This window comes from Tabrizicola sp. (genome assembly GCF_022842145.1).
Lineage (GTDB): Bacteria > Pseudomonadota > Alphaproteobacteria > Rhodobacterales > Rhodobacteraceae > Tabrizicola.
Window position 1 is genome coordinate 1 of the sequence record NZ_JALHQD010000007.1, and the last position, 54,966, is coordinate 54,966.

At 65.6% G+C, this 54,966-nt stretch carries 55 protein-coding genes (1 of these 55 only partly in view); 37 read left to right on the forward strand and 18 right to left on the reverse strand.

All coding sequences use genetic code 11. The features are described from left to right. Positions 1-175 precede the first annotated feature (175 nt). Positions 176-1,108, reverse strand: a complete 933-nt coding sequence (locus Q0C42_RS15505; RefSeq protein WP_295077794.1) for a porin — start codon at positions 1,106-1,108, stop codon at positions 176-178. 294 nt (positions 1,109-1,402) lie between these two features. On the opposite strand from Q0C42_RS15505, the gene Q0C42_RS15510 reads away from it, so the two are divergent. From Q0C42_RS15510 to holA, 4 genes are all read left to right on the forward strand, one after another. Further along, positions 1,403-1,927 (forward strand): DUF3576 domain-containing protein, encoded by a 525-nt coding sequence (locus tag Q0C42_RS15510; RefSeq protein WP_295077798.1) that lies wholly within the window; start codon positions 1,403-1,405, stop codon positions 1,925-1,927. 90 nt (positions 1,928-2,017) lie between these two features. Further along, complete coding sequence (leuS, locus tag Q0C42_RS15515; protein WP_295077801.1) at positions 2,018-4,648, forward strand: leucine--tRNA ligase; 2,631 nt, start codon at positions 2,018-2,020, stop codon at positions 4,646-4,648. 49 nt (positions 4,649-4,697) lie between these two features. After that, positions 4,698-5,174: an LPS assembly lipoprotein LptE gene (gene lptE, locus Q0C42_RS15520; RefSeq protein WP_295077804.1), complete on the forward strand. Its 477-nt coding sequence runs from the start codon at positions 4,698-4,700 to the stop codon at positions 5,172-5,174. Continuing rightward, a complete protein-coding gene (gene holA, locus Q0C42_RS15525; RefSeq protein WP_295077807.1) occupies positions 5,171-6,184 on the forward strand; it encodes a DNA polymerase III subunit delta in 1,014 nt (337 codons plus the stop codon). Before lptE ends, holA begins: the two co-directional genes overlap by 4 nt. A gap of 75 nt (positions 6,185-6,259) precedes the next feature. Here the strand turns inward: holA and Q0C42_RS15530 are convergent, their stop codons facing one another. After that, positions 6,260-6,658 (reverse strand): OsmC family protein, encoded by a 399-nt coding sequence (locus tag Q0C42_RS15530; protein WP_295077810.1) that lies wholly within the window; start codon positions 6,656-6,658, stop codon positions 6,260-6,262. A gap of 39 nt (positions 6,659-6,697) precedes the next feature. Here Q0C42_RS15530 and Q0C42_RS15535 point away from each other — a divergent pair, with 39 nt between their 5' ends. The 3 genes from Q0C42_RS15535 (at position 6,698) to Q0C42_RS15545 (ending at position 8,595) form a co-directional block, all read left to right on the forward strand. Beyond that, positions 6,698-7,165, forward strand: a complete 468-nt coding sequence (locus Q0C42_RS15535) for a GAF domain-containing protein (protein ID WP_295077813.1) — start codon at positions 6,698-6,700, stop codon at positions 7,163-7,165. Further along, the gene (locus Q0C42_RS15540; protein ID WP_295077816.1) at positions 7,165-7,482 is read left to right on the forward strand and encodes a hypothetical protein; all 318 of its coding nucleotides are present in this window, start codon (positions 7,165-7,167) and stop codon (positions 7,480-7,482) included. The genes Q0C42_RS15535 and Q0C42_RS15540 overlap by 1 nt, the downstream gene beginning before the upstream one ends. A gap of 99 nt (positions 7,483-7,581) precedes the next feature. After that, positions 7,582-8,595: a hydroxyacid dehydrogenase gene (locus tag Q0C42_RS15545; RefSeq protein WP_295077819.1), complete on the forward strand. Its 1,014-nt coding sequence runs from the start codon at positions 7,582-7,584 to the stop codon at positions 8,593-8,595. Here Q0C42_RS15545 and Q0C42_RS15550 read toward each other — a convergent pair. Beyond that, positions 8,592-9,026, reverse strand: a complete 435-nt coding sequence (locus tag Q0C42_RS15550) for a DMT family transporter (RefSeq protein ID WP_295077822.1) — start codon at positions 9,024-9,026, stop codon at positions 8,592-8,594. The two genes, Q0C42_RS15545 and Q0C42_RS15550, sit on opposite strands and share 4 nt — an antisense overlap. Before the next feature lie 110 nt (positions 9,027-9,136). On the opposite strand from Q0C42_RS15550, the gene Q0C42_RS15555 reads away from it, so the two are divergent. The 7 genes from Q0C42_RS15555 (at position 9,137) to Q0C42_RS15585 (ending at position 17,257) form a co-directional block, all read left to right on the forward strand. Further along, positions 9,137-10,045 carry a LysR family transcriptional regulator gene (locus tag Q0C42_RS15555; protein ID WP_295077825.1) on the forward strand — a complete coding sequence of 303 codons (909 nt, stop codon included), beginning with the start codon at positions 9,137-9,139 and terminating at the stop codon, positions 10,043-10,045. A gap of 151 nt (positions 10,046-10,196) precedes the next feature. Beyond that, complete coding sequence (locus Q0C42_RS15560; protein ID WP_295077828.1) at positions 10,197-11,432, forward strand: glycosyltransferase; 1,236 nt, start codon at positions 10,197-10,199, stop codon at positions 11,430-11,432. Positions 11,433-11,636: 204 nt separating this feature from the next. After that, positions 11,637-12,794, forward strand: a complete 1,158-nt coding sequence (locus tag Q0C42_RS15565) for an ABC transporter substrate-binding protein (RefSeq protein WP_295077831.1) — start codon at positions 11,637-11,639, stop codon at positions 12,792-12,794. Positions 12,795-12,883: 89 nt separating this feature from the next. Then, on the forward strand, positions 12,884-13,870 hold the full coding sequence (locus tag Q0C42_RS15570; protein WP_295077834.1) for an ABC transporter ATP-binding protein: 987 nt from the start codon (positions 12,884-12,886) through the stop codon (positions 13,868-13,870). A 211-nt stretch (positions 13,871-14,081) separates the two neighbouring features. Next, positions 14,082-15,020: an ABC transporter permease gene (locus Q0C42_RS15575; RefSeq protein ID WP_295077837.1), complete on the forward strand. Its 939-nt coding sequence runs from the start codon at positions 14,082-14,084 to the stop codon at positions 15,018-15,020. Further along, positions 15,010-15,813 carry an ABC transporter permease gene (locus tag Q0C42_RS15580; protein WP_295077840.1) on the forward strand — a complete coding sequence of 268 codons (804 nt, stop codon included), beginning with the start codon at positions 15,010-15,012 and terminating at the stop codon, positions 15,811-15,813. Before Q0C42_RS15575 ends, Q0C42_RS15580 begins: the two co-directional genes overlap by 11 nt. 19 nt (positions 15,814-15,832) lie before the next feature. Beyond that, the gene (locus Q0C42_RS15585; RefSeq protein WP_295078515.1) at positions 15,833-17,257 is read left to right on the forward strand and encodes a gamma-aminobutyraldehyde dehydrogenase; all 1,425 of its coding nucleotides are present in this window, start codon (positions 15,833-15,835) and stop codon (positions 17,255-17,257) included. 44 nt (positions 17,258-17,301) lie between these two features. On the opposite strand, the gene Q0C42_RS15590 is transcribed toward Q0C42_RS15585, so the two are convergent. From Q0C42_RS15590 to Q0C42_RS15610, 5 genes are all read right to left on the reverse strand, one after another. Further along, a complete protein-coding gene (locus Q0C42_RS15590; RefSeq protein ID WP_295077843.1) occupies positions 17,302-18,039 on the reverse strand; it encodes an SDR family oxidoreductase in 738 nt (245 codons plus the stop codon). Then, positions 18,036-18,623 (reverse strand): DUF3833 domain-containing protein, encoded by a 588-nt coding sequence (locus tag Q0C42_RS15595; protein WP_295077847.1) that lies wholly within the window; start codon positions 18,621-18,623, stop codon positions 18,036-18,038. The genes Q0C42_RS15590 and Q0C42_RS15595 overlap by 4 nt, the downstream gene beginning before the upstream one ends. After that, positions 18,620-19,870: an MFS transporter gene (locus Q0C42_RS15600; RefSeq protein ID WP_295077850.1), complete on the reverse strand. Its 1,251-nt coding sequence runs from the start codon at positions 19,868-19,870 to the stop codon at positions 18,620-18,622. Before Q0C42_RS15600 ends, Q0C42_RS15595 begins: the two co-directional genes overlap by 4 nt. 136 nt (positions 19,871-20,006) lie before the next feature. Next, complete coding sequence (locus tag Q0C42_RS15605) at positions 20,007-20,768, reverse strand: DUF1365 domain-containing protein (protein WP_295077853.1); 762 nt, start codon at positions 20,766-20,768, stop codon at positions 20,007-20,009. Then, positions 20,768-22,063, reverse strand: a complete 1,296-nt coding sequence (locus tag Q0C42_RS15610; RefSeq protein WP_295077856.1) for an NAD(P)/FAD-dependent oxidoreductase — start codon at positions 22,061-22,063, stop codon at positions 20,768-20,770. The genes Q0C42_RS15605 and Q0C42_RS15610 overlap by 1 nt, the downstream gene beginning before the upstream one ends. Before the next feature lie 262 nt (positions 22,064-22,325). Between Q0C42_RS15610 and Q0C42_RS15615 the strand changes: the two genes are divergently transcribed. Together Q0C42_RS15615 and Q0C42_RS15620 are read left to right on the forward strand one after the other, a co-directional pair. After that, the gene (locus Q0C42_RS15615) at positions 22,326-22,949 is read left to right on the forward strand and encodes a sigma-70 family RNA polymerase sigma factor (protein ID WP_295077859.1); all 624 of its coding nucleotides are present in this window, start codon (positions 22,326-22,328) and stop codon (positions 22,947-22,949) included. A gap of 16 nt (positions 22,950-22,965) precedes the next feature. Then, on the forward strand, positions 22,966-23,610 hold the full coding sequence (locus Q0C42_RS15620; protein ID WP_295077862.1) for a ChrR family anti-sigma-E factor: 645 nt from the start codon (positions 22,966-22,968) through the stop codon (positions 23,608-23,610). Here Q0C42_RS15620 and Q0C42_RS15625 read toward each other — a convergent pair. The 3 genes from Q0C42_RS15625 to mutL all read right to left on the reverse strand — a co-directional run bounded on the left by Q0C42_RS15625 (position 23,607) and on the right by mutL (position 27,188). Beyond that, positions 23,607-24,134 (reverse strand): HutD family protein, encoded by a 528-nt coding sequence (locus tag Q0C42_RS15625; RefSeq protein WP_295077864.1) that lies wholly within the window; start codon positions 24,132-24,134, stop codon positions 23,607-23,609. The genes Q0C42_RS15620 and Q0C42_RS15625 overlap by 4 nt on opposite strands. A 61-nt stretch (positions 24,135-24,195) precedes the next feature. Further along, positions 24,196-25,356, reverse strand: coding sequence for a DNA recombination protein RmuC (locus Q0C42_RS15630; RefSeq protein WP_295077867.1), 1,161 nt, complete (start codon positions 25,354-25,356; stop codon positions 24,196-24,198). Continuing rightward, positions 25,353-27,188, reverse strand: a complete 1,836-nt coding sequence (mutL, locus tag Q0C42_RS15635; RefSeq protein ID WP_295077870.1) for a DNA mismatch repair endonuclease MutL — start codon at positions 27,186-27,188, stop codon at positions 25,353-25,355. Before mutL ends, Q0C42_RS15630 begins: the two co-directional genes overlap by 4 nt. 139 nt (positions 27,189-27,327) lie before the next feature. Between mutL and Q0C42_RS15640 the strand changes: the two genes are divergently transcribed. Together Q0C42_RS15640 and Q0C42_RS15645 are read left to right on the forward strand one after the other, a co-directional pair. Next, positions 27,328-28,305 carry a sodium-dependent bicarbonate transport family permease gene (locus Q0C42_RS15640; protein WP_295077873.1) on the forward strand — a complete coding sequence of 326 codons (978 nt, stop codon included), beginning with the start codon at positions 27,328-27,330 and terminating at the stop codon, positions 28,303-28,305. Position 28,306: 1 nt separating this feature from the next. Continuing rightward, on the forward strand, positions 28,307-28,615 hold the full coding sequence (locus Q0C42_RS15645; RefSeq protein ID WP_295077876.1) for a transcriptional regulator: 309 nt from the start codon (positions 28,307-28,309) through the stop codon (positions 28,613-28,615). Here Q0C42_RS15645 and Q0C42_RS15650 read toward each other — a convergent pair. After that, complete coding sequence (locus Q0C42_RS15650) at positions 28,612-29,208, reverse strand: XRE family transcriptional regulator (RefSeq protein WP_295077878.1); 597 nt, start codon at positions 29,206-29,208, stop codon at positions 28,612-28,614. The genes Q0C42_RS15645 and Q0C42_RS15650 overlap by 4 nt on opposite strands. A gap of 69 nt (positions 29,209-29,277) precedes the next feature. Here Q0C42_RS15650 and Q0C42_RS15655 point away from each other — a divergent pair, with 69 nt between their 5' ends. Together Q0C42_RS15655 and Q0C42_RS15660 are read left to right on the forward strand one after the other, a co-directional pair. Next, on the forward strand, positions 29,278-30,600 hold the full coding sequence (locus Q0C42_RS15655) for an aspartate aminotransferase family protein (RefSeq protein ID WP_295077881.1): 1,323 nt from the start codon (positions 29,278-29,280) through the stop codon (positions 30,598-30,600). Continuing rightward, positions 30,597-31,352 carry a pyrroline-5-carboxylate reductase dimerization domain-containing protein gene (locus tag Q0C42_RS15660; RefSeq protein ID WP_295077884.1) on the forward strand — a complete coding sequence of 252 codons (756 nt, stop codon included), beginning with the start codon at positions 30,597-30,599 and terminating at the stop codon, positions 31,350-31,352. The genes Q0C42_RS15655 and Q0C42_RS15660 overlap by 4 nt, the downstream gene beginning before the upstream one ends. Before the next feature lie 223 nt (positions 31,353-31,575). On the opposite strand, the gene Q0C42_RS15665 is transcribed toward Q0C42_RS15660, so the two are convergent. Then, the gene (locus Q0C42_RS15665; protein WP_295077887.1) at positions 31,576-33,279 is read right to left on the reverse strand and encodes an acyl-CoA dehydrogenase; all 1,704 of its coding nucleotides are present in this window, start codon (positions 33,277-33,279) and stop codon (positions 31,576-31,578) included. A 109-nt stretch (positions 33,280-33,388) separates the two neighbouring features. Here Q0C42_RS15665 and Q0C42_RS15670 point away from each other — a divergent pair, with 109 nt between their 5' ends. Beyond that, positions 33,389-34,336, forward strand: a complete 948-nt coding sequence (locus Q0C42_RS15670) for an L-threonylcarbamoyladenylate synthase (protein ID WP_295077890.1) — start codon at positions 33,389-33,391, stop codon at positions 34,334-34,336. A gap of 155 nt (positions 34,337-34,491) precedes the next feature. Beyond that, entirely contained in the window at positions 34,492-34,869 is a 378-nt protein-coding gene (gene mscL / locus Q0C42_RS15675; RefSeq protein ID WP_295077892.1) for a large conductance mechanosensitive channel protein MscL, read from the forward strand. A 56-nt stretch (positions 34,870-34,925) separates the two neighbouring features. Here mscL and Q0C42_RS15680 read toward each other — a convergent pair whose 3' ends face one another. Both Q0C42_RS15680 and ald read right to left on the reverse strand, forming a co-directional pair. Then, complete coding sequence (locus Q0C42_RS15680) at positions 34,926-35,531, reverse strand: ferric reductase-like transmembrane domain-containing protein (RefSeq protein WP_295077895.1); 606 nt, start codon at positions 35,529-35,531, stop codon at positions 34,926-34,928. 55 nt (positions 35,532-35,586) lie between these two features. Beyond that, a complete protein-coding gene (ald, locus tag Q0C42_RS15685; RefSeq protein WP_295077898.1) occupies positions 35,587-36,705 on the reverse strand; it encodes an alanine dehydrogenase in 1,119 nt (372 codons plus the stop codon). Between the two features lie 140 nt (positions 36,706-36,845). On the opposite strand from ald, the gene Q0C42_RS15690 reads away from it, so the two are divergent. Next, positions 36,846-37,310, forward strand: coding sequence for an Lrp/AsnC family transcriptional regulator (locus Q0C42_RS15690; protein ID WP_295077900.1), 465 nt, complete (start codon positions 36,846-36,848; stop codon positions 37,308-37,310). Here Q0C42_RS15690 and Q0C42_RS15695 read toward each other — a convergent pair. Next, on the reverse strand, positions 37,307-37,909 hold the full coding sequence (locus Q0C42_RS15695) for a TetR/AcrR family transcriptional regulator (RefSeq protein WP_295077903.1): 603 nt from the start codon (positions 37,907-37,909) through the stop codon (positions 37,307-37,309). The genes Q0C42_RS15690 and Q0C42_RS15695 overlap by 4 nt on opposite strands. Positions 37,910-38,178: 269 nt before the next feature. Continuing rightward, positions 38,179-38,385 (reverse strand): 30S ribosomal protein S21, encoded by a 207-nt coding sequence (gene rpsU / locus Q0C42_RS15700; protein ID WP_008027119.1) that lies wholly within the window; start codon positions 38,383-38,385, stop codon positions 38,179-38,181. Positions 38,386-38,485: 100 nt separating this feature from the next. On the opposite strand from rpsU, the gene Q0C42_RS15705 reads away from it, so the two are divergent. Both Q0C42_RS15705 and Q0C42_RS15710 read left to right on the forward strand, forming a co-directional pair. Beyond that, complete coding sequence (locus Q0C42_RS15705; RefSeq protein WP_295077906.1) at positions 38,486-39,160, forward strand: COQ9 family protein; 675 nt, start codon at positions 38,486-38,488, stop codon at positions 39,158-39,160. A gap of 14 nt (positions 39,161-39,174) precedes the next feature. Further along, positions 39,175-40,167: an NAD(P)H-quinone oxidoreductase gene (locus tag Q0C42_RS15710; protein ID WP_295077908.1), complete on the forward strand. Its 993-nt coding sequence runs from the start codon at positions 39,175-39,177 to the stop codon at positions 40,165-40,167. 223 nt (positions 40,168-40,390) lie between these two features. Here the strand turns inward: Q0C42_RS15710 and Q0C42_RS15715 are convergent, their stop codons facing one another. Further along, on the reverse strand, positions 40,391-41,029 hold the full coding sequence (locus Q0C42_RS15715) for a ribonuclease T2 (protein WP_295077911.1): 639 nt from the start codon (positions 41,027-41,029) through the stop codon (positions 40,391-40,393). Between the two features lie 125 nt (positions 41,030-41,154). On the opposite strand from Q0C42_RS15715, the gene Q0C42_RS15720 reads away from it, so the two are divergent. The 12 genes from Q0C42_RS15720 to Q0C42_RS15775 all read left to right on the forward strand — a co-directional run. Beyond that, on the forward strand, positions 41,155-41,913 hold the full coding sequence (locus Q0C42_RS15720; RefSeq protein ID WP_295077914.1) for a DUF1013 domain-containing protein: 759 nt from the start codon (positions 41,155-41,157) through the stop codon (positions 41,911-41,913). Between the two features lie 222 nt (positions 41,914-42,135). Beyond that, complete coding sequence (locus Q0C42_RS15725) at positions 42,136-44,334, forward strand: NosR/NirI family protein (RefSeq protein WP_295077917.1); 2,199 nt, start codon at positions 42,136-42,138, stop codon at positions 44,332-44,334. Next, positions 44,327-46,285 (forward strand): TAT-dependent nitrous-oxide reductase, encoded by a 1,959-nt coding sequence (nosZ, locus tag Q0C42_RS15730; protein ID WP_295077920.1) that lies wholly within the window; start codon positions 44,327-44,329, stop codon positions 46,283-46,285. Before Q0C42_RS15725 ends, nosZ begins: the two co-directional genes overlap by 8 nt. After that, positions 46,282-47,610 (forward strand): nitrous oxide reductase family maturation protein NosD, encoded by a 1,329-nt coding sequence (locus Q0C42_RS15735; protein ID WP_295077923.1) that lies wholly within the window; start codon positions 46,282-46,284, stop codon positions 47,608-47,610. Before nosZ ends, Q0C42_RS15735 begins: the two co-directional genes overlap by 4 nt. Beyond that, complete coding sequence (locus Q0C42_RS15740; protein ID WP_295077926.1) at positions 47,576-48,472, forward strand: ABC transporter ATP-binding protein; 897 nt, start codon at positions 47,576-47,578, stop codon at positions 48,470-48,472. Before Q0C42_RS15735 ends, Q0C42_RS15740 begins: the two co-directional genes overlap by 35 nt. Then, a complete protein-coding gene (locus Q0C42_RS15745) occupies positions 48,469-49,290 on the forward strand; it encodes an ABC transporter permease subunit (protein ID WP_295077929.1) in 822 nt (273 codons plus the stop codon). Before Q0C42_RS15740 ends, Q0C42_RS15745 begins: the two co-directional genes overlap by 4 nt. Continuing rightward, on the forward strand, positions 49,287-49,835 hold the full coding sequence (locus tag Q0C42_RS15750) for a nitrous oxide reductase accessory protein NosL (RefSeq protein ID WP_295077931.1): 549 nt from the start codon (positions 49,287-49,289) through the stop codon (positions 49,833-49,835). The genes Q0C42_RS15745 and Q0C42_RS15750 overlap by 4 nt, the downstream gene beginning before the upstream one ends. Positions 49,836-49,838: 3 nt before the next feature. Next, a complete protein-coding gene (locus Q0C42_RS15755; protein ID WP_295077934.1) occupies positions 49,839-50,750 on the forward strand; it encodes an FAD:protein FMN transferase in 912 nt (303 codons plus the stop codon). A 177-nt stretch (positions 50,751-50,927) separates the two neighbouring features. After that, on the forward strand, positions 50,928-51,512 hold the full coding sequence (locus Q0C42_RS15760; protein ID WP_295077937.1) for an ANTAR domain-containing response regulator: 585 nt from the start codon (positions 50,928-50,930) through the stop codon (positions 51,510-51,512). Then, entirely contained in the window at positions 51,509-52,669 is a 1,161-nt protein-coding gene (locus tag Q0C42_RS15765) for an ABC transporter substrate-binding protein (protein ID WP_295077940.1), read from the forward strand. The genes Q0C42_RS15760 and Q0C42_RS15765 overlap by 4 nt, the downstream gene beginning before the upstream one ends. A gap of 253 nt (positions 52,670-52,922) precedes the next feature. Next, positions 52,923-54,278, forward strand: coding sequence for a CmpA/NrtA family ABC transporter substrate-binding protein (locus Q0C42_RS15770; RefSeq protein ID WP_295077943.1), 1,356 nt, complete (start codon positions 52,923-52,925; stop codon positions 54,276-54,278). 10 nt (positions 54,279-54,288) lie between these two features. Further along, positions 54,289-54,966 carry the 5' portion of an ABC transporter permease gene (locus Q0C42_RS15775; RefSeq protein ID WP_295077946.1) on the forward strand. 411 nt of this gene lie beyond the right edge of the window, so the window shows 678 of its 1,089 coding nt (coding positions 1-678); it begins with the start codon at positions 54,289-54,291; the stop codon falls past the right edge of the window.

Genomic DNA, 54,966 nt, shown 5'->3' on the forward strand with positions numbered 1-54,966 from the left:
CAAGGATGGCGGTGGATGCAAGAAGCGTGAACAAGGCGCCTCATTCGTCGCTTGGCAATATTCCGCTTGTTGCCGCACGCCACCAATCGTGGCCCGTGTTCGCGCAACTGTCTGAAGACGAAAAGAAAAGAGCGGGCACAAGGCCCGCTCTTTCCGGTCGTCCAATCCGGATGGATTAGAACGAGAACTTCAGGCCGACGTCGGCGAAGGTGTTGTTGACACCGACGTTGTTGTTCTGACGAACGATACCGCCAGCAACGGTTGCGCCACCGCCCAGGTCGTAGGCAGCGCCGATCCCGATGTGCTGCGTGTCGGTCGAAGCGAAAGCATCCGTTCCGGCCGCGTCGAACAGGGTGTTGCCGAAGTCGGTGTAGAAGGCGGTCAGCGTGGTCGCACCAACAGCGTAGTCAACCGACAGTGCCCAGGTGGTGTCCCTGCCAGCGATGTCGCTGTCCGAGACGCGAGCCTTGACGGTCGCAGCGCCGAAGGTGGCCGAGCCGCCGAGCGAGATCAGGTCTTCCGCCGCGACGGTGTCGAGCGTGAGGGGAGTAACCGCAGGATTGCCATCGGTGGTTTCGTATCCGAGAGCGACCGAGTAGGCGTCCGTCGCGTACTTGACGGCGACGTTCAGCTCGCTGCCTGCGCTTTCAATCTGGCCCGCACCCAGACCGAAGGTCAGAGCGCCAGCGCTGTACTCGTAGTAGGCAGCCGTCTTGGTTGTGCCGACGAAGCCGATTTCCTGCAGCGAGTCGTTCGGGCCGTAACCGACGCCCGAGACCTGGCCCACGAGAGCGTCAGCAGCGCCGCCGACGTCGCCCATGGTCAGCTTGCCGAACGCGCCCGAGATGAACACGGTCGAGTCGCCGTTAGCGGTGCCGCCTTGGCCGGACTGGTCAGCGCGCATCGAAGCGCCGAACGCCAGGCCGGTATCGGTTTCGCCCGAAGCGGTGAAGACGATACGAACGCGCGAGCTGAACTGAGTGGTCGAGCCGGTAGCAGTGTCGGCGTACACCAGACCCATGCGGGCCGAACCCGACAGGGCGATTTCCGCGGAGGCGGCGCCGGCAACCATAACCAGGGCGCTGGTCGCGAGAAGAATCTTTTTCATGTTTTCCCTCTTTCTTCAAGGTAAGCCCGCCGCAGGGGAATCCGCAGGGGAATGAGCCGTATTTCACCCTTGCTGCCCACTTTTGCAACGCTCGCAAACCGTCCTCGGGAATTCGACGGAAAGTTGGTGCAGCAAAGCCACAGGTCCGGAATCCCCCAGTCATTGTCTGCGCTTCGCGCCCCTGCGCAAGCGCGCGCACGAGAAGCGAAAGCCCTTGGCACGCCTTGGGCGACAAGCTAGACAGCAGGCAAGGGTTCCAAAGGTGGCCGGATGAACTTGCATCAACTTGCACGCATGGCATTGGCGACGGGTCTGGTCGTTACTCTTTCAGCTTGCGGCGGCGGACTTGGCAGCGGCAATCTGTTCGGCAACCGGACTTCGGTCCCGTCGGAAGACCAGATGACCCGGAAAGAACGGGCCGACGCGCAGCGGGCAGCCAATGCGGCGGCGAACCCGGACCGGGAAGAGCGGGGCTCCACCGTGTGGGATCTGTTCTCGAACTCGGACGATCCGAACACCACGGTCGAGGTCAACAAGTACATCTGGCAGGCCAGCCTGGAAGTGCTGAACTTCCTGCCCATCGAATCGGTGGACCCGTTCACCGGCGTGATCGTGACCGGGTATGGGCGGCCTCCGGGTGGGGGTCGGGCGTATCGCGCGACGATCTATGTCCAGGACCCGGCGCTGGATGCGCGGAGCCTGAAGGTCGCGCTGCAGGGGCAGGGCGGCGGTTCGGTGGCTCCGGAGACGGTGCGGGCCATCGAGGATGCGATCCTGACCCGGGCGCGGCAGCTTCGGGTGCGCGACAGCAAGCTTTAAGCGTTCTGGTGGCCGGAAGGGCCGGGAAGGGGTGGACCTTTCCGGGCTGGCATGTGTAATTCCGCCCGGAATTCCGCATGAGGCCTCCTGATGTCCCGCTATGACCCTTCGGTGATCGAACCCCAATGGCAGGATGCCTGGGACAAGGCCGGGGCCTTCACGGCGCGGCGCGATCCGGCCAAGCCCAAGTACTATGTGCTGGAGATGTTCCCCTATCCGTCGGGGCGCATCCACATGGGGCATGTGCGCAACTACACGATGGGCGATGTGGTGGCGCGGACCAAGCTGGCGCAGGGGTTCAGCGTCCTGCACCCGATGGGCTGGGACGCCTTCGGGATGCCCGCCGAGAACGCCGCGATGGAGCGGGGCGGGCATCCGAAGGATTGGACCTACGGCAACATCGCGGACATGAAGGCGCAGATGAAGCCCTTGGGCCTGTCGATCGACTGGTCGCGGGAACTGGCGACCTGTGATCCGGAGTATTACGGCCAGCAGCAGGCCATGTTCATCGACATGATGGAGGCCGGGCTGGTCTACCGGAAGGCCGCCGTGGTCAACTGGGACCCGGTGGACATGACGGTTCTGGCCAACGAGCAGGTGATCGACGGCAAGGGCTGGCGGTCGGGCGCTGCGGTGGGACGGCGCGAGCTGACGCAGTGGTTCTTCAAGATCTCGGATTACTCGGAGGAGTTGCTGTCGGCGCTGGACGGGCTGACGAACTGGCCGGAGAAGGTGCGCCTGATGCAGGCGAACTGGATCGGCAAGTCGCGCGGCTTGCAGTTCGGGTTCCAGACGGTGGGGGCACCTGCGGGGTTCGATGTGCTGGAGGTCTACACGACCCGGCCGGATACTCTGATGGGGGCCTCCTTCGCGGCGATTTCGGCGGACCATCCGTTGGCGAAGGCGCTGGAGGGCGACCCGGCGGTGGCGGCCTTCGTCGCAGAGTGCCGAAAGGGCGGGACATCCGCCGAGGAAATCGAGACGGCGGAGAAGATCGGGTATGACACGGGCATCCGCGTCAAGCATCCTCTGGACCCGTCGTGGGAGCTGCCGGTCTGGATCGCCAACTTCATCCTGATGGACTATGGCACCGGCGCGATCTTCGGTTGCCCGGCGCATGACCAGCGCGACTTTGATTTCGCGACCAAGTACGGGCTGCCGATCAAGCCGGTGTTCACGGCGGACGGTGCCGACGCCGCGCTGGCCGAGGCTTTCGTGCCGATGAAATCGGAGAAGGTCCACTACATCCGTGGCTTCGCCGGGGCCGAGGTGCAGACGGGGGACGACGGCGTTGCATCGGCCATCGCCCATGCCGAGGCGAACGGCTACGGCAAGGGTGTCACCAAGTTCCGCCTGCGCGACTGGGGTGTGTCGCGGCAACGCTATTGGGGCTGCCCGATTCCGGTGATCCACTGCGCGACCTGCGGGGTGGTGGCCGAGAAGAAGGAAAACCTGCCGATCGAGCTGCCCTATGACGTCAGCTTCGATGTCCCCGGCAACCCCCTGGACCGGCATCCGACCTGGCGCGACTGCACTTGTCCGAAGTGCGGGGCCAAGGCCCGGCGCGAGACGGACACGATGGACACCTTCGTGGATTCAAGCTGGTACTACGCCCGCTTCACCGCGCCGCGCGCCACGACCCCGACCGTGCTGGAAGACGCCGACTACTGGATGAACGTCGACCAGTATATCGGCGGGATCGAGCATGCGATCCTGCACCTGCTGTACAGCCGCTTCTTCGCCCGGGCGATGCACAAGACCGGCCACCTGCCGCAGAAGGCCGTCGAGCCGTTCAACGCGCTTTTTACCCAAGGCATGGTCACGCATGAGATCTACCGGTCCATCGATGTGCAGGGCCGACCTGTCTATCACCTGCCCGAAGACGTGCTGCGCTTCAACATCGGGACAGAGCCGGTGGCATTCCTGCGGGCGGACCATGAAACCGACCTGTCGGAAATGAGCGAAGACCAGCTGAAAGCCAAGCTGGAAGAGGCTGCAGGGACGGCCATCGAGATCATCCCATCGGCCAAGATGTCGAAGTCGAAGAAGAACGTCGTCGACCCGATGAACATCATCGCGGACTTCGGCGCCGACACGGCCCGCTGGTTCGTGATGTCGGACTCGCCTCCTGAACGGGACGTCGAATGGACGTCCTCGGGTGCCGAGGCGGCGTTCAAGCACCTGTCCCGCGTCTGGGCGCTGTCGTCGCGGATCGGCGACATGCCGGCGGACCACAAGGGCGAGGGCGACGATGCGCTGGCCCGGGCGACGGCCAAGGCCATCGAGGATGTGACGAAGGGGATCGAAGGCTTTGCCTTCAACAAGGCCATCGCGGGGCTTTACGCTTTCGCCAATACCATCGGGAAGGCGAATGCCTCGACCGGGGTGATGAAAGAGGCGATCCGCACGCTGGCCAAGCTGATGTCCCCGATGACGCCGCATCTGGCCGAGGAGATTTGGGCGGCGCAGGGCGGCACCGGCCTTTGCGCGCAGGCCGCGTGGCCCAAGGCCGACCCGGCGCTGCTGGTGGACGATACCGTGGTCCTGCCGATCCAGATCAATGGCAAGCGCCGTGCGGAAATCAGCGTGCCGAAGGACCTGCCCGCGTCCGAGGTTGAAAAGCTGGCGCTCGCGGATGAGGATGTCGTCAAGTTCCTTGCCGGTCAGCCGGTGAAGAAGATCATCGTCGTCCCGGGTCGCATCATCAATGTCGTCGTCTGATCGCAAGCCCTGTCGCCAAAGCCGTCTCCCGCGGGAGCAGGTCACACTGGTGTCGCGCCGTGCGCTTCTGCTTGCGCCGGTTCTGCTGGCGGCCTGCGGCTTTACCCCCGCTTACGGGCCGGGAGGCGGTGCGACGAAGCTGACCGGGGCGGTGCGGGTGCAGGACCCCACGGACAAGAACGGCTTCGATTTCGTCGAACGGCTGGAGGAACGGCTGGGCCGGCCCGAGGCTGCGCGGTATGACCTGGCCTATACGATCACCACGGAGACCGTGGGGGTGGGCTTTACGGCCGACAACAAGATCACCCGCTACAACCTGAAAGGCGCGATCGACTATGCGCTGACCGACCAAGCCAGCGGGGCACGAGTGACCGGGGGGCGGGTGCAGGGCTTTACCGCCTATTCTGCCACCGGCTCGACCGTGGCGGCGCTGTCGGCCGAGGAAGACGCGGCCTTCCGGCTGATGCGCATCCTGGCCGACCAGATCGTCGCGCGGCTGATCGGCGCGGCAGACAGCCTGCCATGATCCTGAAAGGGTCCGAGGCCGCCCGCTACTGCGCCAGACCCGATCCGGCGCGGGCCGGGCTGCTGATCTTTGGTGCCGATGCGATGCGGGTGGCGCTGAAACGGCAGGAGGCCATTGCGGCGCTTGTCGGTCCCGAGGGAGAGGCCGAGATGCGGCTGACCCGCATGTCAGGCGCGGACCTGCGCAAGGATGGCAGTCTTCTGCTGGACGCGATCAAGGCGGTCGGGTTCTTTCCGGGGCCGCGGGTGGCCTTTCTGGAGGAAGCGACGGACGGCCTGACCGATACGGTGGCGGTGGCGCTGAAGGAATGGAAGCCCGGCGATGCGGTGATCGTGGTCACGGCGGGCAACCTGACGGGCAAGTCGGCGCTGAAGATGCTGTTCGAGAAGCACCCCTCGGCGATCTGCATCGCGCTTTATGACGAACCTCCGGGTCGGGAAGAGATCGAGGCGGCGCTGAAGGTGGCGGGGCTGGTCGACATCGACCGCGAGGCGATGACCGACCTGAACACTCTGGCCCGCGCGCTGGACCCCGGCGACTTCCGCCAGACGCTGGAGAAGATCGCGCTGTACAAGTATGGCGATGCCTCGCCGCTGACGCCTGCCGACGTGGCCGCGATGGCCCCGGCGACGATAGAAGCCGAGGTGGACGAGTTGATCGACGCGGTGGCCGAGGCGCGGTCTCAGGCCATCGGGCCCCTGTTCCGGCGGCTGGAGGGGCAGGGGGTCCAGCCGGTGACGATCTGCATCGGGGCCTTGCGCCACTTCCGCATCCTGCACGCGGCGGCGACCGATCCGCAGGGGCCGGGGGTGGGCATCCAGCGGGCGCGGGTGAACTTCAAGCAGAAGGACGCGATGGGGCGGCAGGCGGGGCAATGGGGCGTCCGCGCGCTGGAGACGGCGATGGCGGTGCTCTTGGAGACCGACCTGACCCTGCGGTCCGCCAGCAAGGCCCCGGGCATGGCGCTGATGGAACGCGCGCTGATCCGCATCGCGATGACGCGGCGGTAGGGGGCGATTTCTTTGAAGAAATCGTGTCGGAGCCTTTGAAGGCTCCGTTCCGGAGTTTTCGAAAACTCCGGTGCCTCACGCGCGGCGGATGGTTCCGGTGAGGGGCACGGCGGCGGTCAGCGTGTTGGAAATCGTGCCGTATTTCAGGATGTTGCGGTGCAAGAGGTCCATGCGCGCGTCGTTCTCGGCGGTGGTGACGGTGATCTGATACCGGATCCCGGTCAGCTTCGGGGGTGCGTCCTGACGGTCGGCCTCAAGCGCGACGGTCATTCCGTCCAGCTGGAACTTCAGCGTCGGCAGCACGCGTTCGGCGCCTTTGATCATGCAGGCGGCCAGGGCCGACAGCAGAAGTTCCACCGGGTTCAACGCATCCTTGCGGCCCGCCATGTCGGTGCCAAGGCGGACTTCGGCGCCGTGGCTGGTCGCGAGGCTTCCGGTGGCGTCCAGGCGGCTGGCGGTGACTTCGTACTGCATGGTGCCTCGCAGGTTGACAGTCGGGGTCAGGGGCGGAGAATGCCTGAAACCCGGCACCCGCGCCTTGATCCGGCGCAAAGCGAGGCTTCCTTGACGGCATTCACTGATCTTCACGCCCGCTGCGCCGTGCTGGGCACGCGGCTGTTCACCGTGACGAAGCTGGACGAGGAGAAGGCGCTCTTTGCCCGCGTCTTCACCTCGCATCCGGTGGAATATCCGGTGTCGGGAACGAAACCGATGGAAAGGGACGGCTGGTACGACACCACGATCGCGGGGCGGCGGACCTTTGTGGCCAACACGCCGCCCGAGTTCGCGAAGTATTTCTTCGACCACGAGCTGATCGTGTCGCTGGGGTTGGGGTCCTGCATCAACATTCCCGTCGTGGACGGAGCCCGTGTCCTTGGCACGGTGAACATCCTGGCGGAAGCCGGACATTTCACACCGGAAAAGCTGGACGCCTATGAGGCGCTGGTGGCCGATGCGGCACTGTCGGCGGAGCTGCGGTGATGGCGAAGGAACCTACCCCGATCGAGGCCTTCCTGGCACCGCTTGCGCGGATTGCGCGGAAGCATCGGGACATCGAGGGGCTGGTGTTCTGGGGCGGTCAGAGTTGGGACCCAAGCCCCTCCGAGGCGCTGGACGCCGAAGAGATCGCCTTTTACGCCGAGGGCTTGCTGATCGACGGGTTCAAGATGGACTGGGCCCTGGTGGCCGAGGGCGATGCGCCTGACCATCTGCGGCTTTGCTTCTGGCAGGAGGGTGAGCCGCCGCCGCCGGTGCAGCTGCCCTGGCGGGTTCTGGAACAGGGGCGCTGGGCGGGCTGAGGTCCGCGGCGGGCCGTTGCCGGGCGCAGGGCAGGAGTTGGCCCTTGTCCAACCGGGCGGGCTGCGCCTACGGTCTGGCGAGTTTTCGAAGGACCTCCCATGCGCGTGCTGTACGACCCCGATCCCCGGACCACCGATGACATCTTCTCGCCCGACGCACTGGCGGCGTTCCGCAGCCGGTACGAGGTGACGGAGTGGCTGGGCCAGGACCGTGACGCCTTTTATGCCGAACACCTGCCGGGCACCGAGATTCTGGTCTCGCAACAGGCGATGGGCGCGGACCGGCTGACGCTGGCACCGAAGCTGCGGGCGATCTTCAACGTCGAGACGAACTTCCTGCCGAACATCGACTATGAGGAGTGCTTTCGTCGCGGCATTCCAGTTTTGGCCCCCGGCGGGGTCTTTGCCGCGCCCGTGGCCGAGATGGCGCTGGGCATGGCGCTGAGCCTGGCGCGCAATATCCACGGTGAACATGCGGCTTTCCTGCGCGGGCAGGAGAAGTGGCTTTTCGACGGCAACCGCGACTCCGAGATGCTGGCGGGATCGACCGTGGGGATTATCGGCTTTGGCGACCTTGGGCGTGCAGTGCACCGTCTTTTGGCCCCGTTCGGGTGTCGCGTGCAGGCGCATGACCCCTGGCTACCCGCCGGTCATCTGCGGCGCCTGGGGGTGGAGCCGGTGGATTTCGACACCCTGATGGCCGAGAACCGTTTTGTCTTCGTGATGGCGGCGATCACTACGGAAAACAAGGGGTTGATCGACGCCCGCGCCCTGTCGCTGATGCAGCGGGGGGCGATGCTTCTGCTGATGTCCCGCGCGGCAGCCGTGGACTTTCCGGCCATGACCCAGGCCGCGGCCGAGGGGCGCATCCGGGTGGCGACCGATGTCTTCCCGGTCGAGCCGCTGCCACAGGACGACCCGATCCGTCAGGTGCCAAACATGCTGTTCTCGCCGCACCGGGCCGGGGCGCTGGAGTTTGCGCTGCGGGAAATCGGAACCCGGGTCCTGGAGGATATGGACCTGATCTCGCGCGGTCTGGCCCCGGTCGCCTGTCGCCGGGCGGAACGGGAAACCGTGGCGCGCTTCCGGTCAAAGCCGGTGGACCGGTCCTAGAACCGCGACAGCAGAAGGCCCGCCGCCACCAGACCTGCGGCGGCAAGGCGCGTGGGCGTCACCTCGTGCACAGCCATGCCAAGCGCCCCGGTCGCGTCGATGATCAGGGCGGCGGCCATCTGCCCCAGGATCAGCGCGGCGACCAGGGTGACGACGCCCAGCGACGCCACGCCCCAGACCGAGGCGAACACATACCAGGCACCCAGGACGCCACCAAGCAGCGTCCAGGCCGGAACCTGCGAGAGCCTCAGGAAGGCAGCGCCCTGACCCTGAACCGCGGCGAGGGCGACCAGGACAAGGAAGCCCACGCCAAACGACACGGCAGCGGCCGGGACCGTGGCACCAAGCTCGCGGGACAGGGCCGCGTTGATCGGCGCCTGGACCGAGATCGCCGCCCCGGCCAATACCATGACCATGATTACCCACCACATGCGCGCCTCCCTTGGCTTTGGGCCATCTGACCACCCCGCTCTGCCCGCATCAACCCTTGCGCCTGGCGCGGGTTCGGGCAGATTGGCGATATCCCATATCGGCGGTTCCGATGGCTTTCACTCTGCGCCAGCTTCAGTTCTTTGTGGCCGCTGCCGAGGCCGGGTCCGTCTCGGGCGCGGCGCGGGCGCTGTCGATCAGCCAGTCCTCGGTGACCGAGGCGATCCGCGGGCTGGAGGATGATCTGGGGGTCATCCTGTTTGACCGGCAGGCCCGGGGCATCCTGCCGACGCACAAGGGATCGGCTTTCCTGCGGCATGCCCGGCAGATCCTGTCCGACGTGGCCATCGCGCGCAGCACCTTTCAGGCCGAAGCCGAAACCGCGCGTGGCCGCCTGTCGCTGGGGGTGACCAGTCTGGTCGCAGGCTATGTGCTGTCAGACATCCTGCAACGCTACCGCCGCGCCTTCCCGCAGGTCGAGCTGAACGTCATCGAGGACAGTGGCGAATACCTTCAGCACCTGCTGATCGGCGGAGAGCTGGATGTGGCGGTCCTGCTCACCTCCTCCGTGCATGACCGGATGGCGCTGAATGTCGAGACGCTGCTGGTGTCGCCCTATCGGCTTTGGCTCCCGCTGGGACATTCGCTGGCGCAACAGGAAAGCATTACCCTGGAAGAGCTTGCCGGGACGCCGATGATCCAGCTGATGGTCGACGAGATCGAGGAATCGACCCGCCGCCTGACTGCCGCCCTGCCGGTCAAGCCGCAGATCGCCTTCCGCACCCGCAGCGTCGAGGCGGTGCGCAGTCTGGTTGCCACCGGAGCGGGGCTGGCGATCCTGCCCAGCCTGGTCTACCGGCCCTGGTCTCTGGAAGGCGACCGGATCGAGATCCGGGACGTGTCCGGCGACCTGCCGTCGGTTCAGGTCGGCCTTGCCTGGCGCAAGGGTGCGCCCTTGACCGGACCGGCGTCGAACTTCATCCGATCGGCGCAAAGCACGGCGGTGGCCCGGCCCGGATGAGTTCCGCCGAAGCGAGTAACCAATCGGAAACAGTGACTGCCCACTGTTCCTAGAGCAAAGCGCTTGATTTATAAGTAAAAACAGGCGACGCTTGGACGTCAAACGGTTGACTACCGAGGTAGTGTAGGCCGCAGGTATGGAGAGTCCAGGGATGCGCGGCGACGGTAAACGCTTGTTGATTTACGCACCGGTCGCGCTTCATCGCAAGGAAGGCAAGCTCTATCTGGAGGATCAGGCGCGCAACGGCCTGCGCCTTTGGGCGGAGAATTTTGACCTGCTCACGGTGATGATGCCTGTCACCGACGCTCCGATGCCGAAAAGCTGGGGTCCACTGGAGTTGGTGGGTCCGGCGCTCGAGCGGATTACCGTCGTGCCGCTTCCAATGGCCTATCGACCGGATCGATTTTTGCGCCAACTTCCGGCGGTACGACGTCAAATCCGTGATCTGATAGCGGAAGCGGATTACATCAGCTTCGCGATAGGCGGTATCTTCGGGGACTGGGGATCGGTGGCCTGCCATGAAGCCTGGAAAATGGGTCGACCCTACGGAATCTGGACCGACCGGGTCGAGTCGCAAGTGACGCGTCAACTGATAGGACAGGGCAACTGGCGGCGCAGACTACAGGCCCGCCTTTACCATCGGCCCATGGCGTGGCTGGAGCGTCACCTGATCCGCCGTGCACATGTGGGCTTCTTTCACGGGGGTGAGACATTCAATACCTACGCGCCCTTCAGTCGCAACCCGCATCTGGTGCATGACATCCACCTGAGCAAGGCCGATCACATTGACCCGGTTGCGCTGGACGCCAAGGTCGAGGCGGCAGCGACCGGCTTGGGGCCGCTGAAGATCGTATACGTCGGACGCGCAGACCCGATGAAAGGACCGCTCGACTGGCTTGAAGTGCTGGACTCGGTACATCGCGCTGGCGTGGATTTCGAAGCTCAATGGCTTGGAGACGGTACCGAACTCGACACGCTCCGTGCGCAAATCGTCGAAAAGGGACTGGAGAACAGGATCATGGCGCCCGGCTTCACGTCGGACCGCGCGGCGATTCTTGCGGCCCTCCGCGCGGCAGATATCTTCCTCTTCTGCCACAAAACCCCGGAATCGCCACGCTGCCTTATCGAAGCGCTTGCATCGGGCACTCCGATTGTCGGCTATGACGGTGCCTTTGCGCGAGACCTGATAAGTGGCAATGGAGGCGGCGTACTGGCACCCCTGAACGATGTTGTGGCCCTTGCGAAGCAAGTAATCGAGCTTGCCTGCGAGCCCGTGCGGCGTGCCACAATGGTTCGGAACGCCGCCGCGGATGGCGCCCCTTTTGATGACGTCTCGGTTTTCCGGCATCGTTCCGAGTTGATTCGGGAACATCTGCCTCCGCGCTGACAAAGGCGGATCATTGGAGACAATGGCCGCGCTATGCAGGCTTCACAGAAATTCGAACACTACCGGCCTGAGTCATAGGAAAAACCGATACCTCGCTTCAGTTTTTTGTTATTGCGAAAGTATGGGCACGCCATAGGCTTTCCGCAAGTCCGCGGGAACGGACCCTCTGCAGCCATGCCAGAGAAACAACAACGGGAGTGTGCCATGAATCGCCTCAAGCTCTTGGGAACCACAACGCTTGCCCTGATGACCGGGATCAGCCCGGTTCTGGCCCAGGTCACTGAAATCGGTGCCCCTGAAGGCCAGGTGAACATCGTCGCCTGGGCCGGGTATATCGAGCGCGGCGAGACGATGAAGGAATTCGACTGGGTCACCAAGTTCGAGGCGGCCTCGGGCTGCAAGGTGAACGTCAAGACCGCCAATACCTCGGACGAGATGGTGGCGCTGATGAACGAAGGCGGGTTCGACCTTGTCACCGCGTCGGGCGACGCCTCGCTGCGACTGATCGCTGGAGACCGGGTCCAGCCGATCAACACCGACCTGATCCCGTCCTGGTCGACGGTGGACGAACGGCTGAAGTCCGCACCCTGGCACACGGTCGACGGCGTGCACTACGGCGTGCCCTACATGTGGGGACCGAACGTGCTGATCTACAACACGGAAGTGTTCAAAGAGCCGCCGACGTCGTGGAACGTGGTGTTCGAGGAGATGACCCTTCCCGACGGCCAGTCGAACAAGGGCCGGGTGCAGGCTTATGACGGCCCGATCCACATCGCCGATGCCGCACAGTACCTGATGTTCCACAAGCCCGAGCTTGGCATCACCTCGCCCTACGAGCTGAACGAGGATCAGTACAAGGCGGCGCTCGACCTTCTGCGCGTGCAGCGCAATCTGGTCAGCCGCTACTGGCACGACGCCTTCATCCAGATCGACGACTTCAAGAACGAGGGCGTCGTGGCCTCGGGGTCCTGGCCGTTCCAGCGCAATCTGCTGCAGTCCGACGGCCAGCCCATCGCCTCGGTCATCCCGCAAGAGGGCGCGACGGGCTGGGCCGACACGACGATGATGCACGTCGATGCGGCGAATCCGAACTGCAGCTACCTCTGGATGGAGCATTCGCTGGCCTCGAACCTGCAGGCCGACCTTGCGGTCTGGTTTGGCGCGAACCCCGCGGTTCCTGCGGCCTGCACCGACGGGCGCGGCATGTCCACCGCCGAGACCTGCACCTCGAACGGAATGGATGATTTCGAGAAGATCCGGTTCTGGACCACGCCTGTGTCGAATTGCAGCCAGGGGGACGGCGCCTGCGTGCCCTACTACCGCTGGGTGTCGGACTACATCGGCGTGATCGGCGGTCGCTGATCTTCTGAACCACGGGTGGGCGGATCGCCCACCCTACTCCCCAACTTCCCTGACCAGTGGTGCGCCCTTGTGCACCCTACGGATGTCCCATGACCATTGCTGTCGAGTTCGCCAACGTCTCGCGCCATTTCGGCACCGTCAGGGCGGTCGACGGTGTGGACCTGACCATTGCCGAAGGGTCCTTCTTCGCGATGCTGGGCCCCTCGGGGTCGGGCAAGACAACCTGTCTGCGGCTGATCTCGGGGTTCGAAAAGCCGACGGGCGGGCAGATCCGGATCTTTGGGGAAGACGTGTCCGAGACCCCGCCGCACCTGCGCAACGTGAACACGGTCTTCCAGGACTATGCGCTGTTCCCGCATCTGAACGTGCGCGACAACGTGGCCTACGGGTTGATGGTCAAGGGCATGGGCCGCGCCGCGCGCTACAGAAAAGCCGAGGAGATGCTGGCGCTGGTCAAGCTTGACGGCTACGGCGACCGCAAGCCCGCGCAACTGTCGGGCGGGCAGCGGCAGCGGGTGGCGCTGGCGCGGGCGCTGGTGAACGAACCGCGCGTCCTTCTGCTGGACGAACCGCTGGGCGCCCTGGATCTGAAACTGCGCGAGGCGATGCAGGATGAACTCAAGGCCCTGCAGCACAAGCTGGGCCTGACCTTCGTCTTCGTCACCCACGACCAGCACGAGGCCCTGTCGATGGCCGACAGCCTCGCCGTCTTCAACGAAGGCAGGATCGCCCAGATCGGGACCCCGCAGGACATCTACGACCGCCCCGCCACCCGCTTTGTCGCCGATTTCGTCGGCTCCTCCAACGTCCTGCCCCCCGACCTGACCCGCGCGCTGGGAGGGCCCGCAGAGTGGGCTTCGCTCCGCCCCGAGGCCACCCGCCTCGCCCCGACCGGCCCGGTTTCGGGCACCGTTATCGCGCTGCGCTACCTTGGCTCGGGCACCCGCGTGGTGATCGACGCGGGCGGGACCGAGGTTGCCGCCCTTGTTCCCGCTGGCCAACCCGTCCCCGCCGAAGGCGCGACCACCGCCATCGCCTTCGAACCCTCGGCGCTGCACCTGATGGGGACGACCTGATGCGCCGCACCCGGACCCAGCGTCGCAGGGGGCGCTGCCCCCTCACCCCCCGGGATATTTGGGGACAGATGAACGGCAATGCCTGCTCCCCATTCATCTGTCCGGCAAATATCCCCGCCGGAGGCTCCGACCGCGCCGACGGGCGCCAGGCTTCCGGACAAAGCGCCCAAAATCCTTCCTTCAAGGATTTTTCCGCTCCGGGGGGGCGCGCATGACAGCCCGCGCGATCCTTCCCGCGAAGGGTGCTGCGGACCACCTGACGGGCACCTTTTGGCGCCGCCCGCAGCTTCTGCTTCTTCTCCTCATCACGCCGCCGCTTCTGTGGCTTGGCGTGGTCTACCTAGGCTCGCTGGCAGCCCTGCTTCTCCAGTCCTTCTACTCGATCGACGAGTTCTCGGGCGTGGTGAAGGAGGAGTTCACGCTGAAGACCTATGCCGAGCTGTTCCGGGCGCAGAACCTGGACATCATCATCCGCACGGTGGTGATGGCGACCGCCGTTACCCTGGCCTGCGCCATCCTCGCCTTTCCCATCGCCTATTACGCCGCGCGTTACGCCAAGGGGCCATGGAAGGCGGCCTTCTATCTGGGTGTCATGCTGCCGCTCTGGTCGTCCTACTTGGTCAAGGTCTATGCCTGGAAGCTGATCCTCGCCAAGGAGGGCATCCTCGGCTGGGCGGCGGAGGGCACTGGGACCGGCTTCATCATCACCGGCATCCTGTCTATTCCGGGGATGGAGGGGTCCTCGCTCTCCACTTCGCCCTTCGGGACCTTCCTGGTCTTCGTCTACATCTGGCTGCCTTACATGATCCTGCCGATGCAGGCCGCGCTTGAGCGGGTGCCGAATTCGATGCTGGAAGCTTCGGCCGACCTCGGCGCGACCCGGTCGCAGACCTTCCGCACGGTGATCCTGCCGCTGGCGCTGCCGGGGGTGATCGCGGGGTCGATCTTCACCTTTTCGCTGACGCTGGGCGACTACATCATCCCGCAGATCGTCGGGGACTCATCGCGCTTCATCGGCCTTACGGTCTACCAGTTGCAGGGCACGGCGGGGAACACTCCCCTGGCGGCCGCCTTCGCCGTGGTGCCGATCCTCATCATGCTGGTCTACCTGGCGCTGGCGAAACGGGCGGGGGCTTTCGATGCGCTCTGAGGCCTCCTGGGGATTGAAAGCCGCAGCACTTGGGGGGCTTCTGTTCCTCCATCTGCCGATCCTCCTGATCTTCCTTTATGCCTTCACCACCGAGGAACGGAGCTACGCCTTCCCACCGCCGGGTTACACGACGCAGTGGTTCGGCGTGGCCTGGAACCGCGCGGACATCTGGCCGCCCTTGTGGCTGTCCCTGAAGGTCGCGGCGATTGCGACGGTGATGGCGATGATCCTTGGCACCCTTGCCGCCGCCGGGATGGCGCGGGCGAAGTTCTTCGGGCGCGATCAGATCAGCCTGCTGATCCTTCTGCCCATTGCGCTGCCCGGGGTCATCACCGGCATGTCGCTGCGCTCGGCCTTCGGGATCATGGACATACCCTTCAGCACCTGGACCATCGTCCTTGGCCACGCGACCTTCTGCATCGTCATCGTCTACAACAACGCCATCGCCCGGATGCGCCGCCTGTCGGGCGGGATCATGGAGGCTTCGGCCGACCTTGGCGCCAACGCGTTCCAGACCTTCCGCTACGTCCTTCTGCCGAACCTCGGCAGCGCGCTGCTGGCAGGCGGGATGCTGGCCTTTGCGCTTTCGTTCGACGAGGTCATCGTCACCACCTTCACCGCGGGCCAGCAAAGCACGCTGCCGATCTGGATGCTGAACGAGCTTGTCCGTCCGCGCCAGCGCCCCGTCACCAATGTCGTCGCCATCGTGGTCTTCGCGGCCACCTTCGTGCCGATCCTCATCGCCTACTACCTTACCCGCGGCGGGTCCGAGACTGCCGGCATGGGCAAATAACGGAGGATTCCTCATGACCATCCAGACCAAGTTCCTGATCGGGTCCGCCTTCGAGGCTGGGCAGGAGACGCCCGAGCAGATCCTGAACCCGCGCACGGGCGGGTTGATCCTGGAGGTGCCCGAGGCCTCGACCGCGCAGGTCGACCGGGCCGTGGCCGCTGCGCGGAAGGCCTTCGAGGGCTGGTCGCGGACGACACCGGCCGAACGGTCCTCGGCGCTGTTGAAGATCGCGGACCGGATCGAGGCCGAGGCGGATGCCTTCGCGCAACTGGAGGCGTTGAACTGCGGCAAGCCGATCAATGCGGCGCGGAACGACGAGATTCCGGCGATCGTGGACTGCTTCCGCTACTTTGCGGGCGCGGTGCGCTGCATGACGGGGACCGTAGCGGGGGAGTATCTGTCGGGCCATACCTCGATGATCCGCCGCGATCCGGTGGGCGTGGTGGCCAGTATCGCGCCCTGGAACTATCCGCTGATGATGATGGCCTGGAAGCTGGGGCCCGCTGTCGGGGGTGGCAACACGGTGGTGTTCAAGCCGTCCGAGCAGACGCCGCTGACCGCGCTGAAGCTGGCGGAGATCCTGGCCGAGGTGCTGCCGGAAGGCGTCGTCAACGTCATCGCCGGGCGCGGGCAGACGGTGGGCAGCTATCTGATCAACCATCCGCAGGTGGACATGATCAGCCTCACCGGAGATGTGGCCACGGGCAAGAAGATGCTCGATGCCGCCGCCAAAACCGTGAAGCGCACGCATCTGGAGCTGGGCGGCAAGGCTCCGGTGATCGTGTTCGATGATGCCGACATCTCTGAAGTGGTTGAGGGGCTGCGGGCATTCAGCTTCTACAACGCCGGCCAGGATTGCACCGCAGCCTGCCGGGTCTATGCCGGGAAGAAGATCTACGACAACCTTGTCGCGGACCTCACCTCGGCGGCGTCGTCCATCGTTCTGGGGGCGGAGGACGACGCCACAAATGAAATCGGGCCGTTGATCAGCCAGCGCCAGCGCGACCGGGTGGCAAGCTTTGTCAACCGCGCGCGCGAGTTGAACCACGTCCAGATCACCACCGGTGGCGAGGCGATGGACCAGGGCTTCTACTACCGCCCCACGGTCGTCGCCGGGGCCAAGCAGGACGACGAGATCGTGCGGCGTGAGGTGTTCGGGCCGGTGGTTTCGGTCACCCCGTTCAGCGATGTCGAGGATGCGGTGGCCTGGGCAAACGACAGCGACTACGGGCTGGCGTCCTCGGTCTGGACGAAGGATGTGGGTCGCGCGATGGCGACGGCGGCGCGGCTGCGCTACGGCTGCACCTGGATCAACACCCATTTCATGCTGACCAACGAGATGCCACATGGCGGGCTGAAGCAGTCCGGCTACGGCAAGGACATGTCGGCCTATGCGCTGGAAGACTATACCGTGGTCCGGCATGTGATGATCAAGCACGGCTGACCCCCAAGCCAGGGTGGGCGGATCGCCCACCCTACGCCTGCGCGTCACTTCGGGGGGAAGAGCCGGTAGTAAAGCGCGTCGGGCAGGAAGTTTCCGCCGCGGAAAAGCCAGCTGAAGACGGTGGGGAAGCTGATCTTGAAGCGACCGCTTTGCATGTGCCGAAACATGATCTCGGCGGCGGCTTCGGGTTCCATGATGAAGGGCATGGTGAAATCGTTCTTCGCCGTCAGCCGGGTGCGGATGAAGCCCGGGTTGGCAAGTTGAACGGTCACACCGGATTTCCGCAGGTCCGCATAAAGCGATTCCGCCAGCACCATCGTCCCGGCCTTGGAGGCGGCGTAGCCGATCGCGCCGGGCAGGCCGCGGAAACCGGAGAGCGAACCGGTGATGACGATATGGCCGCGGTTCTTCGCGACCATGCCGGGCAGGGCGGCCCCGACCGCACGGATGCAGCCGGTGAAGTTGATGTTGGCCATCGCCTCGGCAGCCTTCGCGTCCCAGTCCTGCGCCCGCATCGGCCAGTAGACGCCGGCGAGGAATACCATCCCGTCGAGGTCAGGCAGCCCGGCAGCGGCGGCGGCGACGCTGGCGCTGTCACCCACATCCACCGGCAGGATCGTCGCGGGTCCGGGCAGGGTCGCGGCGGCGGCTTTCAGACTGTATTCGGTCCGTGCGGAGAGGATCACCTCCGCCCCCGCGGCGCTGAGTTTCTGCGCCAAGGCCAGACCCAGGCCCTCGGATGCACCGATGAGCCAGTACCGCTTGCCCTTGAAGTCTCTCATTCAGCGGCGGCCAGTTGCCGCGCTTCGACGGCCACGGGGCGCATCGTGGCGACAAGCTCGGCGACCTTGATGCCGAACTTGCGGAACTGCGAACGGTTCATGATCGTGCCGTTTTCCATGAGGTACATCCAGTCGGTCACGTCAAGGACATGGCCCCCCGCCTCGGGCGTCAGGCGGATGCGGTAGTTCAGAACGACGCTGGAGCCTTCGGCGCGACCGGTCCCCATGCCGACGACGTCGGGGGCGGTGGCGACGATGCTGCCGTCGGGGTTCAGGGCAAGCGTCCAGGCGCGGTGCTGGATGGTGCCGCTGTCATAGCGGAAGACCTCGGCCAAGGTGCCGGTGGTGCCATCCCATTGGCCGTGCATGTCAGCCACGAAGCGCGAGGTGACGCGACCGGTTGGGCCGAAGATCACACCCTCGCAGGCCAATGGACCGGAGAGGTGGCGGCGCAGATCGAAATCGGGGCCCTTCCCGCGATAGTCGGCGGGGTCCTGAGCCCGGAATGACGCGAAGCGGCTGCGCAGCGTGATCAGGATGAGGACGATCAACGCCCCGGCCAAGGCGGAGAGGATCGGGGTCATCGGATAGCATCCTTCAGGGGCATGTCGAGGCGGGTCCGGGCGAGAAGCGCGATTGCGGTAATCTTCAATACGCAAGGCAGGCCCGCGTAGATCAATGTGAGTGTTTCAAGGGCACTTTCCGGGTTCTCCTGCCCGGTCTGGAAGCCCGCGGCCTGCAGCGCGGGTAGAATTGTTAGGGCGGCAAGCGCGAGTGAGAGCTTGGAGACAAAGGACCACAGGCCAAAGGCGGCGGCCTCGGGTGTGCCGGTCTGGGCCAGCCGTTGCGCGAAGATCGCGGGCAGAAGCGTGAGGTCGGCGCCGAGGGCTGCCCCGGAGGCGGCGCAGATCAGGGCGAAGGCGATCAGGTCACCGGAGCCGAGCGTCAGGGTCCAGAGAAAGCTGGCGATGGCGAGGGTCATGGCCGCCAGGAGGACGGGCCGCGGTCCGTGTTTGCGGGCGAGGTGGCTCCAGACGGGGGTGGAGACGGCGGCGGCGAGGAAGAAAAGAAGGAGGAGCGGACCCTCCCAGCCGGGAAGCGCGAGGCGGCTTTCGACGAAGAAGAGGAAGAGCGTGGACGTGACCGCGACGGGGGAGGCGTTCAGCAGCGCGATCAGGAGGAGGCGGCGCGACAAGGGGTCGGAAAGGACGGGGCGGAAGAGGTCGAGCGGGTTTGGCGTGGGTTCGGCGGGAGTGCCCTGCCATTCGCGGTGCATCGCGACGGTCGCGACAAGGGCCACGGCGGCGAAGATCAGCGCGAAGGCGGTGAAGGGCTGGCTGGTCAGCGCGGCGAGGGCGACGGGGGCGGTGGCGGCAAGGCAGACGCCCAGGAGCGAGCCGCCCTCGCGCCAGCCGGCGAGGCGGATGTGGCCCTGGGGGCCGAGGGTTTGAGCCTTGGTCACGCCCTCGGCGTAAAAGCAGATGGTGAGGTAGGAAAAGGCGGAGAACAGCACGGTCAGGGTCAGCGCGAACCACAGAAGCGGGGCCACGGGCGGGGACACGGCGAAGAGGCCCCAGAGTGCTGCGGCCATCAGCGCGGCGGCAATGGCGATGGTCAGACTGCGGCGGGGGCGCGTCGCCTCGGCGAGCCAGCCGAGGAGGGGGTCCTGCACGACATCGATCAGGCGGAGGGATGCGAGCGTCAGGCCCATTGCGGCCAGCGAGGTGCCGTATTGGTCGACGAAGAATTTGGGCGCGTGGATGTAGATCGGCAGGCCAGCCATCGCGATGAGAGCGGCAAAAAGCGACCAGGCGGGGAGGCGGGTGGTCATCGGCGGCTGATGAATGGAGCGCCTTGCGGCGCAAGCCCTTTGTCTCGCCTCTGCGCGCGAAGGGCGCGCAACCGGCTCGGACGGCGCGCCGCGCGGGGGATATTTGGGCAAATGTGAAAGGCGGAGGGCTGGCGCATCAGCGCGAAATGTCTTCGGCCGGGGGCGTGGGGCGGCCGTGGAACTTGACCTTCTTTGCCCACAGTTTCAGCGCCTGCCAGTGGATCAGCGCCAGGACCCGGCGCGAGCCGAAGGGGCGGCGGAGGGCGGAGGCGAGGATGCCGCGGTTGGTCAGGGGCTGGCGCGGGCCGATGAGGTTGGTGAAGAGGCCGCCGCCCGGGGTGGTGTAATCGATCCAGATGCCGATGCGGTCGGAGCGGATGTCGAAGCGGAAGGTGTAGGTGCCAGCGACGGGCTGGAAGGGCGAGACGTGGAAGATCTTCTGCGCCTGGATCGTGTCCTCCCGGGTGATGGGCGCGCGGTCCTCACGGTGGCAAAGATAGGAATGACGGTCGCCGTAGGTGTTTGTCACCTCGGCGATCACGGCGCGGAGGTGGCCGAGGTGGTCGTAGGACAGCCAGAAGCTCACAGGGTTGAAGACGTGGCCGAGAAGGCGCGGCTGGGCGAGGAGGAGGAGACGGTCGTGGGCAAGGTTGTGCTGGGTCAGCACCTCGCGCGCCCAGGCCACTCCGGTGCCCTGGCCGGGCGTGCCGCCGTGGTCAGCGTCGTGGACCGACATCAGGTTGCCGGTGTTCCGCGAGAACAGGGCGGGGCCCTTGGCCTTGGCGGGATCGAGCAGGAGATAGTCCACCGAGTAGCGGAAGGCGTTCTTCACGGCACCCTTGCGGCCGTGGAAGGTCTCTGCCGGAATCCGCTGCACGCTGGCATCAAGGTCGGCCATCAGGCAACCAGCCGGAAAGCGTGCCGCTCGGCCATCGCCTGCACCACGTCGACCGCCGAGGCGAAGCCATCCTCATGGAAACCATTGCGCATCCAGGCGCCGCAGAACCAGGTGTTGTGACTGCCGTTCATCGTGCGGATGCGCGCTTGTGCGGCCAGCGCGGCGAGGTCGAAGACCGGGTGGTGGAAGGTGTTCACGTCATGCACAAGGTCGTCGCGGATCGGGCGGGTGGTGTTCAGGGTGACGAACAGGGGGTCGTCCTGCGGGATCGGCTGCAGGGAGTTCATCCAGTAGGTCAGGTCGATGCGTTCGCCGGGACCCGACTTCGGCTCGACATAGGACCAGGACGACCAGACCTTGCGCGATTTCGGCATCAGCGAGGCGTCGGAGTGCAGCACGGCCTCGTTCGGCTGGTAGCGGATCGCGGCAAGCGCCGTGGTTTCGGCCGGGGTGCCATCGGCGAGAAGCTTCAGCGTGATGTCGGAATGCGTGGCGAAGACCACGTCATCAAACAGCTCCGGCTCGCAGCCCGTTGCGCGGACGAAGACCGACCCGGCCTCGCGCCGGACGGAAGCAATGGGGGAGGCAGTGCGGATATCGACGCCCTGCGCGGTCATCGCGGCCTGCAGGCGACGCACATACTCCATCGAGCCGCCCTTGACCGTGTACCACTGGTGCTGGCCGTCGACGTCCATCAGCGCGTGGTTGCGGAAGAACCGGACCAGCGCCTGGGCCGGGAAGTCGAGGATGCCCGAGGTTGGGGTGGACCAGATCGCGCCCGAGAACGGGGTGATGTAGTGGTCGCGGAAATACGACCCGGTGCCGAGACGGGCCAGCAGCTCGCGGATGGTCATGGCGGGGTCGTTGGCCACGGCTTCGGCATTGCGGTTGAAGTGCAGGATGTCGGACAGCATCCGCAGGAAGCGCGGGTTCAAGGCGTTCTTCCGCTGCGCAAAGATCGCATCCATCGACGCCAGCCCGTATTCCACCGCCCCGCCCCGGATCGACGCCCCGAAGGACATTGAGCTTTCGGTGACGGGGACGTCCAGCTTTTCGAACAGACGCACGAGGTGGGGGTAGTTCACCCGGTTGAAGACGATGAAGCCCGTGTCGACCGGCTGGTCCTTGCGTTTGCCCGCAATGACGGTGCGGGCATGGCCCCCCAGACGCGGCTCGGCTTCGAAGAGGACAACGGAGTTGCGGTCGGCCAGCATGTGGGCTGCGGCCATGCCGGAAATGCCCCCCCCGATCACGGCGATGCGGCGGGGGGCGGAGCCGAACTGTTCGAAAGGCATTTAAGAGGACTTCCCTGGATTGGTCTTCACATGGTTACGCTACGGGCCCCCGATCGGATCACCCCTACCCATGACTTACGGGGCCCGGGGAGAGAAAGTTTCCTGTCAGGTTGGCTTACCCTGACAGACGCCAAAAAAGTGTCAAACGAAGTTGACACATTTCCTTGACTTGTTGCCGGTGTGATCCAATTGCCTGAAAAATGATCCGGCTGCGGGTTGCCCGCGTAGAAGCAGTATGATGCTTGACGCCAGCAGAGCCGCTATGACGGAACAGACCATGCCGCCGGTGCCTTCTGGGCCGGTGACACGAGTCGGTTCGCGGCAGAAGAAGGACGGATCGTTGGCGAAGGCGGAGGACGAGACAGACTGGGCCGGCCTTCTGTTGAGGGTGCGCGACCATCAGGACAGGGCGGCCTTTGCGGCCTTGTTCCGGCACTTTGCCCCACGGGTAAAGGCCTTCCTGATGAAGTCGGGGGCTGGGGCCGCTCTGGCCGAGGAATGCGCACAGGACGTCATGGCGACGCTCTGGCAGAAGTCGCATCTTTTCGACCCGACGCGGGCCAGCGTGGCGACCTGGGTCTATACCATCGCCCGCAACCGGCGGATCGATGCGCTGCGCAAGGCGCGCCGGGCCGAGCCGGAGGAATTGGACTGGGGACCGGAGCCCGAGCCTGACATGGCCGAGGTGCTGGAGGCCCAGGAAGAAACGGAACGGCTGGGGCGCGCGTTGGCCGCGTTACCCGCGCCACAAAGGACACTGATCGAACGCGCTTTCTATGGCGACCTCTCGCACAGCGAGATCGCCGCCGAGACAGGGCTTCCCTTGGGGACGATCAAATCGCGGATTCGGCTGGCGCTGGACAAGCTGCGCCACCAGATGGGTTGAAGGACGAAGTAGGGACATGACGATACGCCACCATCTCTCGGACCAGCTCTTGATGGGCTACGCGGCCGGCCAGCTGCCCGAGGCTTTCAGCCTGGTCGTCGCGACGCACGTGTCGCTGTGCGACGAGTGCCGGGCGCGGCTTGGATCATTCGATGCCGTGGGCGGGACGCTTCTGGAGGAAGCGGACGAGATCGCAATGGGCGAGGACGCGCTGTCGCGGACGCTGGCCCGGATCGAAGGGCTGCCGCAGGCCACCCGGTCCGAGCCGTTGAAACCGGCGGGCATCTTCCCGGCTCCCTTGGCCGAGTATATCGGCGGCGACCTGTCGTCGGTGCGCTGGCGCAAGGTCGGCGGCGGGGTTCGTCAGGCGATCCTGCCCACGGGGAAGGATGCATCGGCGCGGCTTTTGTACATCCCGGCGGGCAAGGCGGTTCCGGACCACGGTCACCGCGGGATCGAGCTGACGCTGGTCCTGCAGGGCGCCTTTGCCGACGCGAACGACCGTTTCGGGCGCGGCGACATCGAGATTGCCGACGAGGACCTTGAGCATACTCCGGTCGCGCTGGCGGGGCAGGACTGCATCTGCTTGGCGGCGACGGATGCGCCCTTGCGGTTCCGGGGGCTGATCCCCCGGCTGGCGCAGCCGCTGTTGCGGATTTAAACGCCGAAGTATCGGACTGCGATCAGGAACCCGTCCCCCGAAAGGTGGGCGGGTTCTGTCGTTATCAGAAGGTCGCCGGTTGCCGTGGGCACAGCGTTCACCGTGCAAGGCCCCAGGGCGTAAAGCGCGAGACTGCCGGCTGCGGGCAGGAACTGGTCTCGCACCACGGACACTTCCGGTCGGGGCAGATGACGCGCGGTCATGACGTTGAAATCGTCGGACGGCTGGCCGTTGGTGTCAGTCGCCGCCACGGCGACATCGCCGGGAAAGGCCACGGGGACAAGCGGATCGCAGCGAAGATCCAGATTCGGTCCGGTCAGCCGGAATCCCGCGCCGGTCAGCACTGTCAGGTTCCGCTCGATGCCGGGAAAGAACGAGAATGGTCCATCCTCGACCACCGAGGCGCGGGAGAGGCGGAGGAGCGTTTTGCCCGCGGGGTCCGTCAGGTGCAGAAGCTCGGTCGTGGTGCCGCGCCCGTTCTTCCAGGGTTGCGTCTGGTAATCGGCGGGGGTGAGGTGGATCATCGGCGTCTCTTCATCGGGCGGTGGGCGAACCCGCAGGCGGGACCGCCCACCCTACGGGGCGTCACTCGGCGGCGGTGGGGCCGATCACCTTGGCGGGGGTGTCGGGCGCCAGTTCCTCGAAGTCGAAGTTGTCCAGCCGGCGGGCGCGCTTGCCGGCCTTTTCCGAGGAAATCTTGATGTCCTCGATGTCCTTTGCCGCCTGGCCGAAGTGGCGGTCCAGACTTTCGACCCTTGTCCCCAGCCGCTCGACGTCGCCGTACAGGAGCGCCAGTTCCTTGCGGATCGCGCCCGCCTGTTCGCGCATCCTTGCGTCCTTCAGCACCGCGCGCATGGTGTTCAGTGTCGCCATGCAGGTGGTGGGCGAAACGATCCAGACCTTGGCCGAGAACCCCTCGCGCACGAGGTCGGGGAAGTTGGCGTGAAGCTCGGCATAGACCGCCTCTGAGGGGAGAAACATCAGCGCGCCGTCGGCTGTCTCGCCCTCAAGGATGTATTTGTCACTAATCGCGCGGATATGGGTGCGGACGGCGGTGCGCATCAGCTGCGCCGCCTCTTGCAGGAGACGCGGGGTGTCAGCACGACGAAGCGCCTCGTAAGCCTCCAGCGGGAACTTGGCGTCGATCACGATGGGGCCGGGCGGGTTCGGCAGGTGGATCAGGCAGTCCGCCCGCTTGCCGTTCGAAAGGGTGGCCTGCATCGTGTAGGCGTCTTTCGGCAGGGCCTTCTGCACGATGTCATGCAGCTGGATTTCCCCGAAGGCCCCACGCGTCTGCTTGTTCGACAGGATGTCCTGCAACGACAGGACGTTGCCCGACAGCTTTTCGATATTGGCCTGCGCCTTGTCGATCGTCTCCAACCTTGTCTGCAACTCGCCCAAGGACCGCGCCGTGCGGGTCGAGGTGCCGTGCAAGGCTTCGGTCATCTGGCGCTGCACTTCGGCAAGGCGCTGTTCCATCACCTGAAGCATCGCGGTCTGGCTGACCGCCTGGGTTTCGCTGACATGGTGCAGACCCCCCGACAGCCGTTCCTGCCCGTCGCCCAACTGCTGCAACCGGCTGGAGAGCCAGCCGATTTCCCGCATCAGGGGTTCCGCCGCCGTGGCCGACCGGTTGACGCTGCGCAGGATCAGGACAAGGAGCGCGAGCAGGATAAAGGCGACCGCACCGAGAAGCAGGATCTCGGGGTCGTTCCACTGATAGGTCTGGCCGAACAGCGTGATCATCGGCGGCCGAACAGCCGTTCGATGTCGTGGAGGCTGAGTTCCACATAAGTCGGTCGGCCGTGGTTGCACTGGCCGGACAAGGGCGTCGCCTCCATCTCGCGCAGGAGGGCGTTCATTTCCTCGGGGCGCATCTGGCGGCCGGACCGGACCGAGCCGTGGCAGGCCATGCGGCTGAGGATGCCGTCGATCTTGGCGCGCACCAGCTGGCTGTCGCCGCTGTCGACGAGTTCATCCAGGATGTCGCGGATCAGGGCCGCGCCGTTGACCGGGCCAAGGATCGCAGGGGTTTCCCGGATGGCAACGGCATTGCCGCCGAAGGGTTCGATGCCAAGTCCGACTTCGGCCAAGGCCGGGGCCGCATCCAGAAGGCGGGCCGCGTCGGTGGGAGAGAGTTCCACGATCTCGGGGATCAGCAGAGCCTGGGCGCGGATGCCGGTTTCCGCCTGCTGGCGCTTCAGGCGTTCGTAGACGAGACGTTCGTGCGCGGCGTGCTGGTCGACAAGGACGATGCCGGTGGCCGTCTGGGCGACGATGTAGTTTTCATGAAGTTGCGCGCGGGCGGCGCCAAGCGGGTGCTCGTCGTGCAGCTGCGCCTTCTCCTCGCGGGGCGGTGCGAAGGCGGCGGCCTGAGGGGCCTCGGCAAAGCCGGTGAAGGCCTCTGGGGCCTGGAAGGCGAAGGCGCGGGCAAAGCTGGCGGGGCTGGGGCGATCCATCTGGTAGACGCGCGCCGGTTCGGGGCGGAAGGCGTCCAGTGTGGCAGCCCCGACGGTGGAGGAGGCACGGTGGCCGGCGCCGGTGAGCGCGGATTTCAGCGCGGTGATGATAAGGCTGCGCGCGGCGTCGGGTTCCCGGAAGCGGACCTCGGCCTTCGCCGGGTGGACGTTGACGTCAACGCGCTGGGGGTCGGCGATCAGGTTCAGGACGGCAGCCGGGTGGCGGTCGCGGGAGAGGACGTCGAAATAGGCGGCGCGGAGGGCTCCGTAGAGCATCCGGTCCAGCACGGGGCGGCCATTCACGAAGAGATATTGCTGGGTGGAGGACCCGCGAGAGTAGGTCGGCAGCGCGGCATAGCCTTGCAGCCGCAGCCCTTCGCGTTCGGCGTCGATGCGCAGGGCGTTGTCGGTGAAATCGCGGCCGATGACGGAGGCAAGGCGGCTTTGCAAAGCGTCGAACAGGTCGCCACTGGCCGGATCGGCGCGGAAGAGGGTGCGCGCCTCGCCGCCCGTCACGTCGCGCAGGGTGAACCCGACCAGCGGTTCGGCCATCGCCAAGCGGCGGATCACTTCCGTAACGGCTTGCAACTCGGCCCGGTCCGACCGCAGGAATTTCAGCCGCGCAGGCGTGGCGAAGAACAGGTCGCGGAGTTCGACGACCGTGCCACGGGTCAGCGCGGCAGGCTTGACCGGGGACATCCGGCTTCCCTCGCAGGCGATCTGCGCGGCTTCGCCCTCGGCCCGGGACGTGATGGTCAGACGGCCCACCGCACCCAGGCTGGGCAGCGCCTCTCCCCGGAAGCCGAAGCTGCGGATGTCCAGCAAGTCCGACCCGTCGATCTTGGACGTTGCATGCCGCGACAGGGCCAAGGGCAGGTCTTCCGGCGTCATGCCGCAGCCGTCGTCCGTCACCCGGATCAGCGTCTTGCCACCATCGGCGATATCGACCTGGATACGCGCGGCACCGGCGTCCAGGGCGTTCTCGACCAGTTCCTTCACGGCCGAAGCCGGACGTTCCACGACCTCACCCGCCGCAATGCGATTGATCGCGGCCTCGTCCAGTTGCCGGATCACCGGACGGCCTTGTGCGCCCGTTATCTTGGGGGTGTGAAGCGTCATGCCGCTATCTGTAGCAGGCGCGCATGAGTCGGGGAAGAACGAAACCGGACTGGCGGCTTCCATCTTGCGCTTTGCGTGGCTTGCGTCATACGGAAGGAAAGACCGGGTTCAGCGTCAGAAGCACCAAAGGGGGACGGACATGCAGGACATCCTGGCGCTGGCCAGCGCCAATCTTCTGACGCCGATGATCCTGTGCTTTGCGCTGGGGCTTTTCGCCGCGCTGGCCCGCAGCGAGTTGACGATCCCAGAGGCGGTGGCGAAGGGGATGTCGATCTACCTTCTATTCTCCATCGGCTTCAAGGGTGGGGTCGCGGTGGCCGACCACGGGCTGGACGCCACGCTGATCGCGGCCCTGGTGGCCGGGGTGATCCTGTCCTTCATCATTCCCTTCGTGGCCTTTGGCCTTCTGAAAGGGATGACCCGCCTGTCGCCCACCGACGCCGCCGCCGTCGCTGCGCATTACGGGTCGATCTCGATCGTGACCTTCGTCACCGGGTCCTCGGTCATCCAATCCGCGGGGCTGGTGGCCGAGGGCTACATGGTCGCCGTCGCCGCCGCGATGGAGGCCCCGGCGATCATCTCGGCGCTGTATCTGGCGTCGCGGTCCGGTGGCCGGGCCGAGAAGATGGACGCCGACCTTTGGCGCGAGATCCTGCTGAACGGCTCCATCGTCCTTCTGGTCGGGTCCTTCCTGATCGGCCTTGTCACCGGGGACCAGGGCATGCAGCGGATCGAGGCATTCATCGTCGCACCCTTCCAGGGGGTGCTGTGCCTGTTCCTTCTGGACATGGGGCTGGTTGCGGGCCGCGGGATGCGCAATGCCAAGGGCGTCCTGACGGCGGGGGTGCTGGGCTTTGGCCTGCTGATGCCGGTGGTTGGCGCCGCGTTCGGTTTGGCGGCGGGGCTGCTGCTGGGACTGTCGACCGGGGGCGTCGCTCTGATGATGATCCTTTCGGGGTCCGCGAGCTACATCGCCGTGCCCGCCGCGATGCGGGTGGCTTTGCCGGATGCGAACCCGTCGATCTACCTGACCCTTTCGCTGGGCGTGACTTTCCCGTTCAATCTGGTGATCGGTATTCCGGCCTGGGTGGCCGTGGCAACGGCAGTGGGGGGCTGACATGCAGACGCACAAGGCGAAACGGGTCGAGATCATCATCGAAGCCCCGATGGAGGGCCGCCTGACCCAGGCGTTGGAGAAGGCCGGTGTGACAGGGTTCACCGTCCTTCCAGTCCTCGGCGGATCGGGCCGCTCCGGCCGCTGGACGCGCGAAGGCCAGGTCGGCCGCAGCGGCATGGTCGCCGTTGTCTGCCTTGTGCGACCGGAAAAGCTGGACACGCTGCTGGAGGCCGCCTTCACCGTCGTCGACCGCCATATCGGTGTGATCGGCGTGACGGATGCCGAGGTCCTCCGCGCCGAACGCTTCTAGCGCGGCGCGAAGACGTAGAGGCAGCGGCAGGTCTCGGTCTCGGTCCCGCCACGCAGGCAGGCGTGCGGCATGGTCCCGTCGAAATGCACAGTGTCGCCGGGGTGCAGGGTGACGGGGGCATAGCCCTCGGTGTGCAGGACCAGCACCCCCGACAGGACATGCAGCATGTCGTCCGTCTCGTGCCGGTTCCAGTCCCCGAACCCTGCAAGGTCGCCTTGGGTGAATTCCACCAGCATCGACTGGAACGGCCGCCCGCGCAGGTCCGCTCCCAGCGGCCAGAGCCGCGTGTTGGGATTGTCGATCCCGACCCCCGGCGTCCCCCGCTCCACCACCAAGCGTCCGACAAGCGCCACCGGCTCGGCCCGCACCAGATCGGACAGGGTGCAACCAAACCCTTGCGCCAGCTTCAAAAGGATCTCGAAGGTGGGGGACAACAGCCCGTTCTCGATCTTCGACAGCGTCGACCGCGCAAATCCCGCCCGATCCGCCAGCGCCTGCTGGTTCCAGCCCCGCGCCTCGCGCCAGCGCTTGATACGCTGGGCGAGCTCCTGGTGTGGTTCGGCGGCGCGGGGGCGGTCGGTGAGCGGGGCCATGCATGTTCCAATTGACGGCAGGATGTTCCGATAATAACAATCGGCGCAGCAATCACAATGGGGCACCAGATGGCCGGACCGAAATCGCAAAGCCTGTTCGAGCGGGGCATGAAGGTGCTGGTCGAGGGCGTCTCCTCGGCCTCGCGCGGCCCGGCGACCTTTGGCGGCGCGCCGCGCTACATGAGCCACGGGGCGGGGTCACGGCTGTATGACGTGGACGGGCGCGAATACATCGACTGGATGATGGCCTTTGGCGCCTTGCCGCTGGGCCACGCCCACCCGAAAGTGGTCGAAACCATCGCCCGCGAGGCTGCCCGTGGCACCCACTTCGCCACGGCGCTGGAGGTCGAGGTCGAGGTGGCCGAGATGCTGGTGGCGCTTCTGCCCCACGTGGACAAGGTCCGCTTTGCCAACACGGGGACCGAAGCCGCGATGGCCGCCTTCCGGTTGGCGCGAGGCCACACGGGGCGACGCAAGATCATCAAGTTCGAAGGCCACTATCACGGCTGGTGGGATTCGGTGCTGATCAACACCAACCCTTATCCGCCTACCCTCTTGGGCCACCCGAACGACCCGATCCGCATTCCCGACTCGTCCGGCATCCCGGAGGAAGCCTGGAAGGACACCATCGTCGTGCGCTGGAACGACGTGGAGGCGCTGGAGCGCGCGATGGCGCTGCATGGCGATCAGGCGGCTTGCGTGGTGACCGAAGGGGTGATGTCCAACATGGGCGTCATCCCCCCGAAACCCGGCTACCTGAACCGGATGCAGGAACTGTGCCAGAAGCACGGGGCGCTGTTCTATTTGGACGAGACCGTCACCGGCTTCCGTCTGGCGGCGGGGGGCTGCGCGGAACTCTATGGCCTGACGCCCGACATCGTGACCTACGGCAAGGCGCTGGGGGGCGGTCTGCCGATGGCGATGATCGGCGGGCGGGCGGATGTGATGGCGGGCCTTGAATGGGGCAAGGTGCTGCACTTTGGCACCCATAATGCTGGCCGTCTGGCGCTGCATGTGACCAAGGTGATGCTGGAGACGATGCTTGCCGACGATCAGGCGGGGTTCGCGAAGATCAAGGACCTCGGCCTCAAGATGGCTGACAGCGTCCGTCAGGTGGCGCGCACCTCGAACCGGCACGGGATCGTGGTGCAGGGGGTGAATTCCATGTTCCAGATCTTCTTCACCGACAAGGCCGAGATCGCCGATTACCGCGACTTCTGCACCCATGTCGACCGCATGAAGTTCCGCGATTTCGCCCTGCGGCTGATGGACAAGGGCATCTACATGAACCCCTCGGCCACGCTGCATTCGCTGTCCTCGATCGTCCATACCGAGGCCGACATCGACACCACCGCCAAGGCGATGGCCGAGGTGCTGGAGGAAATGGCGTGATCACCATCGGCATCCTCGGGGTCGGCGGGCTGGCGGCGCTGATGGTCCGGGGGATGCAGGGGGCTGGGTATCGCCTGATCCTGTCGCCCCGAAATGCCGAGGTCGCGGCCCGACTGGCGGCGGAGCATGGCTGTGAGGTCGCGGCGTCGAACCAGGCTGTCGTCGATGCGGCGGACGGAGTCTTCGTCTCGCTTCCCGCAGCCACGGGTGCTTCGGAACTGGCGCAACTGGCCTTCCGTCCCGGCCAGCCGGTGCTGTCGGCGATGGCGGGGACGGGACTGGCCAAGCTGCAATCGGTGATCGGTCCGGCCCGCGCGGCGGTCAGCATGATGCCGGGCTATGCCAATGCGCTGGGGGTCGGGCCGTCGATCCTGTATCCCGACGACAGCTTCTGGCGACCGTTCCTGGCTGCCACTGGCCGGGTCCAGACCTTCGACGATGAGGCGGGCTTCACCACCGCCGCCACCTTCGGCGCCTTCTCGGGCGCCAGTTTCGCCTTCATGGCGCAGGCGATCGCCTGGTACGAATCCCAGGGCCTTCCGCCCGGCACCGCCCGCGCCCTTGTCGCCGCAACCCTGCGCGGCAATGCCGAGGTGCTTCTGTCGGAAGATCGCGGCCTTCCCGAGATCCAGCGCGAGGTCATCACCCCGGGGGGCATCTCGGAGCTTCTGGTTTCGACCCTGAACGAGCGGGGGGCATTGTCGGCCTGGGATGAGGCCCTGATCCGCGTCCTGCGCCGGATCGGCGGTTAGACCAGTCGTCGACTGACCGGGATCCCTCCTCGTGCGACTTCGTCTTCTCGTCGGAAGATCCTGCACGAGGATTGCAGAAGTCCACGATAGCATGACCTATCCCACCGCCAGCGGGTGACGGGTACGGTCTGCCACGGAACCGGACAAATGTTGCCAAATCCCTAACGTCCGCAGCCATGATATTGAAATATATGGCCTGTCGCGGGGCGCTACGCGTGGCGGATCAGGCGGCGAGGTCCCCTGTCCCCACCTCGTACAGCCCCGCCGCCCCTTCCTTTGCCTGGGCCAGCAGCCCGCCCAACTGGGGCAAGAGCCGCCGGATCATCACCCGGGCGAGCGCCTCCCGCCCCGGATCGGCCAGTGTTGCCATCAGGTGGACCTGCCCGCCCAGGACCAGCGCGAAGGCCCTCAGGTAGGGTACCGCCCCGGCGAAACGGTCGTTGAGAGGGAGGGCAACCATCGCCTCGGTCCCGTCCCGCAGCGCCTCGGCGGCGGCCCAGACCTCGCCTGCCAGATCCGGCAGCCGGGTGCGGCCAGCCTCGGCCCCGCGCTGGACCTCGTCGATCAGCCGAAACGCGGCATCGCCGCCGTCGGCCAGCTTCCGGCCCACCAGGTCCATCGCCTGGATGCCGTTCGTCCCCTCATAGATCGGCAGGATGCGGGCGTCGCGCAGGTACTGGGCCGCCCCCGTCTCCTCGACGAAGCCCATGCCGCCGTGGATCTGCACCCCGACCCCTGCCACCTCGCAGGCGACATCGGTGCCGTAGGCCTTGGCGATGGGGGTCAGCAGCGCCGCGCGGGCCTGCCAGTCCGGGCTGCCGGTCGCCGTGGCCATGTCGATCGCCTTGGCGCAGGCCAGCGAGATCGCGCGGGCGGCGAAGACCTCGGCCCGTGCCATCGCCAGCATCCGGCGGACGTCGGCGTGATCCAGGATCGGTCCGTCCGCCGACAGCGGAGTCGGCCCCTGATGCCGCCCCTCGGCATAGGTAAGCGCGTGCTGGAGCGCGGCCTCGGCAATCCCCACCCCCTGCGCGGCGACGGAAAGCCGGGCGTTGTTCATCATCGTGAACATCGCGGCCATGCCCTTGTGTGGCGCGCCGACCAGCCATCCGGTCGCGCCGGTGAACTCCATCACGCAGGTCGGGCTGCCGTGGATGCCCAGCTTGTGCTCCAGGCTGACGGCCCGAAGGCCGTTGCGGTCCCCAAGCCGCCCGGAAGCATCGGGGATGAACTTCGGCACCATGAAGAGGCTGATCCCCCTCGTCCCCTCGGCCCCGTCCGGCAGGCGGGCCAGGACCAGGTGGCAGACATTGGGGGTGAGGTCGCTGTCGCCCCAGGTGATGAAGATCTTCTGCCCGGTGATCGCGAAGGTGCCGTCACCATTCGGCACAGCCCTGGTCCGCAAGGCACCCACGTCCGAGCCCGCGTGGGGTTCGGTCAGGTTCATGGTGCCCGACCACTCGCCCGAGGTGAGCCGGGGCAGGTAAAGCGCCTTCAACTTGTCCGAAGCATGGTGTTCCAGCGCCTCGATCTGACCCTTTGTCAGAAGGGGTTTCAGTTGCAAGGCAAGACAGGCAGCGGACATCATCTCGTCGACGCCCAGCGAAAGCGAGATCGGCAGGCCCATGCCGCCGAACGCCGGGCTGGCGGCCATGCCGACCCAACCGCCCTGCGCAATCGCGCGGTAGCCGTCGGCAAAGCCGGGGGGCGAGACGACCACGCCGTTCTCCAGCCGGGCGGGGTTCTGGTCGCCGACCCGGTTCAACGGTGCGAGGACGTCTGTCGAGAGGCGCCCCGCTTCGGCCAGGATTGCCTCGGCAAGATCGGGGGTCGCAGTGGCAAAACGTTCGGTTGCCGCGACATCGGCGAAGCCCACCACATGATCCAGGATGAAACGGATATCCTTGACGGGTGCGCGGTAGGGCATCGGGACCTCTTTCGGTCAAAGCTTGGCAAAACGGGGGGGCTGGCTTATGGACGGCCCGTCGCAAGGCTATTCCATTCGCCGAACCCATCAAGTTGGACGCTGCGTCACCATGACCCTGACTCTTGCCTCGGACGACGCCGGGATTGCCGAAGCCGCGCGGCTTCTGGCGGCGGGAGAGCTGGTCGCTTTCCCGACCGAGACGGTCTACGGGCTGGGCGGGGATGCGCGGAACGGCAGGGCTGTGGCGGGGATCTACGAGGCGAAGGGGCGGCCAAGCTTCAATCCGCTGATTGTGCATCTGCCTGATCTGGTGGCCGTGGAAAGGATCGCGCACGTCGGACCGAAGGCGCGGATGCTGGCGCAGGCATTCTGGCCGGGGCCGCTGACGCTGGTCCTGCCCCTGAAGGACGGCTCAGGGATTTCGCCGCTGGTAACGGCGGGACTGACGACGGGCGCGGTGCGCGTCCCGGCACATCCCCTGGCGCAGCGGCTTTTGCGGGCGTTCGGCGGCCCCTTGGCGGCCCCCTCGGCGAACCCGTCGGGGCGGGTGTCTCCGACCCGCGCGGGCCATGTGCTGGAGGGGCTGGCCGGACGGATCGCCGCGGTGCTGGATGGCGGACCCTGTGCCGTGGGGCTGGAGTCAACCATCGTGTTGGCTGATCCCGAGCCCGTTCTGCTGCGGCCCGGCGGTCTGCCGGTGGAGGCGCTGGAGGCGGCTTTGGGACAGCCCCTGGCGGTGGGAGGCGATGCGGGCAAGCCGACCTCGCCGGGTCAGTTGGCCTCGCACTACGCGCCCGAGGCCACCTTGCGGCTTGGCGCGACCGAGGCGCGGGATGGCGAGGTGCTGGTGGGCTTTGGTCCGGTGCAGGGCGCGCTGACGCTGTCCCGGACGGGCGATCTGGTCGAAGCGGCGGCGGCCCTTTTCCAGATGCTGCGCGAGGCGGACAAGCTGGCTGGTCCGGGGGGGCGCATCGCCTTTGCGCCGGTTTCCGAGACGGGCCTGGGCCGCGCGATCAATGACCGGCTGCGGCGGGCGGCCGCACCACGCGGCGTTTAGCCAACCGAAACCCCAACGTCACACCGGCCCGGCATGGATGTGTAACGGGGAAATTCCCCGTTAATTTTCGGTTCACCTGTGCAATAGTTTGCCCGGGCCTGAGAGCCTGAGTAAAGAGAAAACCCGCCAGCCAAGCCGGGAAAACCAAGGGAACTGTGGAAATGTTTAACGAATTCAAAGCTTTCATAGCGCGCGGCAACGTGCTTGATCTTGCCGTCGGTGTCGTCATCGGTGCCGCCTTCACGGCGATCGTCACCTCGCTTGTCGATGACCTGATCAACCCGTTGATCGGCCTCATCGTCGGCGGCGTGGACTTCAGCGGGCTGAGCGCCGGTCTGGGCGACGCGCAATTCATGTACGGCAACTTCATCACCGCGATCATCAAGTTCGTGATCGTGGCTTGGGTGGTGTTCCTGATCGTGAAGGCCGTGAACCGGATGATGCCGAAGAAGGAAGAAGCTCCGGCCGCGCCCGCTGGCCCGTCGGACAACGACCTGCTGAAGGAAATCCTGGCCGCGCTGAAAGCCAAGTAAGTCCCGAAATGTTCTGGAAGACGGCCCGCGGGAGCGATCCTGCGGGCCGTTTCCATTCAAGCAGGCAGCGGCGCACGCGGACGCAGATACCAGTACCAAAGACGGTAGGCCCAAAGTGCGATCAGCGGGCCGAAGTGCACCGCAGCCGGGGGCCAGCTGCCCCAATTGTGCAGCGCGGCCCAGTGGATCAGCACCAGGACGGCGGCGGGATAGGCCCAGCGTTGCAGGGTCTTCCAGCCCGTATGCAGCCAGCGTTGCGCCGCGTTGTTCGAGGTGATGGCGAGCGGCACGAACAGCACCATCGCCAGCCAGCCGGTCCAGATTTCGGTATGCGGCAGGGTCTCGACGATGCGGTCCAGAGTGCCGCGGTCGATGACATAGATCACGGTATGGGCAAGGGCGTACAAGAAGGCTGCCATCTCGATGTCGCGACGGTGATGCACCAGCCAGCGCGGCCACTGTCGGCCCTTGAACAGCAGCATCAGTCCCGATGCCATCATCCCGATGATCATGAAGCGGGCGGCCCATTCGCCGGTGGGGTGGAGAAGCCGGTGGAAAGCCTCGGGGTCATCACCGAAGAGAGAGGGCAGGGCTGGAAGCGCGGGGATGGACAGCACGACCCAAAGGATCAGGGTCGAGGGTTTGTAGCCAAGGATTGTCATGGGGCACCTGTTGACTGGTGCCCCACATACGCCGCGGTGCAGCGCTTCCGTCGCGTCAGAGCGACAGGGCGTCCGCAGCCGGGATCACCGGCAAGCCAAGTGCCACGCCAACGGCGGCGTAGGTCAGCTTCCCGGCATGGACGTTCAGGCCGTTGAGCAGGTGCTTGTCGTCGGCGCAAGCCTGCTTCCAGCCCTTGTCGGCCAAGGCCAGCATGAAGGGCATCGTGGCGTTCCCCAGGGCCTGGGTCGACGTGCGGGCCACTGCGCCGGGCATGTTGGCGACGCAGTAGTGCATGATCCCGTCGACCTCGTAGATCGGGTCCTGGTGGGTGGTGGCGCGGGAGGTCTCGAAGCAGCCGCCCTGGTCGATGGCGACGTCGACGAGGGCCGCGCCGGGTTTCAGCTCCTTCAACTGGGCGCGGGAGATCAGCTTGGGGGCCGCCGCGCCGGGAATCAGGACTGCGCCGATGATCAGGTCGGCCTCGCGCGCCAGAGAGATGGTGTTGCCAGCCGAGGCGTAGGCGTTCTTGAACTCGCGGCCGAAGACGTCGTCCAGATAGCGCAGGCGGTTGACTGAACGGTCGATGACCGTGACATCCGCGCCCATCCCGGCGGCGACCTTGGCGGCGTGGGTTCCGACGACACCACCGCCGATGACCAGCACCTTGGCCGGAAGCACACCCGGAACACCGCCCAGCAGCACACCGCGCCCGCCGTTGGCCTTTTGCAACGTCCAGGCGCCGACTTGCGGAGAAAGACGGCCCGCAACCTCGGACATCGGGGCCAGAAGGGGCAGGCCGCCACGGTCGTCGGTCACTGTCTCGTAGGCGATGCAGGTCGCTCCGCTTGCGAGAAGGTCGTGGGTCTGGTCTGGATCGGGGGCGAGGTGGAGGTAGGTGAACAGGACCTGCCCCTCACGCAGGCGCTTGCGTTCGACGGCCTGCGGTTCCTTGACCTTGACGATCATGTCGGCCTTGGCGAAGACCTCTTCGGCCGTGTCGACGATGCGGGCCCCGGCGGCGACATAGTCGGCGTCGGAAAAGCCGGCACCCATCCCGGCCTTGGTTTCGATCATCACCTCATGGCCGTGGGCCACCGCCTCGCGGGCAGCGTCCGGCGTCATGCCGACGCGGAACTCCTGCGGCTTGATCTCTTTGGGGCATCCGATTTTCATGGTTCTCTCCCTGTGGGACCTGGTCCCTGTGGAAGCAATCCTGATCCGATTTCGTGGCGATGCTTTGAATTCTGATTGGCGCTGGCCACGGATAGGCGTAGATTCTGCGGTGAAATCACCAAGAGACCGCAGAATCTTTCATGACCCTTGACCTTGACGCCACCGACCGCCGCATCCTGACCGTGTTGCAGAAGAACGGTCGGATCACCAATGCGGAACTGTCCGAGGCGGTGAACCTGTCTCCCTCGGCCTGTCACCGGCGGGTGCAGCGGCTGGAGGAGGACGGGTATATCGCGGGCTACGTCGCGCTGCTTGACGCGCGCAAGATGGGGCGGATGACCACGGTTTTCGTGGAGATCACGCTGCAAAGCCAGGCGGAGGACCTGCTGGACGCCTTCGAGCGCGAGGTGGCCAAGGTGCCGGACCTCTTGGAGTGTCACCTGATGGCGGGAACAGCGGACTATCTGCTGAAGCTGATGGCCGAGGATACCGAGGACTTCGCCCGCATCCACCGGCAATTCCTGAGTCGCCTGCCGGGCGTGCGGCAGATGCAGTCCAGCTTTGCGCTGCGGACGGTGGTGAAGACGACGGCGCTGGCGGTTTAGGCAGCCGCCTGCTGATAGCCCTGCAGATAGCCCATCACCGCGCGGCGGGTGCGGTCGGTCAGGGCACCACGGTCAGCCTCATGCGCCTCGCTCGCGGCGTCGATCATGCCGCGCAGGATCGCAAGCAGGTCCTGGGCCGTGGTTTCTGGACGCTGGATCTTCAGCTCGTCCAGACGGGCGGCGATCAGCACGGTGATCCGGGCCGAGAACTCTGAGGCTTCCGGGTCCGGCGGCATCTGGCTGCGCGCCAGGTTCAGTGTCCGGGACAGCGAGGGCCGGGCCAGGTAATGCTCGACAGTCGCTTCGATCAGTTCATCCACCAGGTTGGTCAGGCTGTGTGCGGCGTCCGAAGACACGATGCGTTCGACAGCTTCCAGCAGGTTTGCCCTTTCGGCCCGGATCAGCGCTGCCAGAAGCGCGTGCTTGCCGGGGAAGTACTGATACAGCGACCCGATCGAGACCCCGGCCCGCGCGGCGACGGCGTTCGTCGTCAGCGCATCCAGCCCTCGACCCGAGCAGAGGTCGGCTGCGGCGGCGAGGATCCCGTTCACTTTTGCACGGGAGCGGTCTTGGCGGGGGTGTTTGCGAAGCTCGATCATGAGCCAACGCTAGGGCCTCTAATTGCGGCAGAAAACTGTTAAATGTGGCAACAATTGGAAATAGATTGTTGATGCTCGCCCAAGTTGCACCATGGGGCCGCCACAATGTCGCCACACAATCTAGGGTTATCGAGCGCCTTTTTTGGAAGCGGTTGGCGGCGCCCCGAACGGACGCCAAACGGCACCAGAAGGGCAAAGAAAAACCCCCGGCCTCGCGGACGGGGGTTGATCGGGATGGGAATCGCTTCCCCAGTGTCGCTTGAGACGTCTTAGAGACCGCCTTCGCGCTGAAGCTTCTTCCGCGCAAGTTTCCTTGCACGGCGCACGGCTTCGGCTTGTTCGCGTGCTTTCTTGACGGAGGGCTTCTCGAAATGTTGCTTGAGCTTCATTTCGCGAAACACGCCTTCACGCTGAAGTTTTTTCTTCAGAGCACGGAGAGCCTGTTCGACGTTGTTGTCGCGGACGCTGACCTGCATGTGGTTGTCACCACCTTCCTAAGCTAGAGTTGCACTATGATGTGCAGGCTGGGGCGCTATATCAAAGCGACACCGGCTTGTCTACCAAGAGGAGAACGCCATGTCCGAGGACCCGATCAAGGCGCGCGTGCTGGACGCGGCACTGTCGCATGTTCCGTTCGACGGCTGGTCCGAACGCACGTTGGCGGCGGCCATCGCCGAGGCTGGCGTGACACCGGCGCTTGCCCGATCACTGTTCCCGCGTGGTGGCGTGGATCTGGCCCTGGCCTATCACCAGCGTGGCGATGATCAGATGGCCGAAGCCCTTGCGTCGCGCAACCTGTCCGCGCTGCGCTTCCGTGACCGGATCGCGCTGGCGGTCCGCTTGCGCCTGGAAGGTGCCGACCGCGAACTGGTGCGGCGGGGAACGACGCTGTTCTCGCTGCCGATGCATGCGGCGGATGGCGCACGGGCCATCTGGCAGACGGCGGACCGGATCTGGACTGCCCTGGGCGACAGCTCGGAGGATCTGAACTGGTACACCAAGCGCGCCACGCTGTCCGCTGTCTATGGGGCCACGGTGCTGTACTGGCTGGGCGACGATTCGTCCGAGGCGCAGGACACCTGGAATTTCCTGGACCGCCGCATCGACCAGGTGATGCAGGTCGAGAAGCTGAAGGCCAGTTTCCGGGAAAATCCCTTCGGAAAGGCCTGGGCGGCGGGACCCGGCAAGCTTTTTGAAACCATTCGCGCGCCAAAACTGCCGGATGACCTGCCCGGCCGGACCCGCGGATAGACGAAGGACCGAAGATGACCCTGTCGCACAGCATGCTTGCCATCGAGATTTCGTCCCCCGGGGGGCCGGATGTGCTGCAACCGACCTCGGTTCCGGTGCCGGTGCCGGGCCACGGCCAGATCATCATCCGCGTCGCCTATGCCGGGGTGAACCGTCCCGACGCCCTGCAGCGGGCCGGGGCCTATGCGCCGCCGCCCTCGGCCTCGCCCCTGCCGGGGTTGGAGTGTTCGGGGACGGTGGTCGAGGTGGGGCCGGGTGTCACGCGCTGGAAGATCGGCGACCAGGTCTGCGCGCTGCTGCCGGGTGGTGGATACGCCGAGTACGTGGCGACGCCCGAGGCTCACGCCCTGCCGATCCCCAAGGGCCTGTCGCTGAAGGAAGCCGCCTGCCTGCCGGAAACCTGCTTCACGGTCTGGTCCAACGTGGTGATGCGCGGGGGCTTGCGGGGGGGTGAGCGGTTCCTGGTGCACGGCGGGACCAGCGGCATCGGCACGACGGCAATCCAGATTGCGTATGCTTTGGGCGCTCGGGTCTTCGCCACGGCGGGAAGTGACGAGAAGTGCCAGGTCTGCGTCGATCTGGGGGCAGAGGCGGCCTTCAACTACCGGGAAGCTGACTTTGTCACCGAGATGAAGGCATTCGGCGGGGCGAACCTGATCCTGGACATGGTCGGCGGACCCTACATCGAGCGGAACTTCAAGGCGCTGGCCGATGGTGGACGGCTGGTCCAGATCGCCTTTCTGCAGGGTGCCAAGGTGACGCTGAACCTGGCGGAACTGATGACGCGGCGACTTGTCCTGACCGGGTCCACGTTGCGGCCGCAGTCGGACCTGGCCAAGGCAAAGATCGCCAAAGCGGTCGAGGAAAACGTCTGGCCCATGATCGAACGCGGTGCCGTCAAAGTGGTGATGGACAGCGAATATGGTCTGCCCGACGCGCCCGCAGCACATTGGCGCATCGAATCTGGCGGTCACGTCGGAAAGATCGTGCTGAAGGTCAATCCGTAAGGAATACCTTACCTGCTTCGACGCCCCGTCGCGGGAACCGAGGCTTCACGCGCGCGTAAGCTTGACGTAAGGTAAGTCAGGTCAGGCGGGTCGGAGATTTTTGATTAGGATTTTATTCCCGGAGAAGACCCCAGCGGCTCTGGGACCCGAAGATTGCACGACAACCTTTTCCCCAAAAACCTCTCGCAGCATGCGGTTCGGATCCGGTCCCGCCGACCGCCCATCAGCGAACCGGCTCCAGGACTGCGTCCTGCAGTTGGCAGTCCCGAAGGACATCCTCGCCACAGCGGCGGAAATCAAGATCCGGCGTCAGGCAGATCCGCGCTTCCTGGATCAGCCCTTCCTTGCAGGTGATGGTGATCTGGTCGCGCGCAAGATCGGGATTGGCTTCGAGAAAGGCCGCCTCGATCACCTCTGCGGGCACCTGAAGCCGGCGGGAGACTTCGGAAAGAAAGCCCGGAACCGTGACTCGGTCATAGGCTGCACGCGCCGTGCGGAAATAGTTGGCCGCCGACAGTCCTGCGCAGCGGCCATGTTTCTTCCACTGATAGAACGCGGGACCGGCCCCGCCCATGATGTCGGCCATCGCGGCAGTTTCCGCGCGGGTCGGATCGCGCTCGGTCGTTCGACAGTAGGAGGGCCAGCCGTCCTCGTACTGCGGCCAGAGACCGTGCAGGACGAAGGTCAGTCCACGTCCGTCATCGCACTGCAGGTCGTCGCGGGCGTCGCCTTCCAGTGCGCACCAGGCCGATGACCAGGACAGCGACAGGACAAAATAGTCGAAGTCCCCGGCGCGCTCTCCCTCGGCTCTGGCAGCGCCGGACCAGCACAAAGCCGCGACGGCCAACAGGAACAGGCGCATTTTCGCTTCCCCTTCGCGCAATTCGGCCCTATACGAGCGCGTGAATTCCCCGAAATCGTGGAACTCGCGGGCCAGGCCCGCAGCCGTTTTCCCGGCACGGGACAGGTTTGTAAAGGAGAGATCCGATGTCGAAACCGCTTATGGCCAAGGCCACTGCCGTCTGGCTGGTGGACAACACGACGCTCAGCTTTGCCCAGATCGCCGATTTCTGCGGGATGCACGAGCTTGAAGTCCAGGGGATTGCCGACGGCGACGTGGCCACCGGGGTCAAGGGATTTGATCCCGTCGCGAACAACCAGCTTGACCCGGTCGAGATCACCCGCGCCCAGGCCGATCCACTGTACCGCATGAAGCTGAAGTTCAATGCCGCCGCCGTGGGCGAAGAAAAGCGCCGTGGCCCGCGGTATACGCCGCTGTCCAAGCGTCAGGACCGCCCCGCCGCAATCCTGTGGCTGGTCAAGTTCCATCCGGAACTGTCGGATGGCGCGATCGGCAAGCTGGTGGGCACCACCAAGCCGACGATCCAGTCCATCCGTGAGCGGACGCACTGGAACATCGGTTCGATCCAGCCGATCGATCCGGTGGCGCTGGGGCTGTGCAAGCAGACCGAGCTGGATACGGCCGTCCAGGCCGCTGCGCGCAAGAAGGCTGCCGACGGCGTCGTGATGTCCGATGATGAGCGGCGCAAGCTGGTGTCGACCGAGCAGTCCTTGGGCATGGCCCCGGATGCGCGCACGCCCTCCGGGCTGTCGGGTCTGGAAGTCTTTGGCGACGAGGAGAAGGATGACAGCCCGGCCTCTGATTTCTCGGACGCCGACAGTTTCTTCAACCTGCCAGCCGGCAGTCTTGACGATGACGAGGACGAGGACGAGCGTCGCCGCTGATCCAAGGCCCGCTTTTTTCATTCATGAGCCCGGTCGCATCCAGTGCGGCCGGGCTTTTTCTTTGATGCGCGGTGATTGAGTGACGGGAAGCGCCGCCCCGTTTGGCGGCCGGCACACGTTTTCAGGAGTCTGGCGATGGAACTTTCTTCAGCGACTTGAGTTTGGTCAAGGCTGGCAAGTCCCATAACCGGCAAGAGGTGTCTACACACCGAAAGTCCCCCCATGTTCGCCCGGCTGCTATTCTTTCTAAGCGCGCTTCTGATGCCGCTGCCCGCGCTGGCGCAGTCCGCCCTTTCCGGCCTGCTTGACAAGGTTTCAGCAGCGGACCTGGTCACCGGTGCCGAGGGCTTCGGTCCGGTTCGCGAGGATGTCCCGGTCGTCCCGGTCCTGAAAGGCGGCGAGACCATCGGCTGGGCCTTCATCACCAGCGATTTCGTGTCGACCACCGGCTATTCCGGTAAGCCGATCCACACGATGGTCGCCGTGGACAAGGACGCGACGATCATCGGGGTGAAGCTTGTCAAGCATTCCGAGCCCATCGTCCTGATCGGCATCCCGCAAGCCAAGATCGATGCGCTTGCCCAGGGCTACATCGGGGTCGATCTGGTGGCGGAAGCCCGGTCGGGGGGCGAATCGCACGATCTGGACATCATTTCCGGGGCGACGGTCACGGTGATGGTGATTGACGATTCCATCGTGCGTTCGGGGTTGAAGGTTGCGCGGGCGTTGGGGCTGGGCGGTTTGGCCCCGGACACGGCGCCAACCGGTCCGGCGTTTGAACTCAATCCCGATGCGACCGCTGCCCCGGACTGGATGACGCTGGAAGGTGACGGGACGCTCCGCCGTCTGTCGGTCGATGTGGGTCAGGTGAACGCGGCCTTTGCGGCGCTGGGTGATCCGCGCGCAATCGCGCGGGCGCTGACAGAACCGCCCGAAACGACCTTTATCGAGATGCAGACGGCGCTTGTTTCGCACCCCGCCATCGGCAAGGCGATCCTGGGAGAAGCAGAGGCCGACAACTTGCGCTCCTGGCTGAAACCGGGAGAGCACGCCATCGTCGTGGTGGGTCGCGGGCTCTACAGCTTCAAGGGCTCGGGCTATGTCCGGGGCGGGATATTCGACCGGATCGTGCTGATCCAGGACGATATCTCGGTCCGGTTCCGCGACAAGATGCACAAGCGGCTGGTCGGAGTGCAGGCTGAAGGTGCGCCGGGCTTCAGCGAGGCGGACTTGTTCAGGATCCCGGCGGATGTGGGTTTTGACCCGACCCGACCGTTCCGCATCCAGCTTCTGGTCCACCGTGAGGTTGGACCGATCGAAAAGCTCTTCACCACCTTCGATCTTGGCTACCAGTTGCCCGAGAAGTACCTCCGCCCGGTTGCGGTTCCGGTCGCCGCCGAAGACACCGGCGCCGCCGAAGCAGTCGCCGCGCAGGAGGAAACCGCCGCGCATCAGGCGCTGTGGCAGCGGATCTGGCGGGACAAGCAGGTGGAGATTGCGGTCACCGGCGCGATGCTTGCCGTCCTGACACTGGTCTTCTTCTTCCAGGGCTTCGCCACCCGGAACGAGCGGCATTTCTACTGGTTCCGCATGGGCTTCCTGACCGTGACGCTGGTATTTCTGGGCTGGTACGCCAACGCGCAGTTGTCGGTCGTGAACCTGATGGCGCTGTTCGGCGCGCTGACCTCGGGCTTTTCCTGGCAGGCGTTCCTTCTGGACCCGCTGACCTTCATCCTGTGGTTCAGCGTGGCGGCTGCGCTGATCTTCTGGGGCCGGGGGGCCTATTGCGGCTGGCTTTGCCCCTTTGGTGCGCTGCAAGAGCTGTCAAACCAGATCGCCCGCAAGCTTCGCGTCCCGCAGTGGACCCTGCCCTGGGGCCTGCACGAACGGCTGTGGCCGATCAAGTACATGATCTTCCTCGGGCTGTTCGGAGCAAGTCTGGTCAGCATCGAGCAGGCCGAACGGTTGGCCGAGGTCGAGCCCTTCAAGACCGCCATCATCCTGAAGTTCGTCCGCGCCTGGCCCTTCGTCGCTTATGCGGTTGCGCTTCTGGTCGCCGGTCTCTTCGTCGAGCGGTTCTACTGCCGTTACCTTTGCCCGCTGGGCGCCGGCCTCGCCATCCCGGCCCGCATCCGCATGTTCGACTGGCTGAAGCGGTACCGGGAGTGTGGCAACCCTTGCCAGACCTGCGCCATCGAATGCCCGGTTCAGGCGATCCACCCGACGGGCGAGATCAACCCGAACGAGTGCATCGACTGCCTGCACTGCCAGGTCCTGTACCGGTCGCCGGTGAAATGCCCGGTCGTCATCAAGAAACTGAAGCGGCGCGAAACGGCCGCCGCTTCTTCTCCCCGCGACCTTGCGGGTCACCCGAACCATACCAACCGCAACCTGCTGAATGAAGGGACAGATCATGTCTGAACGACCCACCTCCGGAATCTCGCGCCGCGGCCTTCTGGGAGCCACGGCGGGCGGAGCAGCCCTTGCCGGGGCCATCGGCGGCGGGCGCCTGGCGCTTGGCACCGGCGCTGGCCTTGGTGCCTTGGCGCTTGGCTCCACCGCGGCACAGGCCCAGGCCGCCAGCGAAGGCTACAACGTCCCGCCCGGCCAGTTGGACACGCATTACGGCTTCTGGTCTTCGGGCCAGACCGGCGAGATGCGCATCCTTGGCATCCCGTCGATGCGCGAATTGATGCGGGTTCCGGTCTTCAACCGCTGCTCGGCCACCGGCTGGGGCGAGACGAATGAATCGCTCCGCATCCACCAGCGCACGATGAGCGAAAAGACCAAGAAGCACCTCGCCGCCAATGGCAAGAAGGTCCACGACAACGGCGACCTTCACCACGTCCACATGTCGTTCACCGACGGCAAGTATGACGGCAAGTACCTGTTCATGAACGACAAGGCGAACACCCGCGTCGCCCGCGTGCGCTGCGACGTGATGAAGACCGACGCGATCCTGGAGATCCCGAACGCCAAGGCGATCCACGGAATGCGGCCGCAGAAGGCTCCGAACACCAAGTACGTCTTCTGCAACGGCGAGGACGAGGCGCCGCTGGTGAACGACGGCACCACGATGCAGGACGTGTCGACCTATGTGAACATCTTCACCGCGGTTGATGCCGAGGCGATGCTGCCCGCCTGGCAGGTTATGGTGTCGGGCAACCTTGACAACTGTGATGCGGATTATGAAGGGAAGTGGGCTTTCTCGACCTCCTACAACTCGGAAATGGGCATGACGCTGGCGGACATGACCGCTTCCGAGATGGACCACGTGGTCATCTTCAACATCGCGGCCATCGAAGCGGCTGTCGCGGCTGGCGAAGGGCAGGAATTGAACGGTGTCCGCGTGCTGGACGGCCGGAAGGACGCGAAAAGCCAGTTCACCCGCTACGTACCGATCGCAAACAACCCGCACGGCTGCAACATGGCACCGGACAAGAAGCACCTTTGCGTCGGGGGCAAGCTGTCGCCCACTGTTACCGTGCTGGACGTGACGAAGTTCGACACGCTCTTCGACGGCGAGGTCGATCCGCGCAGCGTCGTGGTGGCCGAACCCGAGCTTGGCCTTGGCCCGCTGCACACCGCCTTTGACGGACGCGGCAACGCCTATACGTCGCTGTTCCTGGACAGCCAGGTGGTGAAGTGGAACATCGAGGATGCGATCAAGGCCTATGCTGGTGAGGCGGTGGACCCGATCAAGGACAAGATCGACGTCCACTACCAGCCCGGTCACCTGAAGACCGTGATGGGCGAGACCTCGGAGGCGGAGAACAACTGGCTGGTCTGCCTGTGCAAGTTCTCGAAGGACCGCTTCCTGAACGTGGGTCCCCTGAAGCCCGAGAACGACCAGCTGATCGACATCTCGGGCGACAAGATGATCCTCGTCCATGACGGTCCGAACTTCGCCGAGCCGCACGATGCAATCGCGGTGGCGGCGTCGAAGCTGAACCCGCTGTCGGCCTGGAACCGGCAGGACCGGATGTGGGCCGAAACCCGCAAGCAGGCCGAGGCGGACGGGGTGAACCTGGACGACTGGCAGGACATGGTGATCCGCGACAAGGACGACCCGAAGAAGGTCCGCGTCTACATGTCCAGCCAGGCGCCAAGCTTTGCCCTGGAAAGCTTCACGGTGAAGGAAGGCGACGAGGTCACGGTGATCGTCACCAACCTGGACGACATCGACGACCTGACCCACGGCTTCACGATGGGCAACCACGGCGCGGCGATGGAAGTGGGGCCGCAGGCGACGTCCTCCATCACCTTCACGGCTGCGAATGCCGGGGTCTACTGGTACTACTGCCAGTGGTTCTGCCACGCGCTTCATATGGAAATGCGCGGCCGGATGTTCGTGGAACCGGCAGGAGCATGACCATGCTGCGTGCCCTCGCCCTCATGCTGCTTGCGACGCCCCTCTGGGCCGAGGAAGTGCATGTCCGTCCGGGCATGGGCACGCTTTCCGCAGCCATCGCCGGGGCAACCCCCGGCGATGTGCTGGTGCTGGCGGAGGGGGCCTACCTTGGCCCCGTCATCATCGACCGGCCCCTGACCTTGCAGGGCGACGGTCAAGCCACCATCGATGGGCAAGGCCAGGGGACCGTGGTCACGATTACCGGCGACGACGTGGTGCTGACCGGGCTTCACATCACCGGTTCGGGCACGGTGAACCAAGACATCGATGCGGGAGTGAAGGTCGTCAAGGGCGCCGACCGCGCGCGGATCGAGGGCAACCGGCTGACCGCCAACATGCACGGCATCGACGTGCATGGCGGGCTGGACACTCAAGTTTTGCGCAACGTGATCGAGGGCCGCCGGAACCAGCGGATGAATGAACGCGGCAACGGAATCTATGTCTGGAACAGCCCCGGCACCGTGGTCGAGGGCAACTCGGTCCGCTGGGGCCGCGACGGGATCTTCTCGAACGCGTCGAAGAAGGGAACCTACCGGGACAACCTGTTTCGCGATCTGCGCTTCGCGGTGCATTACATGTACACCCACGACTCCACCGTCTCGGGCAACATCTCGATTGGCAATCACCTTGGCTTTGCGATCATGTTCAGCGACCGGGTGGTGCTGACCAACAACCTTTCGCTCGGCGACCGTGAACATGGGGTGATGCTGAACTTCGCCAACGGGGCGGATGTGGCGGGAAATCTGGTGCGCGGCGGCACCAAGAAGTGCCTCTTCATCTACAACGCCCACAAGAACCTGATCGCGAACAACCGCTTCGAAGGCTGCGGCATCGGCATCCACTTCACCGCCGGGTCGGAACGCAACATGCTGACCGGCAATGCGTTTCTGGGCAATCAGGAGCAGGTCAAATACGTCGGCACCCGCTTCATGGAGTGGAGCTTCGAGGGAAAGGGCAACTTCTGGTCCGACCATCCCGCCTTTGATCTGAACGGCGACGGCATCGCCGACGGGGTCTACCGCCCGAACGACCTGATGGACCACATCCTCTGGTCGCAACCCGCCGCGAGCCTTCTGACCGGCTCGCCTGCCGTGCAGCTGGTGCGCTGGTCGCAATCCTCGTTCCCGGCGATCCTGCCGGGGGGCGTGACCGACAGCCATCCCATGATGCAACCCATTTCCATTCCCGTCCCCACCGACATTGCGGCTTTCGAGGCCGAGGTCGCCGGACGTTGGACACAAGGCCAATTCGATGACATCGACCCTGACGATCTCGGCTCTCACTAAGCGCTTCGGCGAGGTCGCAGCGCTGACCGGCGTCAGCCTGTCCGTCGCACCGGGTGAACGCGTGGCGCTTCTCGGCCACAACGGCGCGGGGAAATCCACGCTGATGAAGATCATTCTCGGCCTGATCCCCGCCACAAGCGGTGAGGTCACGATCTGCGACGCGGCCCCCGGATCGCAGGCGGCCCGCCGCGCGGTGGCCTATCTGCCGGAGAACGCCGCCTTCCACCCCGCGCTGACGGGGCTGGAGCAGATCAAGCACTACCTCGCGCTGCGAGGTGAGGCCTCGACGCTGGCGATGCCGCTTCTGGAGAAAGTCGGCCTTGGCCAAGCCGCCCGCCGCCGCATCGGCACCTATTCCAAGGGCATGCGCCAGCGTGTCGGCCTAGCGCAGGCGCTGATCGGCCACCCGCTCCTGCTGGTCCTGGACGAGCCGACCTCTGGCCTTGATCCGGTTTCCCGGCGTGAGTTCTACGCGCTCCTTGACGACCTCGCCGCCCACGGCGCGTCGATCCTGCTGTCGTCCCATGCCCTGACGGAAGTCGAGGCGCGGACCGACCGCATCGTCATCCTCTCCCGCGGTCAACTGGTGGCCGAAGGCTCGCTTCCCGACCTGCGCCGCCGCGCCGACCTTCCGGTGACACTGCATGTCACGGCGCGGAACGGCTATGCCTCGGACATCGCCCGCGCCCTGCCCGGAGCGATCCTGGTGGACGGGGGCCTGACGCTGACCTGCACGCAATCCGACAAGCTGGAAACCCTGGGTCGCATCACCGGCCTTGGCACCAAGGTTTCGGACATCGAGGTGCTGCCGCCAAGTCTGGAAGACCTCTACTCCCACTTCAGCCAGGGAGCCGGGCAATGATCCGCATCCTTTCCACCGCCCGCATCGAGTTCCGCATTGCGTTGCGCAACCGCTGGGTCGCCATCGCGATGGTCCTGATGGCGGTCTTTTCGCTGGTCCTGTCGCTGGCCGGGTCCGCCCCCACGGGCGGGCTGGGGGTGGACCGCCTGTCGGTCACTGTCGCGTCGCTCACCTCGCTGTCGGTCTATCTGATCCCGCTTCTCGCGCTTCTGATGAGCTTCGACGCCATCGCCGGTGAGACGGAGCGGGGGACGCTGTCGCTTCTCCTCGCCTACCCGATCGCGCGGTGGGAAATCCTGCTGGGCAAGCTTGTGGCCCATCTCGCGATCCTGACGCTGGCGGTCCTGCTGGGTCACGGTCTTGCTGCCGGGGTGGCGATCTGGTCCGACCAGACCTCGCTGGCCGGGCTTCCGTCCCTGTTCCGTCTATCCTGGTCCTCGGTCCTGCTAGGAGCCACTTTTCTTGGCGCAGGCTATGCGCTGTCGTCCCTGTCGCGGCGTCCCTCCGGAGCGGCGGGGCTTGCCATCGGTCTCTGGCTGGGCCTTGTCGTCCTGTACGATCTGGCACTTCTGGCGGCTATCGTCGCCGACAACGGCGGGTGGTTCACCACTGACGCCTTCCCGGTCGCCCTTCTTGCCAATCCTGCCGACGCGTTCCGGCTGTTCAACCTGACCGCCTCTGGTGCCACCGCAGCCGCCGCAGGCGTTGGCGGGGCGGCTGACGCCATCCCGATTTGGCAATCGCTTGCCTCGGTCCTTCTCTGGCCACTTGCTGCCTTGGCGCTTGCCGCCGCCGCCTTCCGAAAGGTCACCCCATGAAACGCACCCTGTTGTTCGCCCTGATGCTGGCCGGCTGCCAGGAAGACGTCACCCAGAACACCGACCCGGTGCCGCTGACGGCCGAAACGCTGGGCCATTTCTGCCAGATGAACCTTCTTGAACACGAAGGCCCGAAGGGTCAGGTCCACCTCGACGGCCTGCCGGGAGCGCCGCTGTTCTTCAGCCAGGTCAGCGACCTTGTGACTTATCTGCGCCTGCCCGAGCAGAGCAATCCGGTGCTGGCAATCTATGTCAGCGACATGGGCGCCGGCGGCGCGACCTGGGCCGAACCTGGGGCGGCGAACTGGATCGATGCGCAGACGGCCACCTATGTCGTCGGATCGGACGCCATTGGCGGCATGGGAGCCCCGGAGCTGGTTCCCTTTGCAGATGCAGTCAAGGCGGAGGCTTTCGCCGCCCTGCATGGCGGCACGCTGGTGGGATTGGAGGCGATCCCCGACCCTGCGCTCTCCACGGTCGATGCTGCCGAACCCGAGGGCGAGGACGACTATGCGCGCCGCCTGAAATCCCTGTCGGAAGGCTGAGCCATGTTGACCCGCCGCCGCTTCATCGCCATCTCGGCCGCACTGGCCCCGTCGATGACACTGGCCCCGATGACACTGGCCCGCACTCCGGATCTGCACATCGAAACCGGTACCGCGCTTGGGGCGAAGATCACTTTGCGGCTTCAGCATCCGGACGCGGCGCGGCTTGCGGCGCAGGCGATGGACGAGATCCGCAGACTGGAGAAGATCTTCTCGCTTTACCTGCCCGACTCGGCGCTGGCCCGGCTGAACAGGGACGGTCAGCTTCTGGCCCCTCCGTTCGAGCTGCTGGAATGCCTGGCTATTGCGGGTGCAGTCCATTTCGCGAGCGATGGGCATTTCGACCCCACGGTCCAGCCCCTGTGGCGGGTGGAGGCGCAGGCCCGCCTGACGGGAACGCTGCTGTCCGACGAGGACCGCGCCGCCGCCCGTTCGCTGATCGACTGGGCTGCAGTGAATTATACGCCGGACGCCATCACCCTGCGCCCTGGAATGGCACTGACGCTGAACGGGATCGCGCAAGGCTATATCGCGGACCGGGTGGCCGAATTTCTGGCTGGGCACGGCCTGACCCACGCGCTGATCGACACAGGCGAGCTGTTTGCCCTGCCGGAAGGAAGCTGGCCGGTGGAGTTGGCGTCCGGGGGCAGTGTGCCGCTGCGGAACCGCGCGCTGGCGACATCCGCCCCGCTGGGAATGACCTTCGGAGGCGACGGGCAGACCAGTCATATCCTTGATCCGCTGACCGGACGTCCGGTCAATATCCGCTGGCGGTTGATCAGCATCTCGGCCCCATCGGCAGCCCTGGCCGATGCTGTTTCGACGGCGGGATGCGTGGCGCGCGACCTGGAGGATCTTGCTGCCCTATGTGATCGGATCAGCGGCGCCCGGATCGAGGCGGCGGTCCCAGCCTGAGGTCCGGCACAGGGTAACGCCCGCAGCTTGCATGTTGCGGACCGCATCCTTGGTTTTCCGACCAGGAAATAGGCGAAGCTGCGCAATGTGATGAACAAGCAGGCAGGCGGCGTCCCTTTCCACCCTGCTTCCGGCCAAGTCGTTGCACGCCGGGGACGCTGGTGGTCTTGGAAGCGGATGACCCGGCGACTATCCATCATCGTCGTTGAGAAGGACCGCGACCGGGCGCTCATGATCGTCGACGGCCTGCGCGAGGCGGGAGACCACCAGGTCCTGGTGATCGCCGATGAACTGGGCCTTGCGCGACGGATATCGGAAAGCAATCCCGACCTTGTCCTGATCGATGCCGGCAACCCCTCACGCGACGCGATCGAGGAACTGACGCTTGCCAGTGCGCCGATGCAGCGTCCGGTTGCGATGTTCGTCGACGAAAGCGATGGCGCGCTGACCCAGGCGGCAATCGAAGCCGGTGTGTCGGCCTATGTCGTCGCTGGCCTGTCGGCCAACCGGATCAAGCCGGTCATCGACGCCGCCATCGCACGCTTCCATCTGATGCAGAAGATGCGGGTGGAACTGGCCGAGACCCGCCGCGCGCTGGAAGAGCGCAAGGTGATCGACCGGGCCAAGGGCATCGTCATGCGCGCGAAAGGGATCGGCGAGGACGAGGCCTATGCGCTGATGCGAAAGGCCGCGATGGATCAGGGCAAGAAGCTGGCCGAGGTAGCGCAGGCGCTGGTCACGGCGGCGGAGCTGCTGAAATGACCGTGGCTTTGCGTCTGGGCTTCGTGCCGCTGGTCGATGCCGCCCCGCTGATCGTTGCCGAGGCGATGGGCTTTGCCGAGGAAGAAGGGCTGGCGCTGGACCTGGTTGCAGCGCCAAGCTGGTCCACCTTGCGCGATCTTCTGGCGGTGGGGCAGGTGGCGGCAGCGCAGATGCTCGCCCCGGTGCCGGTGGCCCTGGCCCTGGGTCTAGGCGGTACGGCGCGGTTCGAGGTGCTGTCGGTCCTGAACCTGAACGGCAACGCCGTGGGCGTGTCCACCGCAGTGGCCGCACGGATGCAGGGGCATGACTTCATGCTGTCGGATGCGCGGGCGGCAGGCTTGGCGCTGCTGGAGGCCGCAGGTCAGGGGCTGCGGATCGGGGTTCCTTTCGCCTTTTCGATGCATAACGAGTTGGTGCGTTACTGGCTGGAGGGACTGGGGCATGGCCTGCCCAAGGGGCTGGAGATCGTGACCGTGCCGCCTCCGCTGATGGCGGATGCGCTGGCAGCGGGCGAGATCGACGCCTTCTGCGTGGGCGAGCCGAGAGGCTCGGTCGCCGTGGAACGCGGGGCCGGGGTCCTTTTGCTGCCGACCAGTGCGATCTGGGCGGCGGCACCGGAAAAGGTGCTGGCGGTCCGGGAAGGATGGGCCGAGGCCGACCCTGCGCTGGCCGGACGGCTGATCCGGGCGATCTGGCGGGCCGGCCGTTGGCTGGGTCGCGAAGCAAACCTGACCGTGGCAGCCGAGGTTCTGGCGACGCGGCTTGGCGTATCGGCTGAACTGGTCGAGCGCGGTCTGACCGGGCGACTGCTGATCGCTTCGGACGGGGCGGAACGGCTGGTGCCGGGGTTCCTGCGCTTTGACGACGGGGCGGCCGGCTTTCCCTGGCGCAGTCAGGCGGCCTGGATCGGGGCGCGGCTGGCGCGTCGGCATGGGCTCGACGCGACGCAGGCGCAGACCGCCGCAGCGGCGGTTTTCCGCAGCGACCTTTACCGGCTGCACCTGGGCCTCGCAGGTGCTGACCTTCCGGCGGCCAGCGCCAAGGTCGAGGGGTCGCTGGTGCAGCCGACGCCGGTCGCTTCCTCTCGCGGGAAGCTGATTCTGCCGCCGGACCAGTTTTACGATGCCCAAGTCTTCGACCCGGGACTTGCCGGATGATGAATTCTTAGGCGCTGCACTGCAGCATCGGTAAATTCCATAACCTAGGCCAACTTTGCCGCGCCTTGCTCGTTGACGCGGCGATGCAGCATGGCATCCTGACCTCAAGCGCCGAGGCAACGAGGTCTCAACCGCGCCATCCCACCACATCGGGAAAGCCGAGCAATGCCGCTTGGGTCCATCGTCATCATGACGAAGGGTCTGGCGGCTTTTTCCATTTCAACGCCCGTCTCGGGCCACGAGGAACCAAGCCATGACACGCATTTCCGCGCTTCTGCTCTCGACCGCCCTTGCGATGCCCGCCTTTGCCCAAACCTCGGGCATCGAGAAGGAAGAACTGACGCTGGGTTTCATCAAGCTGACCGACATGGCCCCGCTGGCGATTGCCAAGGAGAAGGGGTTTTTCGAGGACGAGGGCCTGTCGGTGACCTTGGTGGCACAGTCGAACTGGAAGGTGCTGCTGGACGGCGTCGTCTCGGGCGAGCTGGACGGCGCGCATATGCTGGCGGGGCAACCGATTGCGGCCAGCATCGGCTATGGCACCAAGGCCGCGCTGGTGACGCCGTTCTCGATGGATCTGAACGGCAATGCGATCACCGTGTCGAACGCGGTCTGGGAGGAGATGAAGGCCAATGTGCCAATGGAGGGTGGCAAGCCTGTCCATCCGATCAAGGCCGATGCGCTGAAGCCGGTGATCGAGGCCTATGCCGATGCGGGCACTCCGTTCAATCTGGGGATGGTGTTCCCCGTATCGACGCATAACTACGAGCTGCGCTACTGGCTGGCGGCGGGCGGGATCAATCCCGGGCTTTACTCTCCGGATGACGTATCCGGGCAGATCGGGGGCGAGGTCCTGATCAGCGTGACGCCGCCGCCGCAGATGCCCGCCACGCTGGAGGCCGGGACGATCCTTGGCTACGCGGTGGGCGAGCCGTGGAATCAGGCGGCCGTGGCGAAGGGGATCGGCGTGCCGGTCATCACGGATGCCGAAATCTGGAGGAACAACCCCGAGAAGGTGTTCGGCCTGACCGCCGAGTTCGTGGAAGCGAACCCGCAGACGGTGCTGGCGCTGACCAAGGCGCTGATCCGCGCGGCGATGTGGCTGGACGAGGGCGACAACGTCAACCGGGCCGAAGCGGTCGAGATTCTGGCGCGGTCGGAATACGTCGGCGCCGATGCGGCGGTGATCGCCAACAGCATGACCGGCACCTTCGAGTTCGAGCCCGGCGACAAACGCCCGGCACCGGATTTCAACGTCTTCTTCCGCTACAATGCGACCTTCCCCTACTATTCCGATGCGGTCTGGACCCTCACCCAGATGCGCCGCTGGGGTCAGATCAGCGAAGCCAAGCCGGACGCCTGGTACGACGAGACGGCAAAATCGGTCTACAAGCCCGAGATCTACAAGCTGGCCGCCGAAGCGCTGGTTGCCGACGGCCACGCGACCACGGAGATGTTCGACTTCGACGCCGACGGCTACCGCGAGCCCACGGCAGAGTTCATCGACGGGGTGTCCTATGACGGTAAGGCCCCCAACGGCTATATCGACAGCCTGATGATCGGGTTGAAGGGCGACCAGACGGTCGTCGGCGGCGCAGTGACGAACTGAGGGGGCCGCCATGACCATGCTTGACCCCGCCGCCCTGCCCGAAGAGCCCACTGCACTGCAGGCAGACCGGCTGGCGCGGCTGTCCACTCTGATCTCGCGTTGCGACCCCTGGTTCAAGGTGCTGGGACTGGCCTGGCTGACGCCTCTGTGGCGGATGCTGGCGGGTGAGAACCCGAAGGGCCAGATCAAGGACCTTTGGCGGCTGGCGCTGGTGCCGCTACTGGCGATCCTGGCCTTTCTGGCGCTCTGGGCCTGGGCCGCCCCGAAAGTCCAGACCTCGCTTGGTGCGATCCCCGGCCCCGTCCAAGTCTGGGAGCAGGCGGGTGTCCTGCACGCCGATGCGCTGGCCGAGCGTGACAAGGAGGCGGCCTTCTATGCCAAGCAGTCCGAGAAGAACGCAGCACTGGTGGCAGAAGGCAAGGCGGATGAGGCGAAGGACCGGCCCTATACCGGCAAGCCGACCTATTACGACCAGATCTTCACGTCGATCCAGACGGTGTTCTTCGGCTTTCTGCTGGCGACGCTGGTGGCGGTGCCTTTGGGGATCGTCTCGGGCATGTCGGCGACGGCGAATGCCGCGATCAACCCCCTGGTGCAGATCTTCAAGCCGGTGTCGCCCTTGGCCTGGCTGCCCATCGTAACGATGGTCGTCTCGGCGGTCTATGCCGGGGACGGCGGCATGTCGAAA

Coding starts and splice junctions, on each gene's coding strand:
- Q0C42_RS15505 (WP_295077794.1), bottom strand. CDS start 1,108: ATGAAAAAGATTCTTCTCGCGACCAGCGCCCTGGTTATGGTTGCCGGC.
- Q0C42_RS15510 (WP_295077798.1), top strand. CDS start 1,403: ATGGCATTGGCGACGGGTCTGGTCGTTACTCTTTCAGCTTGCGGCGGC.
- leuS (WP_295077801.1), top strand. CDS start 2,018: ATGTCCCGCTATGACCCTTCGGTGATCGAACCCCAATGGCAGGATGCC.
- holA (WP_295077807.1), top strand. CDS start 5,171: ATGATCCTGAAAGGGTCCGAGGCCGCCCGCTACTGCGCCAGACCCGAT.
- Q0C42_RS15530 (WP_295077810.1), bottom strand. CDS start 6,658: ATGCAGTACGAAGTCACCGCCAGCCGCCTGGACGCCACCGGAAGCCTC.
- Q0C42_RS15535 (WP_295077813.1), top strand. CDS start 6,698: ATGCCTGAAACCCGGCACCCGCGCCTTGATCCGGCGCAAAGCGAGGCT.
- Q0C42_RS15540 (WP_295077816.1), top strand. CDS start 7,165: ATGGCGAAGGAACCTACCCCGATCGAGGCCTTCCTGGCACCGCTTGCG.
- Q0C42_RS15545 (WP_295077819.1), top strand. CDS start 7,582: ATGCGCGTGCTGTACGACCCCGATCCCCGGACCACCGATGACATCTTC.
- Q0C42_RS15550 (WP_295077822.1), bottom strand. CDS start 9,026: ATGTGGTGGGTAATCATGGTCATGGTATTGGCCGGGGCGGCGATCTCG.
- Q0C42_RS15555 (WP_295077825.1), top strand. CDS start 9,137: ATGGCTTTCACTCTGCGCCAGCTTCAGTTCTTTGTGGCCGCTGCCGAG.
- Q0C42_RS15560 (WP_295077828.1), top strand. CDS start 10,197: ATGCGCGGCGACGGTAAACGCTTGTTGATTTACGCACCGGTCGCGCTT.
- Q0C42_RS15565 (WP_295077831.1), top strand. CDS start 11,637: ATGAATCGCCTCAAGCTCTTGGGAACCACAACGCTTGCCCTGATGACC.
- Q0C42_RS15570 (WP_295077834.1), top strand. CDS start 12,884: ATGACCATTGCTGTCGAGTTCGCCAACGTCTCGCGCCATTTCGGCACC.
- Q0C42_RS15575 (WP_295077837.1), top strand. CDS start 14,082: ATGACAGCCCGCGCGATCCTTCCCGCGAAGGGTGCTGCGGACCACCTG.
- Q0C42_RS15580 (WP_295077840.1), top strand. CDS start 15,010: ATGCGCTCTGAGGCCTCCTGGGGATTGAAAGCCGCAGCACTTGGGGGG.
- Q0C42_RS15590 (WP_295077843.1), bottom strand. CDS start 18,039: ATGAGAGACTTCAAGGGCAAGCGGTACTGGCTCATCGGTGCATCCGAG.
- Q0C42_RS15595 (WP_295077847.1), bottom strand. CDS start 18,623: ATGACCCCGATCCTCTCCGCCTTGGCCGGGGCGTTGATCGTCCTCATC.
- Q0C42_RS15600 (WP_295077850.1), bottom strand. CDS start 19,870: ATGACCACCCGCCTCCCCGCCTGGTCGCTTTTTGCCGCTCTCATCGCG.
- Q0C42_RS15605 (WP_295077853.1), bottom strand. CDS start 20,768: ATGGCCGACCTTGATGCCAGCGTGCAGCGGATTCCGGCAGAGACCTTC.
- Q0C42_RS15610 (WP_295077856.1), bottom strand. CDS start 22,063: ATGCCTTTCGAACAGTTCGGCTCCGCCCCCCGCCGCATCGCCGTGATC.
- Q0C42_RS15615 (WP_295077859.1), top strand. CDS start 22,326: ATGACGGAACAGACCATGCCGCCGGTGCCTTCTGGGCCGGTGACACGA.
- Q0C42_RS15620 (WP_295077862.1), top strand. CDS start 22,966: ATGACGATACGCCACCATCTCTCGGACCAGCTCTTGATGGGCTACGCG.
- Q0C42_RS15625 (WP_295077864.1), bottom strand. CDS start 24,134: ATGATCCACCTCACCCCCGCCGATTACCAGACGCAACCCTGGAAGAAC.
- Q0C42_RS15630 (WP_295077867.1), bottom strand. CDS start 25,356: ATGATCACGCTGTTCGGCCAGACCTATCAGTGGAACGACCCCGAGATC.
- mutL (WP_295077870.1), bottom strand. CDS start 27,188: ATGACGCTTCACACCCCCAAGATAACGGGCGCACAAGGCCGTCCGGTG.
- Q0C42_RS15640 (WP_295077873.1), top strand. CDS start 27,328: ATGCAGGACATCCTGGCGCTGGCCAGCGCCAATCTTCTGACGCCGATG.
- Q0C42_RS15645 (WP_295077876.1), top strand. CDS start 28,307: ATGCAGACGCACAAGGCGAAACGGGTCGAGATCATCATCGAAGCCCCG.
- Q0C42_RS15650 (WP_295077878.1), bottom strand. CDS start 29,208: ATGGCCCCGCTCACCGACCGCCCCCGCGCCGCCGAACCACACCAGGAG.
- Q0C42_RS15655 (WP_295077881.1), top strand. CDS start 29,278: ATGGCCGGACCGAAATCGCAAAGCCTGTTCGAGCGGGGCATGAAGGTG.
- Q0C42_RS15665 (WP_295077887.1), bottom strand. CDS start 33,279: ATGCCCTACCGCGCACCCGTCAAGGATATCCGTTTCATCCTGGATCAT.
- Q0C42_RS15670 (WP_295077890.1), top strand. CDS start 33,389: ATGACCCTGACTCTTGCCTCGGACGACGCCGGGATTGCCGAAGCCGCG.
- Q0C42_RS15680 (WP_295077895.1), bottom strand. CDS start 35,531: ATGACAATCCTTGGCTACAAACCCTCGACCCTGATCCTTTGGGTCGTG.
- ald (WP_295077898.1), bottom strand. CDS start 36,705: ATGAAAATCGGATGCCCCAAAGAGATCAAGCCGCAGGAGTTCCGCGTC.
- Q0C42_RS15690 (WP_295077900.1), top strand. CDS start 36,846: ATGACCCTTGACCTTGACGCCACCGACCGCCGCATCCTGACCGTGTTG.
- Q0C42_RS15695 (WP_295077903.1), bottom strand. CDS start 37,909: ATGATCGAGCTTCGCAAACACCCCCGCCAAGACCGCTCCCGTGCAAAA.
- rpsU (WP_008027119.1), bottom strand. CDS start 38,385: ATGCAGGTCAGCGTCCGCGACAACAACGTCGAACAGGCTCTCCGTGCT.
- Q0C42_RS15705 (WP_295077906.1), top strand. CDS start 38,486: ATGTCCGAGGACCCGATCAAGGCGCGCGTGCTGGACGCGGCACTGTCG.
- Q0C42_RS15710 (WP_295077908.1), top strand. CDS start 39,175: ATGACCCTGTCGCACAGCATGCTTGCCATCGAGATTTCGTCCCCCGGG.
- Q0C42_RS15715 (WP_295077911.1), bottom strand. CDS start 41,029: ATGCGCCTGTTCCTGTTGGCCGTCGCGGCTTTGTGCTGGTCCGGCGCT.
- Q0C42_RS15720 (WP_295077914.1), top strand. CDS start 41,155: ATGTCGAAACCGCTTATGGCCAAGGCCACTGCCGTCTGGCTGGTGGAC.
- Q0C42_RS15725 (WP_295077917.1), top strand. CDS start 42,136: ATGTTCGCCCGGCTGCTATTCTTTCTAAGCGCGCTTCTGATGCCGCTG.
- nosZ (WP_295077920.1), top strand. CDS start 44,327: ATGTCTGAACGACCCACCTCCGGAATCTCGCGCCGCGGCCTTCTGGGA.
- Q0C42_RS15735 (WP_295077923.1), top strand. CDS start 46,282: ATGACCATGCTGCGTGCCCTCGCCCTCATGCTGCTTGCGACGCCCCTC.
- Q0C42_RS15740 (WP_295077926.1), top strand. CDS start 47,576: ATGACATCGACCCTGACGATCTCGGCTCTCACTAAGCGCTTCGGCGAG.
- Q0C42_RS15745 (WP_295077929.1), top strand. CDS start 48,469: ATGATCCGCATCCTTTCCACCGCCCGCATCGAGTTCCGCATTGCGTTG.
- Q0C42_RS15750 (WP_295077931.1), top strand. CDS start 49,287: ATGAAACGCACCCTGTTGTTCGCCCTGATGCTGGCCGGCTGCCAGGAA.
- Q0C42_RS15755 (WP_295077934.1), top strand. CDS start 49,839: ATGTTGACCCGCCGCCGCTTCATCGCCATCTCGGCCGCACTGGCCCCG.
- Q0C42_RS15760 (WP_295077937.1), top strand. CDS start 50,928: ATGACCCGGCGACTATCCATCATCGTCGTTGAGAAGGACCGCGACCGG.
- Q0C42_RS15765 (WP_295077940.1), top strand. CDS start 51,509: ATGACCGTGGCTTTGCGTCTGGGCTTCGTGCCGCTGGTCGATGCCGCC.
- Q0C42_RS15770 (WP_295077943.1), top strand. CDS start 52,923: ATGACACGCATTTCCGCGCTTCTGCTCTCGACCGCCCTTGCGATGCCC.